This window comes from Hymenobacter sp. YIM 151858-1, assembly GCF_025979705.1.
Lineage (GTDB): Bacteria > Bacteroidota > Bacteroidia > Cytophagales > Hymenobacteraceae > Solirubrum.
Genome location: NZ_CP110137.1, coordinates 1 through 57267 on the forward strand (window position 1 = coordinate 1; position 57267 = coordinate 57267).

General features: G+C 65.0%; 45 protein-coding genes and 1 pseudogene (1 of these 46 only partly in view). 20 read left to right on the top strand and 26 right to left on the bottom strand.

Features of this window, described 5'->3' with window-relative positions; genetic code table 11:
* The 8 genes and pseudogenes from OIS50_RS19380 to OIS50_RS19415 form a co-directional block, all read right to left on the bottom strand.
* A pseudogene (locus OIS50_RS19380) lies at positions 1-152 on the bottom strand (sulfite exporter TauE/SafE family protein); the annotation flags it as partial.
* Positions 153-221: 69 nt separating this feature from the next.
* The gene (locus OIS50_RS19385; RefSeq protein ID WP_264694471.1) at positions 222-545 is read right to left on the bottom strand and encodes an ArsR/SmtB family transcription factor; all 324 of its coding nucleotides are present in this window, start codon (positions 543-545) and stop codon (positions 222-224) included.
* Between the two features lie 138 nt (positions 546-683).
* Entirely contained in the window at positions 684-1235 is a 552-nt protein-coding gene (locus tag OIS50_RS19390; RefSeq protein ID WP_264694473.1) for a recombinase family protein, read from the bottom strand.
* Between the two features lie 273 nt (positions 1236-1508).
* Positions 1509-5318 carry a PAS domain-containing protein gene (locus OIS50_RS19395; RefSeq protein ID WP_264694475.1) on the bottom strand — a complete coding sequence of 1270 codons (3810 nt, stop codon included), beginning with the start codon at positions 5316-5318 and terminating at the stop codon, positions 1509-1511.
* Between the two features lie 55 nt (positions 5319-5373).
* Positions 5374-5784 (bottom strand): hypothetical protein, encoded by a 411-nt coding sequence (locus OIS50_RS19400; protein WP_264694477.1) that lies wholly within the window; start codon positions 5782-5784, stop codon positions 5374-5376.
* A gap of 48 nt (positions 5785-5832) precedes the next feature.
* Positions 5833-7014 (bottom strand): acetate and sugar kinases/Hsc70/actin family protein, encoded by a 1182-nt coding sequence (locus OIS50_RS19405; protein WP_264694479.1) that lies wholly within the window; start codon positions 7012-7014, stop codon positions 5833-5835.
* Between the two features lie 648 nt (positions 7015-7662).
* Complete coding sequence (locus OIS50_RS19410; protein ID WP_264694481.1) at positions 7663-7809, bottom strand: hypothetical protein; 147 nt, start codon at positions 7807-7809, stop codon at positions 7663-7665.
* Positions 7810-8003: 194 nt separating this feature from the next.
* A complete protein-coding gene (locus OIS50_RS19415; RefSeq protein WP_264694483.1) occupies positions 8004-8933 on the bottom strand; it encodes a PAS domain-containing protein in 930 nt (309 codons plus the stop codon).
* 766 nt (positions 8934-9699) lie between these two features.
* Here OIS50_RS19415 and OIS50_RS19420 point away from each other — a divergent pair.
* Positions 9700-9936, top strand: coding sequence for a hypothetical protein (locus tag OIS50_RS19420; protein ID WP_264694485.1), 237 nt, complete (start codon positions 9700-9702; stop codon positions 9934-9936).
* A 135-nt stretch (positions 9937-10071) separates the two neighbouring features.
* Here the strand turns inward: OIS50_RS19420 and OIS50_RS19425 are convergent, their stop codons facing one another.
* Complete coding sequence (locus tag OIS50_RS19425) at positions 10072-11268, bottom strand: dioxygenase family protein (RefSeq protein WP_264694486.1); 1197 nt, start codon at positions 11266-11268, stop codon at positions 10072-10074.
* A 243-nt stretch (positions 11269-11511) separates the two neighbouring features.
* On the opposite strand from OIS50_RS19425, the gene OIS50_RS19430 reads away from it, so the two are divergent.
* Positions 11512-11793: a hypothetical protein gene (locus tag OIS50_RS19430; RefSeq protein WP_264694488.1), complete on the top strand. Its 282-nt coding sequence runs from the start codon at positions 11512-11514 to the stop codon at positions 11791-11793.
* Between the two features lie 349 nt (positions 11794-12142).
* Here the strand turns inward: OIS50_RS19430 and OIS50_RS19435 are convergent, their stop codons facing one another.
* The 3 genes from OIS50_RS19435 to OIS50_RS19445 all read right to left on the bottom strand — a co-directional run bounded on the left by OIS50_RS19435 (position 12143) and on the right by OIS50_RS19445 (position 14228).
* Entirely contained in the window at positions 12143-12427 is a 285-nt protein-coding gene (locus tag OIS50_RS19435) for a hypothetical protein (protein WP_264694489.1), read from the bottom strand.
* Positions 12428-12566: 139 nt separating this feature from the next.
* Positions 12567-12839, bottom strand: a complete 273-nt coding sequence (locus tag OIS50_RS19440; protein WP_264694491.1) for a hypothetical protein — start codon at positions 12837-12839, stop codon at positions 12567-12569.
* 327 nt (positions 12840-13166) lie between these two features.
* A complete protein-coding gene (locus tag OIS50_RS19445; protein ID WP_264694492.1) occupies positions 13167-14228 on the bottom strand; it encodes a hypothetical protein in 1062 nt (353 codons plus the stop codon).
* An 809-nt stretch (positions 14229-15037) separates the two neighbouring features.
* Here OIS50_RS19445 and OIS50_RS19450 point away from each other — a divergent pair.
* The 12 genes from OIS50_RS19450 (at position 15038) to OIS50_RS19505 (ending at position 26605) form a co-directional block, all read left to right on the top strand.
* On the top strand, positions 15038-15757 hold the full coding sequence (locus OIS50_RS19450) for a hypothetical protein (RefSeq protein WP_264694494.1): 720 nt from the start codon (positions 15038-15040) through the stop codon (positions 15755-15757).
* Positions 15758-15800: 43 nt separating this feature from the next.
* A complete protein-coding gene (locus OIS50_RS19455) occupies positions 15801-16112 on the top strand; it encodes a DUF4134 domain-containing protein (protein WP_264694496.1) in 312 nt (103 codons plus the stop codon).
* 3 nt (positions 16113-16115) lie between these two features.
* Positions 16116-16436: a DUF4133 domain-containing protein gene (locus tag OIS50_RS19460; RefSeq protein WP_264694498.1), complete on the top strand. Its 321-nt coding sequence runs from the start codon at positions 16116-16118 to the stop codon at positions 16434-16436.
* The gene (locus OIS50_RS19465; RefSeq protein ID WP_264694500.1) at positions 16433-18928 is read left to right on the top strand and encodes a TraG family conjugative transposon ATPase; all 2496 of its coding nucleotides are present in this window, start codon (positions 16433-16435) and stop codon (positions 18926-18928) included. Before OIS50_RS19460 ends, OIS50_RS19465 begins: the two co-directional genes overlap by 4 nt.
* A gap of 29 nt (positions 18929-18957) precedes the next feature.
* The gene (locus OIS50_RS19470) at positions 18958-19542 is read left to right on the top strand and encodes a hypothetical protein (protein ID WP_264694502.1); all 585 of its coding nucleotides are present in this window, start codon (positions 18958-18960) and stop codon (positions 19540-19542) included.
* Between the two features lie 41 nt (positions 19543-19583).
* Positions 19584-20237 (top strand): hypothetical protein, encoded by a 654-nt coding sequence (locus OIS50_RS19475; RefSeq protein ID WP_264694504.1) that lies wholly within the window; start codon positions 19584-19586, stop codon positions 20235-20237.
* Between the two features lie 3 nt (positions 20238-20240).
* On the top strand, positions 20241-20894 hold the full coding sequence (locus OIS50_RS19480; protein WP_264694506.1) for a hypothetical protein: 654 nt from the start codon (positions 20241-20243) through the stop codon (positions 20892-20894).
* Between the two features lie 12 nt (positions 20895-20906).
* Entirely contained in the window at positions 20907-21971 is a 1065-nt protein-coding gene (gene traJ / locus OIS50_RS19485) for a conjugative transposon protein TraJ (protein WP_264694508.1), read from the top strand.
* A 9-nt stretch (positions 21972-21980) separates the two neighbouring features.
* Positions 21981-22592 carry a conjugative transposon protein TraK gene (traK, locus tag OIS50_RS19490; RefSeq protein ID WP_264694510.1) on the top strand — a complete coding sequence of 204 codons (612 nt, stop codon included), beginning with the start codon at positions 21981-21983 and terminating at the stop codon, positions 22590-22592.
* A 15-nt stretch (positions 22593-22607) separates the two neighbouring features.
* Positions 22608-23759: a conjugative transposon protein TraM gene (traM, locus tag OIS50_RS19495; RefSeq protein WP_264694512.1), complete on the top strand. Its 1152-nt coding sequence runs from the start codon at positions 22608-22610 to the stop codon at positions 23757-23759.
* Positions 23756-24643 (top strand): conjugative transposon protein TraN, encoded by an 888-nt coding sequence (gene traN, locus OIS50_RS19500; protein ID WP_264694513.1) that lies wholly within the window; start codon positions 23756-23758, stop codon positions 24641-24643. Before traM ends, traN begins: the two co-directional genes overlap by 4 nt.
* A gap of 1035 nt (positions 24644-25678) precedes the next feature.
* On the top strand, positions 25679-26605 hold the full coding sequence (locus OIS50_RS19505) for a replication initiation protein (protein WP_264694515.1): 927 nt from the start codon (positions 25679-25681) through the stop codon (positions 26603-26605).
* Between the two features lie 596 nt (positions 26606-27201).
* Here the strand turns inward: OIS50_RS19505 and OIS50_RS19510 are convergent.
* The 4 genes from OIS50_RS19510 to OIS50_RS19525 all read right to left on the bottom strand — a co-directional run bounded on the left by OIS50_RS19510 (position 27202) and on the right by OIS50_RS19525 (position 34144).
* A complete protein-coding gene (locus OIS50_RS19510) occupies positions 27202-28296 on the bottom strand; it encodes a porin (RefSeq protein ID WP_264694517.1) in 1095 nt (364 codons plus the stop codon).
* A gap of 332 nt (positions 28297-28628) precedes the next feature.
* Complete coding sequence (locus OIS50_RS19515) at positions 28629-28844, bottom strand: PID-CTERM protein-sorting domain-containing protein (RefSeq protein WP_264694519.1); 216 nt, start codon at positions 28842-28844, stop codon at positions 28629-28631.
* Positions 28845-28926: 82 nt separating this feature from the next.
* The gene (locus tag OIS50_RS19520) at positions 28927-32775 is read right to left on the bottom strand and encodes a T9SS type A sorting domain-containing protein (protein WP_264694521.1); all 3849 of its coding nucleotides are present in this window, start codon (positions 32773-32775) and stop codon (positions 28927-28929) included.
* 34 nt (positions 32776-32809) lie between these two features.
* Positions 32810-34144, bottom strand: a complete 1335-nt coding sequence (locus OIS50_RS19525; RefSeq protein WP_264694523.1) for a DNA/RNA non-specific endonuclease — start codon at positions 34142-34144, stop codon at positions 32810-32812.
* 1302 nt (positions 34145-35446) lie between these two features.
* Between OIS50_RS19525 and OIS50_RS19530 the strand changes: the two genes are divergently transcribed.
* The 3 genes from OIS50_RS19530 to OIS50_RS19540 all read left to right on the top strand — a co-directional run bounded on the left by OIS50_RS19530 (position 35447) and on the right by OIS50_RS19540 (position 41430).
* The gene (locus OIS50_RS19530; protein WP_264694526.1) at positions 35447-36880 is read left to right on the top strand and encodes a cell shape-determining protein MreB; all 1434 of its coding nucleotides are present in this window, start codon (positions 35447-35449) and stop codon (positions 36878-36880) included.
* A 716-nt stretch (positions 36881-37596) separates the two neighbouring features.
* Positions 37597-40473 (top strand): TonB-dependent receptor, encoded by a 2877-nt coding sequence (locus OIS50_RS19535; RefSeq protein WP_264694528.1) that lies wholly within the window; start codon positions 37597-37599, stop codon positions 40471-40473.
* Positions 40474-40623: 150 nt separating this feature from the next.
* Positions 40624-41430, top strand: coding sequence for a hypothetical protein (locus tag OIS50_RS19540; RefSeq protein WP_264694530.1), 807 nt, complete (start codon positions 40624-40626; stop codon positions 41428-41430).
* A 6-nt stretch (positions 41431-41436) separates the two neighbouring features.
* Here OIS50_RS19540 and OIS50_RS19545 read toward each other — a convergent pair whose 3' ends face one another.
* From OIS50_RS19545 to OIS50_RS19555, 3 genes are all read right to left on the bottom strand, one after another.
* On the bottom strand, positions 41437-41733 hold the full coding sequence (locus OIS50_RS19545; RefSeq protein ID WP_264694532.1) for a hypothetical protein: 297 nt from the start codon (positions 41731-41733) through the stop codon (positions 41437-41439).
* A 722-nt stretch (positions 41734-42455) separates the two neighbouring features.
* Positions 42456-42929, bottom strand: coding sequence for a hypothetical protein (locus OIS50_RS19550; RefSeq protein WP_264694534.1), 474 nt, complete (start codon positions 42927-42929; stop codon positions 42456-42458).
* 965 nt (positions 42930-43894) lie between these two features.
* A complete protein-coding gene (locus OIS50_RS19555; RefSeq protein ID WP_264694536.1) occupies positions 43895-45223 on the bottom strand; it encodes a GH1 family beta-glucosidase in 1329 nt (442 codons plus the stop codon).
* 85 nt (positions 45224-45308) lie between these two features.
* On the opposite strand from OIS50_RS19555, the gene OIS50_RS19560 reads away from it, so the two are divergent.
* Entirely contained in the window at positions 45309-45950 is a 642-nt protein-coding gene (locus OIS50_RS19560) for a hypothetical protein (protein WP_264694538.1), read from the top strand.
* 275 nt (positions 45951-46225) lie between these two features.
* On the opposite strand, the gene OIS50_RS19565 is transcribed toward OIS50_RS19560, so the two are convergent.
* The 6 genes from OIS50_RS19565 to OIS50_RS19590 all read right to left on the bottom strand — a co-directional run bounded on the left by OIS50_RS19565 (position 46226) and on the right by OIS50_RS19590 (position 54144).
* Positions 46226-49453 carry an efflux RND transporter permease subunit gene (locus OIS50_RS19565; protein ID WP_264694539.1) on the bottom strand — a complete coding sequence of 1076 codons (3228 nt, stop codon included), beginning with the start codon at positions 49451-49453 and terminating at the stop codon, positions 46226-46228.
* Between the two features lie 41 nt (positions 49454-49494).
* On the bottom strand, positions 49495-50640 hold the full coding sequence (locus OIS50_RS19570; RefSeq protein ID WP_264694541.1) for an efflux RND transporter periplasmic adaptor subunit: 1146 nt from the start codon (positions 50638-50640) through the stop codon (positions 49495-49497).
* Positions 50624-51196 (bottom strand): hypothetical protein, encoded by a 573-nt coding sequence (locus OIS50_RS19575; protein ID WP_264694543.1) that lies wholly within the window; start codon positions 51194-51196, stop codon positions 50624-50626. The genes OIS50_RS19570 and OIS50_RS19575 overlap by 17 nt, the downstream gene beginning before the upstream one ends.
* 26 nt (positions 51197-51222) lie before the next feature.
* A complete protein-coding gene (locus OIS50_RS19580) occupies positions 51223-52248 on the bottom strand; it encodes a TolC family protein (protein ID WP_472850093.1) in 1026 nt (341 codons plus the stop codon).
* Between the two features lie 327 nt (positions 52249-52575).
* Positions 52576-53106 (bottom strand): heavy metal-binding domain-containing protein, encoded by a 531-nt coding sequence (locus OIS50_RS19585; RefSeq protein WP_264694547.1) that lies wholly within the window; start codon positions 53104-53106, stop codon positions 52576-52578.
* A gap of 48 nt (positions 53107-53154) precedes the next feature.
* A complete protein-coding gene (locus tag OIS50_RS19590) occupies positions 53155-54144 on the bottom strand; it encodes a FixH family protein (protein ID WP_264694549.1) in 990 nt (329 codons plus the stop codon).
* Between the two features lie 574 nt (positions 54145-54718).
* Here OIS50_RS19590 and OIS50_RS19595 point away from each other — a divergent pair.
* Positions 54719-54943 (top strand): hypothetical protein, encoded by a 225-nt coding sequence (locus OIS50_RS19595; RefSeq protein ID WP_264694551.1) that lies wholly within the window; start codon positions 54719-54721, stop codon positions 54941-54943.
* Positions 54944-55461: 518 nt separating this feature from the next.
* Here the strand turns inward: OIS50_RS19595 and OIS50_RS19600 are convergent.
* Positions 55462-56616, bottom strand: coding sequence for a hypothetical protein (locus OIS50_RS19600; protein WP_264694553.1), 1155 nt, complete (start codon positions 56614-56616; stop codon positions 55462-55464).
* Positions 56617-57191: 575 nt separating this feature from the next.
* Here OIS50_RS19600 and OIS50_RS19605 point away from each other — a divergent pair.
* Positions 57192-57267: the start of a lantibiotic dehydratase gene (locus tag OIS50_RS19605; RefSeq protein WP_264694555.1), read on the top strand. 3011 nt of this gene lie beyond the right edge of the window; the window shows 76 of its 3087 coding nt (coding positions 1-76); the start codon lies at positions 57192-57194; the stop codon falls past the right edge of the window.

A 57267-nucleotide genomic window follows, 5' to 3' on the forward strand; every position in this document is an offset into this window, starting at 1 on the left:
ACCACGAACAGGGAGTATGCGGTACTCAGCACCGGGCTCACCCCCATCAGGTACACCAGCACCGGCACGGTGAGGATGGACCCGCCCCCGCCCATAATACCTAGGGAAAGGCCGATGAGGATAGCTGCGAAGTAGCCGAAAGTAGCGAGCATGGTAAACAGTTGAACGTATGAAATTATGATGTGTTGTTCATGTGTTTGGCCAAAAAAAAGCCGCGGTTCTTACAGGAACGTGCAGGCGGCCAGGCACTGAATCACATCCACTACTTCGCGCATCTTCAGGGCGTAATAGATGTTCTTGCCTTCTCGGTGCGAGCTAAGGATGCCCTTGAGCTTCATGCCCGACAGGTGATGCGAAAGCAACGACTGCTCCACCTGCAACTGCTCGCTGATGTCGGTGACCGACAAACTTTCGTGGCCCGAGAGCAACTGCACGATGGCAATGCGCGTGGGGTGAGCCGTGGTCTTGAGGATGAACGCCACCTTCTCCATCTTCTCGGTGGTCAGGTTCAGTTCGGAAGCGGAGGAAGCAGGGGCGGGGCTCATATTGTTCTGCAAATGTATGATCATTTGTTCATGTATACAAGTATCATCCTCAATAAGTTCGCGAGTGGGGTAAAAGATAGCGTGAGCGCTGTGCTACGGGCTGAGGACAATGGAATTACTCCTTCCCGGTGGGTACGCCTAATTGCGCGAGGTAGCGGTAAATCGCAGCCCGGCCCACCCCGCGCAGATAGCCGCTTTCGGCCCCTGCTGTGTCCGGTTGCAGGTACCAAGTCTTCGCCCCCTGGGCCTTTGACAGAGCCCCCCTGGGCAGCCCTTTAGGCCGCCCTGTCGGCCCCGCGCCCGCGCCGCCGTCAGCCCGGCGGTCTTCCGCTGTCCAATACTGCCGCGCCCAAACTCAGCCAGGCAGGCAAGTAAGTTGAACAGGAGCCGGGCCTGGGCCGTGGTCGGGTTCAGGTGGTCGTGCAGGCTCACGAAGTGCTTGCCCTTCTCCAGAAAGCCCGTCACCTGCAGCACCAGGTCTTTTAGGGAGCGGCCCCGTAGCTCGGGTTTCCAGCCTGCGAGCGGGTCGCCGGCGCGCAGTCCGGTTAGCGGCCGCTGGAGTTGCGGCCGGTCTTTGGAAGTAGACACTGTTTCCTGCACGAGGTCGGCGCCGCCGGCGGCCTGCAGGGCGTCGACCTGCAAGTGAAGTTGCCGGTCCTGGGTACTTACGCGGGCGTAGCCGACTTTCATGGCAATGATTCTATAAAAGCTCCGCGGCGAACATGCGCGTACCTGGTTTCGTGAGGTGAGGAATCAAGACACTCCGCCGGTTGCTTGGCGGTGCATTTCGACGTAGGCATCACGTCGCCGGAAAACGGCCGTTTTCCGAGGCCCCCGCCCGCGCTGCCGTCCCCTACTCATACTTTTCGTTCCTACTCTAGTCCTACCCCCGCCGCTTTGCGGGGCGCAGCTTGATTGCGCTGGCGGCTCCCCTCAACCCAAGCGTTACCTGCGGACGGATGACTAGCCTCCGGCCAGCTCCCGCTCGAGCAGGGGCTGCACCGCCGCCACGGCCGCCAGCAGCGCGTCGGCCGCCTGCCGGAGCGCGTCGGCTTCGGCGGGCGTGGCGGGCGGGCGGCGGCGCACCTGCTCCAGGGCCGCGACGGGCGCCGCCGTGCCGGCCACCTGCAGGGCTTCCAGGTTGGGCTTGACGAAGTGCACGAGCCGGCCGGCCTCGGGCCAGTCGGCGGCGGCCACGGCCTGCTGCAGCCGGAGCAGGGCGGGCGGCACGTCGGCCAGAAAGGAGCGGATGACGGCTGGCACGAACTCGGCGTGGCCGCGGGCCAGGGCCTGGAAGGTGCTCAGGTCGTACAAGCGGACTGGCGGGTAACACAAGGCCAACAGCTTGGCGCGCAGGGCAGCCTCGTCGTAGGGTTTGGCCAGCACGTCGTCGAAGCCGGCGGCGCGGTACTGCCGCGCATCGGCGGCGTAGGCGTTGGCGGTGAGGGCCAGCAGCGGCACGCGGGCGCGGCGCGTCTCGGGCAGGTCGCGCACCTGCCGGGCCACGTCCACCCCGTTCAGGCCCGGCAGCTGGATGTCGAGCAGCACCGCGTCGTAGGGCAGGGCCTCGCGCAAGCAGGCCAGGGCGGCCGGGCCGTCCTCGGCCTCGTCCACGGCCACGCCCCAACCCCGCAGCAGCTGCCGGGCCACGAGTCGGTTGATGGCGTTGTCTTCCACCAGCAGCACGCGCCGGCCGGCCAGCGCCCCGTCGTCGGGTGCGGGGCGGGCAGCGGCGGCGGCGGCCGGCGGCGGGGCCTCGGTTTTGGGCAGCGTCAGGGTAAAGGCGAAAGTGGAGCCTTGGCCCGGCGCGCTGCTGAGCGTCAGCTCGCCGCCCATCTGCTGCACCAGCGCGCGGCTGATGGTCAGGCCCAGGCCCGTACCGCCGTAGCGCCGGGCCGTGTCGGCGTAGGCCTGGGTAAAGCTCTCGAAAATGCGCGCCTGCTGCTCCGGGGCGATGCCCACGCCGGAGTCTTGAACCTGAAATTCCACCATCAGCGCCGAGTCGTCGTGCCCCAGCAGGCGCCCGCGCAGCGCCACGAAGCCCGCGGGGGTAAACTTGAGGGCGTTGCCGAGCAGGTTCAGCAGCACCTGGTTGAGGCGGAAGGCGTCGCCCAGCACCCAAGGGCAGGCGATGTCTATGGGCTCGACGCGAAACTCCAGGCCTTGCTCGCGAGCGCGCACCGCCAGCGGGGCCACGGCCTGCTGCACCGCGTCGCAGAGGTTAAAGGGGGCGTAAGCCAGCTCCACCTTGCCGGAGCTGATTTTGGCCATGTCGAGCACATCGTTGACCACGCCGAGCAGGTGCTGGCCCGAGGCCTGGATGATGTCCAGCTGCTCGCGTTGGGCGGGGTCAAGGCGGGTTTTGGCCAGCAACGCGGCCATGCCCAGCACCCCGTTCAGGGGCGTGCGAATTTCGTGGCTCATGTTGGCCAGAAAATTGGCCCGGGCCCGGGCGGCGGCCTCGGCTTCGTCGCGGGCCAGCTGGGTGGCCTGCTCGGCCCGCACGCGGGCGGTGATGTCCTGGGAGTGCGAAATGATGTAGGGCTCCTGGCCGGGCTCGCGCACCACGAAGTTGTGGTAGAGCAGGTGGTGCACCGGCGCATCGGGGTCGCGGGGCCGTACGCGCAGCACCCCCTGGGCCTCGCCCTGCGCCGCGATATAGTCCAGGTACTGGCCAAAATGCGGCTGCTCCTCGGCCAGCAGGTACTGCCTCACCGGCTGGCCCAGCAGTTCCTCGGGTTCGTAGCCCAGCAGCCGGGCCAGGGCCGGGTTCACCGACAGCACCCGGCCCTGCAGGTCGTAGGTGCAAATCAGCGCCTGGGCGTAGTGCATCAGGTCGCGGTACTGCTTTTCGCTGCGCGCCAGCGTCAGCTGGGCTTCTTTCAGGGCGGTGATGTCGGTGCTCACGCCCAGCACGTGGGTATCGCCCTGGGGGCGGGGCAAGGGGCTTTTGACGGTGTAATACCAGCGCACCGCGCCGTCGACCATGGTGAGGCGGTCTTCGGCGTGCAGCGTGCGGCCGGTTGCCAGCACTTCGGCGTCGAGGGCGGCGTAGCGGGCCAATTCTTCGGCACGCAGGGGTTGCCGGTCTGCGGGCAGCTCCTCGAGCGTGCCCAGCTCGGCCTGCAGGACACGCATGGCCTCGTTCACAAAGTGAAACGCACCCTGCGCGTCGCGCACGTACACCACGCTCTGGGTCGTGTTGAGCAGGCCCTGCATAAACTGCTGCTGCTCGCGCAGGCGGGCTTCGCTGGCCTGCACGGCCTCTTCGGCCCGCACGCGGGCGGTGAAGTCGGTGCCGTAGCCGATGACGTAGCGCAACCGGCCGGCCGCGTCCGCCACGGGCTGGTAGTGGCGCAAAAAGTGCTGGGGCTGGCCGTCGGCGGCGGCGGTGGCCTCCTGCCACTGCTGCGGCTGCTGGGTGGCCACGGCTGCCAGGAAACGGGCCTGACGCGTTTCGGCCACGGCGGCCGGCCAGCCCTGCCGGGCCACGTACGCCACCACCGGCTGGCCGAGCAGGGCGGCGCGGGCCGCCGCGTCGGGCAGGGCCGCCGCGTTCAGGAAGCGGTAGCGCCCGGCCGGGTCGAAGACGGCAATCTGGCTGGGCAGCTCGTTGAGGATGGACTCGTAAAAGACCCGCTGCTCGGCCAGCTGCTGCTCGGCGCGGTAACGCTCGCTCACCTCCAGGCCGTAGCCCAGTACCTGGGCGGGCGCACCGGGAGGGCCGGGCAGGCGGCGGTAGCTGCGCAGAAAGTGACGAGGCGCCTCGGCCGGCAGGGCGCTGCTCTCCGCCCAGGTGGGCAGGGCCGCCTCGGTGCGCAGAGCCTCGGCGAAGTGCCGGGCGCGCTGCTCAGCCAGCTCCTGCAGCGGCAGGGCGTAGCGGGCGGCGTACTCGGCCAGGGTGTGGCCGGGAAGCCAGCGGCGCTGCTCCTCGTCGGGCACGGCGGCCGGATTGGCGTAGCAGTAGCGCTGCTCGGCATCGAGCACTACTACTTCCACCGGCAGCGTGTCCAGGATGTTCTGGTAAAATGCCTGTTGAGCCTGCAGGCGCTGCTCGGCGCGGTGCTCCTCGGTGACGTCGACGAAATAAAAGTTAACGTAGTCGTCGGCGGGAAAGGGCACCACGTGGGCGTCGAACACGCGCCCGGCCACGGCCAGGCGGTGCTGCTGGGGCTGGCCGGCGGCCAGGGCCAGGGGGGCCCAGGACCGGGCCTGTTGCTCGGCAGCAGCCCGGGCAACCGGCATTAGGCTGTCCGCCCACCACTGGTAGGCCGGGTTGCGGTAGAGCGTTGCGCCCGTGCGAGCCAGGCGCAGGATGGGGTTGGGGTTTTGCTCGGGGATGCGCGAGACGCTGCGCAGCTCAGCAAGCAGTTGCTCGCGCTCGGTCACGTCGCGCACGTGCACCAGCACGCCCGCGGCCGGCGCCTGCAGCGGCAGAAAGTCCAGCTCGAGCCACCGGCCGTCGGTTAACAGCACCGGGTGGCGCAAATTGGGCTGGCCCGCGGCGCGCAACGCCTCGCTGCGGCGGCGGAACGCCGCGGGGTCGGCCACCCGGGCGAGCAGGGCATCCTGCAGGGCCTCGGCCGGCCGACCGGTCCAGCGCGAAGGTTCCTCGGCCAGGTACCAGAGCCGGCAAAAAGCGTCGTTGAGCAGCTGCACGGTGCCGGCCGGGTCGACCAGCAGCACGCCGTAGGGCAAGTGGGCAGCCACGTGCCGAAGCCAAAACTCGGTGCCCGGGGCGGGTGGCGGGGCACTGGCGGGGGAGTACGTCATAAGCAAGCCGGAAGGCTGCCCGGCCGGGCTGCGGGCCGGGACAGCAGTCCCCAATTTACGGATTTAGCAGCCAGTGCAGCGCGGGTTCTTCCTGCTCGAAGCAGCGGACGGGCAGCGCCAGGGCGTGGGCGTGGGTAAGGGCCACCCGCAGGGCGGCTCCGCTCAGGGTTTCGGCATCCTCGACTATGGCCAGGCGGCAGCTGGGCACGGCCGTGGCCAGCTGGGGCAGCCAGCGGTTGACCAGCCAGGTGCACTCTTCCACCCATACCGGCGGCATGCCCCGGTGGTCGGTATACACCAGGCCCAGGCGCTGGTGATGGCAAAGGGCGAGCAGCTCGCCGAGCAGCAGGCGAAACGCCGTGCCCGCCTGGGGTTGGGCGTGCCAGAGCAGGCAGGCGTAGCGGGGATGCTGCACGACGCGGCCCAGCGCGTTTTCAAAGTAAATAGTAGCGGAGTCGGTTTTCATGGCAGGCCAGAACGCAGGCGCGCAGTGGAATACAGGTTTAGGTGGGTCTTAGGGCAGGGCGAGCAGGTAGCCGATGGTGAAGTTGGCCGCCCAGTCGAAGACGAACTGCTGACAGCCGGTGGCTTCGGCCGCGGCCCGGTAGATGGTCAGGCCAGCCTGGGTCTTGGCCCCGCTGAACCGGCCGGCGTACGCGGCCGGGGAGCTCAGGACGGTGTAGCGCTCCCGGCCTTGGCGCGCGGCCTGGGCCAGCTCGTGGGGCACGCCGCCGAGCACGAAGCAGGTGGCGCGCTGCGCGGCCGGCACCTGGGCGGCGGCGGCGCGCACGGCCCCGGCCACGGTGTTGTCGTCAAGGCCTTGCTGGAAGAACTTAGCGCCGTAGGTATCCACGCTGCGCGGCTGGCCGCGTTCCACCCAGGCCAGCTTGGTGTTGCCCGAGCCCAGGTCGAGCACGAAGGCGCGGCCGCTGAAGGCCGCAGGCAAGGCCGCGCGCAGGCCGTACTGGCCTTCCTGCTCGGCCGTGACGGCGTGCACCACGTAGCCCAGGGTTTTCAGCCCGGCCACGATGCGCTTGGTCACGTCGGCCATCAGCGCCCCGGAGCTCACCACGAAGTGGATGTCCTGGCCGCGCACACCGTAGTCGAGCATCTGGCCGATGTAGCTTTTCAGGCCCCGGCGCACGTCGTCGGGGGTAGCGATGTTTTCGAGCACGAGGCTGTTACCGAACTCCGAGCGCTCCAGCTGCCAGCGCTTGTGCGCGTCGATGCGCACGACAAAGGAGTTGAAGCCGCTGGCGCCCAGCTCCACCACGCCCTTGAGCTTGCCGCCTACCGGCGCGGGCGGCTGGTAAGTAAAGGCCGCTGGGACCGGCGCGGGGGCAACCGTGGTTGACCCCGGGCCTGGGGCCGGGGCGGACACCTCCGGGGCCGGGGCGGCGGGCGCGGCGCCGGCAGCCGGGCTGATGACTCCGCCGAGGCTAATCCGGTCGCCCTCGCGCAAGGGCACGGTGCGGCCGTCGGCCAGCTGGGCCGTGCGCGCCCCAAGGCGCAACCGGGTGCCGTTGGGCAAGGTCAAATCCTTGGTCAGAGGCTGCGACTGGCCGCCGGAGAACACCCGCAGCTGGCTGTCGCGCAGCTCAAACCACGCGGTGGCGGCGGGGGCCTGGGCCTGGACGGGCACGGAGAAAAGCCAGCAAACGGCGGCGTACAGGAAAAGCAGCAGGCGAAGCTTCATAGCAAAAGCGGGACGCGAAGTAGTAATGCACCGCAACTTCCGCCGCCGCCCGCCGCCGCGCCGGCTTGTTTACCGAACGGCCCTGTTTGTTGACTGAACCTGGCCCCGCGCTGCACAAAGGCGGTGGCCCGGCCTCGTCGCGCTAGCAGGGGCAGGGAAAGCTGCCGGGCCGTCAAGTGGGGCCGGGCGTGCCAGGAGCATGCTCGGGGCCAGCTTCAGCTCGGTTACGCCCTGCGGCCCATGGAGAAGGCAGCCGCAGGGCCGTCGGGGAGCCGCCTGCCCGGCCCTCCCGGTGCGCCCGCCCAGCTACTGGGCTACGGCCCGGAGGTAGGCGTGATCAGGGTCAGGCAGGGCCGCCGCCACGCGGGGCGGCGCTCCACGGCCCCGCATGCCCATCCGGAGGATCTCAGCTGAGTAGTGATCCGGGGAATGGCTTGTCTAAAGGGCTGAATGGCTAGAAACAGGCGGGCCGCTCATCGCTGTGAAATGTCACGGACAAGCGGCGGTAAGCTTAGCCCGCGGGTAAGACGCATGCTGGCTTGGGGAGGCACTCAAGTAGCGGGCGCGGTGCCGCGGGGAGTGTCCGGCGGCTTTTTAGCAATCCGGGACGCCGGTCGCACCCGGGCGCTCGCACCCGGTGCGGTTAAGCTAACCGCATTTGCCCGTACGTGCGTGAGCGTTGCGCCCCTTGGGGAGGCCGAACACCACGATAAGCGAGAAGCCGGCCGAGCGGGCCGCCGCGTGAAACTGCCGCTGCGCCCGCTGCACCAGAATGGTGGCTTCCAGCTCGACCATGCTTTCGCAAAGGAGTTGACCAGCACCAGCAGGGCGAATTGAGGCCGTTTTCGCGCAAGCCCAGGCGCGGCGGCGGGGTTGGGCGGGCCAGGAGCGCAGCAGCGCGTCAGCCCTCGTTGCACCAGAATCTAGGCTGGAATCGGGCGGCGTGCAAACGAATATGGCTACCGCGGCCGGCCGGCGCAGCGGCGGCGCTACACCGGCGCGTCGGCGCCCGGCAACTGAGCCACGCGCCGGCGCAAGGCTGAAACTTCGTCTTCCAGCGCCAGCGTGCGGAAGGTGATTTTGGCCTCCAGGTCCTGATAAGCGCGTTCCAGCTCCTCTTCGTGGCGGCGCAGCGCCTCTTCCGTTTGCTTCTGGTCGTGGATGTCGGTGCAGGTGCCGAACCACTTGACGATTTGCCCCGCGGCGTCGCGGTAGGGCAACGCCCGGCCCACGTACCAGCGGTACTGACCGTCCTGCCGTCGAAGGCGGTACTCCACTTCGTACAGCGAGCCGGTAGCCAGCGCCGTGTTCCAGCGCTCCAGGCAGCGGGGCAAGTCGGCGGGGTGCACCACGGACTCCCAGCCCCGGTCCAGCGCCTGCTCCAGGGTTTGGCCGGTGTACTCCATCCACCGCTGGTTGAAGTAAGTCACGGCTCCACTCGGGCGCGCCATCCACAAAATGCCGGGGATGCTTTCGGCCAGGTATTCCAACTCGCGGCGTTGGGCTTCCTGCAGCCGCGCGCCGGCCTGCGTGTCGGTGATATCTTTGGTTATGCCTTGGAAACGCACCGGTTGCGTGCGGGCTTCGTCGAAGACGGCCAGGCCCGTGGTGCGTACCCAGCGCACCTCGTCGCCGGGCAGCAGCACCCGGTGCTCCACGGAGAGGCGGCCGTTTCCCTGGGGGTCGAGGGCTTGCTGCAGCTGCTGCTCGAGCACGGGGCGGTCTTCGGGGTGGGCGGCGCCCAGCACGTCGTCCAAGCTCACAGCCGCCTCGGCGGGCAACCCAAACAGGTGCTTGCAGCGCGAAGAGCACGAAAACCGGCGGCCGGTCCAATCCATTTCCCAGACGCCGATGCCGGCGGCGTCGAGCGCCGCTTCGATGCGTTCCGGCGTCAGCGCTGAGGCAAGGGAAGCTGACATGTAAGAAAGAAAGTTAGGAGTTCATCGCTAGGGCTGGGTAAGCTGCAGCTCCAAGCCGGACTGAAAATATACAACCATTTGCCGTACCGTCCCGTCAGCCGAGCGCCGCAAGCGGGTAATGAGTGCCTGGGTCATAATCCCCGACCCTTCCAGGGCCAAAAACGGCTGGCCCAGGCGGGAGTGGCGCTGCAGGTGCCACGTGCCTTCGTGGCGGTCCCCCGCGCGGGTGTGCAGCGAAAAATGCGTCTCGTGCAATTGCAAATTCGTAGCTTCCGTCCACCTCGATTCGCCGGCCGGCGCGGACCGCAAGCAAGTCGTTTGCCACAGGCCGTGCAACTCGCCCGCTGTCAAGCTCGGCAAGTGCGCGTCGAACAGCGTAGGAAAATTCGTCACGGCGGGGTACTGGTTAGACAATGGAGCGCTTGTTGGACTAGAGAAGGAAAATTCCGGCAGCCAAAACCCACTGTTTACGTAAGACATTAATTGCGTACCCCAAACCGTACTTGTTATGAGCCCGATTCCAGGTGCCCGTCCCCCTGAGTCAGCCGTACCGTCCGAGGCGGGTTTACAACCAAGCCTCCCTCCTGAAAGAACTGCTCCGCAGAATTTTGGTAATACGAAAATAGTTAAAAGTATTACAGAAACTAATGCCGCCGGAGCAGGCGGGGCCAACGGCGGCGGCGCCAAGCGCCCGGGCCGGCCGCCGCGCTCGTCGGCTGCGCCCGTAACGTGGTCGGTGCGCGGGGTAAGCCGGGACGCCCGGGCTGTGCTCGAGCGCGGCGCGGCCCAGGCCGGCAAAACACTGGGGCAGTACCTGAGCGAGGATGTGGTGGATCTCATTACCCAACGCTTGCCACCCGCCCCAGCGGCTGCCGACGCGAACTTGCACTCGGAGATCTTATACTTGCGCCAACTCGTAGAGAACCTCACCGTGATGCTGGGCGGCCAGCCTGTGCTGCCAACCATCCCGGCCCGGCTACCCGAAAACCCCGAGGGCCACTAGCTCGACTGCTCGACGCGCGTGCTGGCTTCGCCGCTGACAGCAACACACGGGGCGGCTGCGGGGGTAGCTGGCGCCGCCTCCCGGTTAGCCGGTCGCGCCCCCGCAACCCTGCCGAAGCAGTCTTTTTCCGGCTTGTTACTCCCGCGCCGCCTCGGATAAATGGAAGTAGTCGTTGGTAGTTCTATCCAACGTAGCCCGAACCCGTGCGAAGTTGTCCGGGGTGGGCTTCAGGTTTACCCATTTGTCGACGATGGTGCGGTGTTTGTAAACAACAAAGGTGTTTTCCGCGTCCGGGTTGATCTTGTTTAAATACGCTTCGCTGGCGGTATCGGCGAAGGAGGCCACGTAGGTCAAGGCCGTGTTTTGGAGTTGGAGTTCACGGCCCAGCCGCTCCAACGCTTGTTGCCGTTGGGTTTGGTTGAAGTCACGCTCGTTCCCGTAGACGAAATAGACTTTCAAGTAGCGGCGGCGTTTTTCGCTTTCCTCTTCCAGAAACGCGAGCCAACGCTTTATGTGCTCCCAATCCGGACGGTTGCCCACAAAATACATGATGCCGTGGTAGCGCCCGTATTTGCATACCGGGCAGGTCCGGGTGCCCCGGTCCGGCCCATAGGCGTGGTAGGGCATAAAAGAAGGGTTTTCCTCGCCGATCTCCAGGCCCGACCGGAGGCTTTGCGGGCGGGTCGTGGGGTAGTTCGGAATGTTCAGGCCCAGCACGACGTTGTGCTCCGCCACCTGCACGTCTCCCGCTAACAGGGGGCGGAGAATGCCGCTGCCGCCCCGGTTCTGCAGGTTTTTTCTTTTGCCGCGCAACAACGGGTCGTCATCGAACACCAGGTCGTCGAGGTAATATTCGTTCCGGATCGATGGCTCCTTGACGGCGAGGTGAATATGGGCCGGGGTATCGCGCGCGGGATAGGGCGCGGGGCGTCCCGTGTAAATCGAATACGTGCCCGTTGCGTCGGTTTTTACCCAGCCCCGGAGATGCCCGTGCGCTTTGGCCTGGGCCGGCACCTGCGCGGTAGTGGAGTAGCGCCCGTGGTGGTCCGTTTGCCAGTAATACAGAATCACGTTTGCCGCCGGCGTTTTGCCGTCAAGGTGGTAAACCGTGCCCGTCACCAGCAGCTTTTGGCCCGGGCCGCGCCAGCCGGCAGTGGTATCCACCGAACGCAGGGTTTGCGGCATGCCGACGTGCATCAGCTCGCACCCGTCGCACCCACCGCCCACTGCCGGGACGGGCTGGTTTTTTCCTTTTTGGGTGCCGGCTTGGCCGTTGCAACCGGTCGCCCAAGCGAGCAGGGCAAGCGCTATCCAGTGGTAAAGTTGTCGCATGGTTGGTCAGGCGCGGGCCAATGCTTTCCGCGCCTGGAAACACGGACCCCAAACCGAAATTGGGGTTGCACCCGGTGGCGCCCGTACGGGCCCCTGGACGGGCGCTCCGCGCAGCCTGGCAACTGCCGGCGCCCGGGTACCTGACAAGCCGGTAGTTACCTCTCGGGATGCAGCGCCAGTTCAAGCCGGCACGTTGTTTGGACGTGCGCTTGGGTTGCACGCGCTAAGCTTATCCCGACTCCGATGCCCCACTCTGCCGCCGTTGCCCTCGATCGCCTGCGCCAACTGCAGGCCTCGCTGCCTGCTTGCTCCGAACTTACTTTAAACGAGCTGCAGCCCGTGCTCTGGGAGCTGACGTATTTGCTGCGGGAGCTACCTGCTGCGCGTTCCCAGGTAGGCTTGACCTTGCTGCTGGACCTGCAGGCCGAACACGCCGTTGCCGGCACGTACGTACCCCGGGAGGAAAGCCAGCGCTGGCTTAACCGCGGCTTGCGGGCCGTACTCACGCAGGCCCTGCGCGAGTAGACGGCTTATTACCTGGCCCCCACGGCCGCAGCTAGCGAATACGGTCCGCGTGTTCGCCCGGGACGCGCGCGGGGGCCGGGCGGCGGCCCGCGCACCTGGATCCGGGAGGGGGGTTGCGGCTTAATCACTGACCCGGCGGTCCGCGCAGGGGCGCCCGCTCAGCTACCGGGACCGCGGGATCCCTGCTCGCAGGCATACAAGCCGGGCGGGCGTTGGCATATCGCAGGGGACGCTGGCCGCACCTGCCCCGCTCGGTTTAAAACGCCGGCGCGCGGCCAGTGCCGCCGGGCGTCATCCGTAAGCGGCAAAGGCGGTCCCGGCCAGGCCGGAAAGCCCGGGAATCCAGGGGCTAATCGACAACCGCCTTCCCAAGGCCGCTTTGGCTTAGTTCATCCAGTATCCGGGAGCCCCAGCGCAGCAGTTGCCGCGGCGACGCATCCGGCTTTAGGTTGATCAGCTCGTAGCAATACCGAAACAGCTGCCCCTGCTGCGCCAGCGTCAAAGCACACCGGGAGCCGCGCTGCTGCACCATCACGGCCAGCTGCTGCGCGGCCCGGATTAAATCCTGGTCGAGCAGGGCTTGCTGCAAATCCCCCAAGGCGGCTGATTGCTTCACGACGGTTTCGGTATGCACCCGGAGAAAGGTTACCCCACGCCTGCTACGGCAGTTGATGAAACGGCAGGCCAGCCTTGCCCGGATACGGGGCCGATTCCATTTCCGTAATTGCCGAAGGTAAATACCGGCTTATCGCGGGGGGGTGCCCACCAAGCGTTCAGCGTTGATGTGGGTCAAAGTTCGGGTTGGGTAGGGTGCCCAGACCGATCAGCGTCAACAGCGTGGCGCCGCGCCCGATAAGCTGCGCCGCCGAGGCCCCGTCCCGGGCACGCACCAGGCAATGACAACCGCAAAACAACGCGCCTTGCTGCCGGCCCGTAAGGACGACCTCCGGCTGGTACTGCCGCACCAAAGCCGCCAAATACTCGGCGGCCAGCACCCAATCCTGCGCCGCTAAAGCGTCCCGGAAGCTTTCTTCATCTGGTGCCATCGCAAGCCGGCTTGTGCCCTGGGCAATAGTAAGCAAACGCGCTGACTATCCGGGCGTTGTTGCAAACAATCATTGCCCGCGTTAGCCCAGGCCGACCGGCTCGCCGCAACCCGTGAATTGCTGACCTGCTGCCCCCGTGCTGGCGGCCCTGGGCCCCGCCAAGTCCCAAGGGCTTCGCCGGCAATCTCATTTGCCGGATCCCAATGAAGTGAAACGCGTCCTTGGGGCGCGCAAGGTAGCCGTAGCCCCGGCTTAACGCCGGGGCCGGGGGGTAAGGGCACGCCCGGCAAGCGCCGCCGCAAGCAGCCCGCCCGGGCGACGGGTAGCTTAGCGGCCGGGCCGGTTGCTGCTGCTCGCGGCGCCGGCCAGCCAGTTCATCAGGTCGGCCCAGGCCACGTTGCCGTACCAGCGGGGCGGCTCCTGCGGGGAGCGGCCCGTCAGCAGGAAGCGCTCGTCCAGGCCCGGATAGGGCAGCAGGGTGAGGTTGCGCTGGCCCCGGCGGGCAAACTCCAGCGGCAGCTGGTCGAGCAGCCAGGCGCTGGGCTCGGCCGTGCCGTAGGCAATGAGCAACGGCACCCGCACCCGGGGCAGCTCGTCCACGGCCGGGTAGCGGGCCAGCGACACGGTGTTGCGCCAGGCCACCCCCGACATAGCCGCCGGATCGCGCAACTCAATCAGGCTTTGGTAGGCCGCGTACACCGAGTCGATGCGGCGCTGGGCGCTGGCCGGGGTCAGCCGGCGCTGCAGCTGGGCCTCGCGCAGCTCGTGCACCAGCTGGGGCAGGGGACCGGCGGGCATGGCCCCGTAAAAAGCCAGGTGGGTCACGTGGCGGTCCGCCGTGGCCAGGCGGGTGGCCACGTGGCAGCCCTGCCCGCCGCCGACCACGGCCGTCAGGCGACGGTCCACCCAGGACTGACGGCGCAGGTAGCGCAGCACCTGCCGGGCGGCCTGCACGTGGTAGCCCCGGGTGTCGCGCTCGAGGTAGGCCGCGGGCGGCGCATCCGTGCCCACTTCCAGGTACTCCTGCTCCCGGCTCAGCAGGCGGCGCTCGGCCACCAGCGGCACGCCCGGCCGGGCGATGACGACGAAGTGGTAGCGGCCCTGGTAGGCTTTCAAATCAAAGGGCCAGCCCATGAACGCCGCCCCGGAATTGCCGGTGGTGATCAGCGGCCGCGCTCCGCCGCCCTGGCAGAGCAGCACGACGGGCTTGCGGGGTTTGCGGTCCAGGTCCACGCCGCTCACCAGGAACGTGAGGGTGGAATCCTGAAAAGGAATGCGAAACAGGGTAAACCCGAGTGCCCGCGCCTGCGCGGCCTCCTGGTGTTGTCCCCGTGAAGTAAAAGCCCCCAGCACCAAGCACCCCAGCAGCAGTAAGCGGACGAAAAACATAAGGGAAAGCGTGCCGGGCAAGTTACTCTAAACCGCTAAGCCCGGCAATACCGCAAAGCCGTCCCGCCTGATTTTTTACCATTTTTCAATTCCGGAATCACCTGTTATGGGTGTATATAGACATGATTTATCTTTTTACTCTTCTTTAAGTACTATTTAACCCAATCAATTTCAAGCTAACTGCGGCTTCAAGCCCGCGGCCCGAGTTGCGGTGCCGGCTTGGGGAAATGAAGAACCCAAGCACTTGGCAGGAAAGCGACGGGGGCCGGCGGCCAATACGAGCCCACGCTTATCCCGCGAGCCGTCCAGCAGCGGGCCCCTGGTTCAGGGTGCGTCGTTAGCCGTTATCCGCTCCGGGCACCCGCCCATTTCGGCGGGCCGGCCTTCCTAGCCGTGGCCATGCTTGGGCTGTTACGACTACAGTTTAGATGACATTATAACATGTTGTCATCTAAACATATAGTCAATATTACAACAACCCAAACCCGGGATTTGGCCTGGGGTTTGTTGGCCTTTCGAAACGAAAGCGCCCGGCAGGGTCCGTTTATCCGGATGCGCCCGGTAAAGCCCACCGGTAGATCCCCGGTACCGGCTGGAAACCCCGGGGTTGCCGGCCACCAGCCCGGGCTTCGCAACCTGCCTTGGCATGCGCCCCAGGCGATACCCGAACCGCTTACCTGCGTAGAAGGCAACCAAACACCGGGCTGCCGCGGGGGTACGACCCGGTGATTGACTGTCCAGCCGGCCGGCTCGGCCGGCCTCCAAAGGCGCCTTGTCCGCCGGCCACCTCTCACCTAAACCCCGCCGCCATGCTGTTTACCGGTTTCACCTGGAGCCAGTTTTTCTCCGGCACCCTGGTGCTGCTTGCCCTCTATTACGCCTACGTAGGCTGGCGCTACTTTCGGCCCGAGCTGCTTGGCTGGAAAAAGCGCCCGACGGCCGGGCGATCCCCGCAGCCGGCTTCCGCGGCCGCCGAACCGCTGATTCCGCCAAGTCTCGTGTTTGCCCCGGAAGCCGCTCCCGCGGAGTCCCGGGTGGCGTCGCCCGCCTCCCCCGCGGAAGAGGAGATTCCGACTCCAACGCAATACGCTGACAATGAAGCCTCGGACCCGGTCTGCCCGGCGGTAGAGGACGAAGAAATCGCCGCCACGGGAGCTGATAGGTTCCTATCAAATTGTGATCACTTGCATCAAAATGTGATTTACCCCGTTGAAAGCAACCATACTCACTTCACCCAACCCGCCGGCGCGCCGCTCACCCCCGCTGACCTGCCGCCGCCCCATTTGAACCCTGAAGCCCTGCCCGCGGAGCAGGAGCTGCCGGTGGCGCCCGCTGAGCTGGCCTACCCGGCCGAAGCCGACTCGCTGATCGGCGCCGATGATTTACTTGAAGCCCTGGACTGCCTGGCTGCCGGCCGGGCGCCCGACTCCCTGCACCCTGCCCTGGAGGGTACCGCCCTGGCCGCCCGGTTTGCCGCCAACAAGCGCCGGCGCAGCGCGGAAATAGACGCCCTGTTCGGGGAGGAGTAAGCCGGTCCCGAGGCCGCCTGATCCACCATCCTCTATTATTAATATGCGCCTACCCCTTTCCCTGGTCCGTACCCTGGGCCTGGCCTTGCTGTGGCTGCTGCCCGCCGCGCTGCGGGCCCAAGGCAGCGGCGAAGCCGGCATTGAAGCCGCCACCGAGCAGGTAACCCGCTACTTCGAGCCCGGCACCAACCTGATGTACGCCGTCGGCGCCGTCCTGGGCCTGATCGGGGCCGTCAAGGTGTATTCCAAGTGGAACTCCGGCGATCAGGACACGCAAAAGGTGGCCGCCTCCTGGTTTGGCTCCTGCATTTTCCTGGTCGTGGTCGCCACCATCCTGCGGGCCTTCTTCCTGTAGCCCGTGCCGCTGCCAATCAACAAGGGCATCGGCAAGCCCGTGGAGTTCAAGGGCCTGGTCGGCATCTACCTGGCTTACCTGGCCGCCGGCCTCGGCACCGTGTTCGTGCTCGCGCTCGGCCTGCTGGTGGCGGGCGTTAACTCCTACCTCGTGGCCTTGCTCACCCTGGGCCTGGGCGGGCTGGTCCTGGCCCGGGTGTTTGCCCTCAACCGCCGCCACGGCGAGTTCGGGGCCCTGAAAGCCCGGGCCCGCCGCCGGCAGCCCCGCCGCATTGTCAGCCGCCATCCGCGGCTGTTTCTCACCTTAACGCCCGAGCGCACATGAGCCCACCTCTCGTGCTGCCGTCGGCCTCGCTGGAGCAGCTGCAGCCCATCTACCGCGTGGAACGGGGCTGCCTGATCAGCAAGAACGCCGACCTGACCATTGCCTTCCGCCTGGAGCTGCCGGAGCTTTTTACCCTGGCCCCGGCCGAGTACCAGGCCCTGCACGCGGCCGTGGTCAAGGCCCTGCGGGTGCTGCCCACCCCGGCCGTGGTGCACAAGCAGGACTGGTTTACCAGCGAAGCGTACCGGCCCGACTTCACCGCCGCCCGGCTGGAAAACTCCCTGCTGGGCCGGGCCTACGAGCGCCACTTTTTCGAGCGGCCGTTTCTGCGCCACGAGTGTTTTCTGTTCGTCACGCGCACGGCCAGCGAGCGGGCCCACTACCGCAGCCCGGCCTCGCTGCTGACGCGCCGCCACCTGGTGCCGCGCACCCAGCTCGACGCGCAGCAGCAAAGCGCGTTTTTCGACGCGGTCGGGCAGTTCAAGCGCCTGCTCGAGGACGCCGGCCCGCTGCGGCTGCACCCGCTGACGGAGGACGAGCTCGTGGGCACCGACACCCAAACCGGGCTGCTGGAGCAGTACCTGGCCCTGGAGCTAAGTGCGGCCGCCCCGCTCGTGGACCTGGACTTCAGCCGCGGCCTGCAGGTGGGCGGCAAGCACTGCCAGCTGTTTTCGCTGGCCCGGCTCGACGACCTGCCCGCCGAGGTTGACCCGGCCGTGCGCTACGAGCCGCTCTCCACCGACCGCTCGCCGCTGGCCGTGGGGCTGGCGTCCCCGCTGGGCTTGCTGCTGGGCTGCAACCACCTCTACAACCAGTACATCTTCCTCGACGATGCCGCCCAGACCCTGCGCCGCTACGAAAAGCGCAAGGACAACCTCAACGCCCTCTCGCTCTACTCCCGCCAGAACGCCATCAACCGGCAGTGGTACGAGCAGTACCTGAACGAGGCGCTCGCGGAGCAAAAGCAGCCCGTGCGCGCCCACTGCAACGTGCTGGCCTGGAGCGAGCGGGAAAGCGAGCTGCCGGAGCTGCGCAACCTGGTGAGCGCGGCTATCGCCCGCCTGGGCTGCCGCCCGCGCGAGAGCACCGTGGACGCGCCGGCCATCTTCTGGGCCGGCATCCCGGGCAACGCCGGGGACTTTCCCGCGGAAGAGACCTTTCCCACCTTCGCCGCCCAGGCGGCGTGCTTTTGGAACGTGGAAACCAACTACCGGGACGCGGGCTCGCCCTTCGGGCTCAAGCTCTCGGACCGGCTGACCGGGCGGCCCGTGCTCGTGGACCTCTCGGACGAGCCCATGCGGCGGGGGGTAATCACCAACCGCAACAAGTTTATCCTGGGGCCCTCGGGCTCGGGCAAGTCCTTTTTCACCAACGCCATGGTGCGCCAGTACTACGAGCAGGGCACCCACGTGCTGCTGGTGGACACGGGCAACTCCTACCAGGGCTTGTGCGCGCTGCTGGGCGGGGTGTACCTGACCTACGAGGAGCAGGACCCGATTGCCTTCAACCCCTTTCTGGTCAGCGGGGGCGGCGCGCCGGACGCGGAGAAAAAGGAAAGCCTGAAGGTGCTGCTGCAGACCCTGTGGAAAAAGGACGACGAGCCGGCTACCCGCGCCGAGTACGTGAGCCTGACCAACGCCGTGGAGCTGTACTACGAGCAGCTAAGCCGGGAGCCGGAGCTGCGGCCCTGCTTTAACACCTTCTACGAGTTCGTGCGCGGGCCCTACGCGGCCGTGCTGCGCGAGCAGCAGGTGCGCGAAAAGGACTTTGACCTGCACAATTTCCTTTACGTGCTCAAGCCCTACTACCGGGGCGGGGCCTACGACTACCTGCTCAACGCCGAGCGCGAGCTGGATTTGGTCACGGAGCCCTTTATCGTGTTCGAGCTGGACAACATCAAGGACAACCCCATCCTGTTTCCCGTCGTGACGCTGATCATAATGGAAACCTTTATCGCCAAGATGCGGCGGCTGAAGGGCACCCGGAAAATGATCCTGATCGAGGAGGCGTGGAAGGCCATTGCCACCGCCGGCATGGCCGAATACATCCGCTACCTGTTCAAGACCGTGCGCAAGTTTTTCGGGGAGGCCGTCATCGTCACCCAGGAAGTGGACGACATCGTGGGCAACGCCATCGTCAAGAACACCATCATCAACAACTCCGACTGCAAGATCCTGCTCGACCAGCGCAAGTACGCCCACCGCTTCGAGGAAATCCAGCAGCTGCTTTCCCTTTCCAACAAGGAGAAAGCGCAGGTGCTCTCCATCAACCTGGATCTGCGGCCCGGCCGGCATTACAAGGAAGTGTTCATTTCCCTGGGCGGCACAGTCTCCAAAGTGTACGCCACGGAAGTATCCCCCGAGGAATACGTGACCTACACCACCGAGGAAAAGGAAAAGCTGCGCCTGCAGGCCCTGACCGCCGAGCGCGCGGGCGACTTGCCCGGCGCGATTCGGGCCTACGCCCAGGAGCTGCGCGAGCAGCGAGCCTAAGCCTGTCACTGCCACTTAACTACTCCACCATGACCAGACACCTTGTACTTCCGCTGTTGCTCGGCTTGCTGGGCGTTTCCTGCGGAGAGCAGAGCCCAATGGAGAAGCGGGTTGGAATAAACGATGAACAGCCAGCGATCCTAAATGAACTGAAAGCTAGGCTCGATACGCTGCCGGTAGAGGAGAGACCTCATTATGAGAAGCTGTTGGACGCTATGGAAGTGTGGTACAATGGTAAGCGTGTTAACGAGATAAAATTTGATCCTAGGGCCGAGCAAGCCTTTCGAGCGCACCTTGATATACTCCACCTAAAAAATGCAAAACTGAGACAATATCAACGATCGAGTGTGCTCGATAAATCCGATCTGGCATCGGTCAATGGCAAATTCGATAAACATGTATCCGCAAGCTTCGGGAATCTGCAAAAGCTCCTTATGCTGCCAGAGAATGCCCCCGGTGTTGACCCTACAACTCAACGAAGGCTAATAGTAGAGGTAAAGAGGGATCAAGTAAACCGTTTGTCAATTGTAGCAGGCTTAACGCGAGATGTTGACCGCAGGATAAGCAAGTCCTCCCAGCAAAGCTTCAAAAGTGGATTTAGAGCTGATTACTAACCAGTTCATTTAGTCTATCTGCTGACTTGGTTGAAATAGCTATGAAGCATCTGATAAGATCTACTGTCGCCATCTTCCTCATTCTATGGTCAAGCTCATCCTTAAGTGCTCAAGCCATTGTTTCAGCCCCGGTACTGGAGGGCCAGAGCTTCATGCAGACGGGCCTGCAAGCCACAATGAAGGGGCTGGAAGCGAAGGCAAACGTGCTGATCGATAAAGGAGTGGTGGAGCAGACCTTAACCAAGACTTACAGCAAGCAGAACATGCTACTGCACAAGGAATGGTACGAGGGGCTGCTCAAGATCAGCGAGGCAGTACGTACCTACCGGCGCGTGCAGCACATTTTCGAACGGCAGGCCGCGATGATCAAAATCTACTCGGATTACATCACCCGTTTTACCACCGACGACAACCTGAACCCGCAACAGCGGGCGGCCATTGGCAAAGCTTACGCCGGGCTGCTGCGGGAAGGGGCGGGCATGCTCGACGAGCTCAAGGTGCTGGTCAATCCCGCCGGGGCCAAGATGACGGACGCCGAGCGCCTGGAGCTGATCGATGCGCTGGACGAGCGCATAACCCGTCACTACGACCTGCTCGTGTACTTCACCCGCCGCAGCCAGGCCCTTTCCCGGCAACAGGCCGTGCAGCTGGCGGATCGGCGCCTGGTGGAAAAGCTCTACGGCGTAGCGCCCTAAGCCATGAAACACCGACTGGTAACGTGGTTGGGCCTGGCACTTGTGCTGGGCTCCGGGCCGGCTGCGGCCCAACTGATCGTCTCCGCCCCCATTGCCGAGCGCAGTTCCCGCAAGCAAATCAGCCACCAGACCACCATGAGTAAGCTCAAAAGCCGGGCCCGGCAATTGCTCGATCGCGGGGTTAAACAGCAGGCGCTCACCACCAAGCTGGTGGATCAAAACCTGAATCTGCACCGCCAGTGGTACGAAAGCCTGCGGGAAGTAAGCGCCACCGTTCGCCAGTACGACCGGGTCCGACGCATTTTCGAAAACCAGGGGCGCATCATCGACCTCTACGCCAGCCACGTCTCGCAGCTGCGGCAGCAACCCGGGGCGCTCCGGCCCGCGCAGGTCCTGGCTATGCAGCGGGCTTACGCCGGGCTGATCGAGGAAAGCGTCGACATCCTCAACGACCTGCAGGTGGTGCTTCGGCCCCGGTACGCGCAGATGACCGATGCCCAGCGCCTGAAATACATCAACCGCGTCGACGAGCGCATGCAGCACCACCTGGCGCTGGTCAGCTACGTCACCCGGCGCAACGCGGCCCTGGCGGCCGAGCAGGCCCGGCGGGCGCGGGAGCGGCGCACCATCCACGAACTCTACGGCGTCAGCCGCTAACCAACTCTGCGGATGCTACTGCAAATTCTTCTTCAAGTCACTTCTTCCTTCAAGTCGCTGCAGGACCTGCTGGATACCCTCTACCGCGAGATGTATCCGCTGTGCAAGGACTTTATCAACGTCGGCCGGGCATTGGGCGGGCTGGGGGCACTGGCCTTAATCAGCGTGTCGGTCTGGCGTTCCCTGGCCAACGCGGAGCCCATCGACTTCTTCCCGCTGCTCCGACCGTTTGCCATCGGCTTGGCCATCGCTCTTTTCCCTTTGTTGCTCGATACTCTGAATGGGGTCATGAATCCTCTCTCAGGCGCAACTAAGGGGTTAGTACAAGCGCAAAACCAAACTATAGTTGATCTCCAGAATAGAAAGGAAAAAGTGCTTGCCTCTAAAGCAGAAAATCAACCCTTTGAAAGCGATGAAGCATTTGAACAAGAACTCGCTAAAAAGGAATATTTCGACCTGAGCGGAAGGTCGGGCCTGTACTTTGACCGCATGGCTTACAACGTCCAGAAGAGCTTTCGCGAATGGCTCAAGGAGGCGTTGGAGCTGGCCTACAACGCGGCGGCCCTGGTCATCAACACCATCCGCACTTTTTTCCTGATCGTGCTAAGCATCATCGGGCCGATCTCTTTCGGCTTTGCTATCTGGCCGGGTTTTGAAGGCACGCTTTCCGGCTGGTTTTCCCGCTACGTCAACGTGTTCCTGTGGCTGCCCGTGGCCAACATCTACGGGGCCATCATCGCCCGCATCCAGGTGCTCATGCTGCAGCAGGACCTGGACAACCTTGCCGCCGGGGCGGACGCGAGCACGGCCGACTACGGGTACATGATCTTTCTGCTCATTGCCATCGTCGGCTACTTCACCGTGCCCACGGTAGCGGGCTGGATTATTCAGGCCACGGGCCTGCAAACCGCGATCTCCCGCCTGCAGGCCGGCGGTGGGGTCGCCAACACCGCTGCCGCCGGCGCCGGGGCCGTCGCGGGCCGGCTGGCCGGCGGCACCCAAGCCCTGGGCAGCACCCTGCTGCCCAACCTGCACCGGCAGCCTGCCTCCGGCTACAAGCCCACCGCCAACCCCTAACCCTGAGCCATGCTTCGCAGCCTTAAAAACGTGGAAACTGCCTTTCAGCAGGTCAGAACCCTGGCCGTGGTGTTCGGGGTGCTTTGCCTGCTGCTCACTGGCTTTACCCTCTTCGCCTGCCTGCGCGCGGTCAGTGCCGCCCAGAACCGCGTTTACCTGCTCGCCGACGGGCAGCTGCTCACGGCCGCGGCCCGGGACGTGCGGGACAACCGCCCGGTGGAAGCCCGCGAGCACGTACGCCGCTTTCACGAGCTGTTCTTTACCCTCGACCCGGACGAGAAGGCCATCGAGTACAACGTGGGCCGGGCCTTGTACCTGGCCGACGCGAGCGCGCGGCGCATGTACGACAACCTGCGCGAGAAGGGTTACTACAACGACCTGATTGCGGCCAACATCAGCCAGAAGCTGCGGGTGGACTCCGTGGTGGTGGACCCGGCCGCGCGCACGGCCCGCTGCTACGCCACCCAGCTGATCATCCGCTCCTCTTCCCTGACCACCCGCAACCTGGTCTCGGCGTGCAGCCTGCGCCCGGTTACCCGCTCGGAAAACAACCCCCACGGTTTTCTGATGGAGCGCTGGCGCGTGCTGCAAAACCAGGACGTGCGCACCGAGCCCCGCTGATTTCTTTCGCTGCCCATGAGCGCCCTACCGCCCCCTTCGCCTTCCTTTCTGCACGAGCGCCGGATGGCCGTCGCCCTACCCGTCTTCGTGGTGCCCTGCGCCGCACTGGTGTTCTGGTTGCTGGGCGGCGGGCGCCCGGTTTCTGCCCCGGAATCCCCCGCCGGCCTCGGCGGGCTTAACACCGAGCTGCCCGGCGCCGCGCCGCCCCGCCCGCTGGCCGGCAAGCTGGATGCCCGCCTGCGGGCGGACTCCGCCCAGCCCCGGAGCCTGGCTTTCGCCCCGGGCCGCGTCGATACGACCGCCGGGCTGAACTATGGCCTGCAACCGGGCGCTGCCGGGCGCGACAGCAGCCGGGGCGACGCCTACGCCCGGGCCGCGGCGCGGCAGCTGGCCTCCCTGCAGGCACAAACCTACGCCCCGGCCGGCGCGGCCTCCCGCCCGCCGGCGGGGGCAGGGGAGGAGCCTCCCGCCCGGCGCAGCGCCGAGCAGGACGAACTCGACCGCTCCCTGGCCGAGCTGGAAGTGCTCAAAGCCGAGTACCAGCGCCGGCTGCAGAGTTCCCGCCCCGCTGCTGCGGCGCGCGCTGCCCGGCGCCGGGAGCCCGCGACCGTGGTGCAGCCCGTGGGCCCGGCAGTGGTCTCCTCCCTGGCTGCGGGGGCCGGGCGCCCGCGCCGGACGGGCTTTTACACGCTCAGCGACGCGGCCCCGAACGAGGCGGGCAATGCCTTGCCGGCCGTGGTGCACACCGACCAGGCGGTGGCGAGCGGGGGCACCGTAAAGCTCCGCCTGACCGAGGAAGCCCGGGTAAACGGGCAGCTGCTGCCCCGCCACACGCTCGTGCACGGGCAGTGCCGGCTCGCGGGCGAGCGCCTGCGCATCGAAGTGCGGGGCGTGCAGGTCCACAACCGCCTGCTGCCCGTCGCCCTGCGGGCCTACGACCTGGACGGCAGCGAAGGCCTGTTCGTGCCCGGGGCTCCCACGGGCGAGGCCCTGCGCCAGGGCGTGCAGCCGGGCCTCAGCGCGGCCGAAGCTTTGGCCGCAACCCCGCACCCGGGCGCCGCGGCGGCCGGCGTCGCGCTCGAAACCGGGCGGAGCCTGCTCGGCCGCCGCACCCGGCAGGTGCGCATTACCCTCAAAGCCAACCACCAACTTCTGCTTAAGCCATGACCAAGCGCCTGTTTTGTTTGCTGTTTCCCCTGCTCTTACCCGCCGTATCCGCCCGCGCCCAGCAGCCCGCGTTAAGCTTCGAGCCCCGGCAGGCCGTGCCCGCCTACCGCCTGGGGGTGGGCCTGCAGAAAACCACCCACCTGGTGTTTCCCTACGCCGTGACTTACGTGGATTTGGGCAGCGGCGACATCATCGCCGCGCGGGCGGAAAGCGCCACCAACATTGTCAAGGTAAAAGCCAGCCGGGCCGGCTTTGCCGAAACCAACATGACGGTGCTGGCGGCCGACGGCAAGCTGTATTCCTTTCTGGTGCACTACGAGCGCAACCCCCGCCTGCTGACCCTGGATCTGGGGGCCGGCAGCGAACAGCCCTCCCCGCGGGTGCAGCTGCGCCACCAGCCCGCCGCGCAGCCCGAGCTGGAACGCGCCGCCCGCCTGGCCCTGGCCAAGGGCCCCCGGGGCCGGGGACGCGGGCAGCAGGGCGTGCAGCTGCAGACCGGGGAGCTCTACACCGACGGCGACTCCTTTTTCCTCCCCCTGCACGCGCGCAACACCACCCGCATCCCGTTCGACGTGGACTTTGTGCGCTTCTACCTGCAGGACCGCCGCCGGGTGCGGCGCACGGCCGCCCAGCAGCGCCCGCTGCAGCCCTACTACGTCTACAACGGTGGCCAGGCCCAGATTGCCGGAAACGGGCAGCTTAGCCAGGTGTTCGTGCTGCGGCGGTTTACGTTTCCGGCCAGCCAGCACCTGGTCGTGGAGCTCTACGAAAAGGGCGGGGGCCGCCACGTGACCCTGCCCTTGTCCTACCGGCGGGTGCTGCGGGCCCGGCGCCTGCCCGGCCGCGCGGCCGGCTTGCCCGGAACGGCCGAGGCCCGCTTATAAAACCTTTCTTTTCGGGCGCCGGGGTGCTGGCTGGCCCGCAGGCCGGCACTTATAAAACCTTTCCGTTCGCGGGGCTGAGCTGGCCTTGTCACTGGCTGCTATCGCTTATAAAACCTTTCCTTTAGCGGGAAAAGGAGAGGTTGGCTATTGCCCTAAACATAGTGCTTATCAAATCTTTCCTTTCGGGTAAAAACCCGCTTAGCAGACGGCAAACGGCTTATGATTCCTTTCCTTTGGGTTGCGGGCGCGGTTGCGGCGGGTGGCGTGGCAGATTAGTCGGCGCTGGGCCTGCGCTCGCCCGGGCTTATAAAACCTTTCCTTTCCCCGCGAGCGGGCAGCTTGCTGACCCCGTCGGGTCCGGGCTTCGGGCTAGGGGAGGGGCGCGGACTTATAAAACCTTTCTTTTCACCATAATTGGCTCGCAGGCCCCGGGTGGGGCTTATAAAACCTTTCCCTTCCGGGGACAGCAACCGGTTGCTACTGAGGGCCAGGTGCAGGGGGGCGCCGGTCACCGGCCTGCCCGCTCGGTCGGCAGTATCCGTGTGGTGCGGCCTGATTAACCTGGGCGCAAGGCGGAGCGGTTGGAGACCGGGCAGACTAAAAGAAAGGCTTTATAAGCCGAATACTGATTATATTATTAACCGTATTAGAATAATGCAATCCCATAAAGTGGACTGGGCATTTTGCTGACTTTGTTGTTTTTGTTGGCCGTCGTTGTTTTGTTTGATTCTGAACCACCACCCTAAATACCCTTACCGCTGGGGCTTGTCACAACTTGTGAAATATTTGTCTTCTTTGTCTTATTTGCAGGGCTTATAAGTTGTTGACCCTTGGGTTGTTACGGGCCTTTCGGGAAAGGTTTTATAAGCGAAAAGAAAGGGATTATAAGCCCAGCGGAAAGGTTTGATAAGCGAAAGGGAAGGGATTATAAGCGGGAGGGAAAGGTTTTATAAGCTAAAGGAAAGAATCACGGGAAAAACTTTCCTCAGCTCTTTCCGTTTGCTTAGCTTAGCTCGACTTTACCCTGCCCCCTGTATGAAGCAAAGCGACACGGCCGCCATCGAAATCCGGCAGCACAACGCCATTACCACGGCCCGCTACGAGATGACGGCCTGCGAGATGGACGTGGTCTTTTACCTGCTTTCCCTGCTGAAGAAAGAGGACCGGACGGGTACGCTCTACAAGGTGCGGGTAAAGGATTTGGAAAGCCTGACCGGGCGGCAGTGGAACTACCAGCAGTTTCTCGAAGCGACGTCTTCGCTGCGCACCCGCGAGTACGTGATCGAGGACAAAAAGCGCCTGCTGCAGGTGGGCTTGCTGGCCTCGGCCGAATACCTGAAGGGGGAAGGGGTCATCGAGCTGGAAATCTCGGAAAAGATCCGGCCCTACCTGATCGACCTGAAAAATAACTTTACCTCCTACCGCCTGCAGGCCGCTTTCTCCCTGTCGAGCAAGTACGCCAAGCGCATCTACCAGATCGCCTCGCAGTGGAAGGACGTGGGGGAGAGCAAGACCTTTACCATCTCGGACTTCAAGGTCATGCTGCACCTGAAAGACCCCAAGGGCATCGAGGCCGAGCAGTACACCAAGGTGTCCATGTTCCAGAAGTTCGTGCTCGACGTGGCCGTCAAGCAAATCAACCAGCACACCGACCTGCAGATCCAGTACGAGCTCATCAAAAAGGGCCGCTCCTTTGAAAGCATCCGCTTCTTTATCAAGCAGCAGACCCCGCAGCAGCTGCCCCTGCAGTTTGAGCGCCCCGCCGAGGACGGTAAGGTCGAGCTGGCCCGCCACCACCTAAAAGCCCTGGGCATCGTCGATCCCCAGCTCGTGGAGCGCATCCTGGGCGAGGAGCGCCTGGTCGGCGAAGTAAATGCCTTTGCCTACAAGCTCAAAACCCAGAAGATCAAGGCCGCAAAGAACCCCGCCGGCCTGCTGCTCAAGGTGCTGGGCCTGCGCTGAGCCGTCCGCCGTTGCGCTTAGCGTACAAGATTTGTCCCGCCTGCCTTCGGCTCGAAAAGGATAGGGAGGCTTCTGGCCTGAAACCAGCCGCTGAGGGCTTGCTAGGTCACGGGACGGGTTAACGCTTCCTGAAATCTGAGTGGGCAGGTACGCCTGCGGGAAAGGAACCTTTCGGTTCTTGGGCGCCCGCGCCGCCCTGCGACGGGGCCATTCGGGCGCGCCTGCGGAGGGCAGCCGTGGGTTAACGCGGGTACACCGGCAGCAGACAGCGCTCGCAGCTACCCCAAGTGCTCGGGCTGGATAAAGCCAGCCAGCGCAGCAGACACCTAGGCCAGGTCGGAGCTGCGCCCCCCTAGGCGGGCGCGCAGCTTGCTCACGCATAAGCCCACGTCCCCCACTTGTCGGCCAGCCCACGGACCCGGATGGCCGCCAGTTGGCCGCAGGGTAGGGCGCGGCCGCACATTTCCCCCCCTAGCCCGGCACCACGGTCACGTCGTAGCGGTTCAGCTCGCAGCGCCGCGACGCTCGGCCGCGGCGACTCCTAGGCGTGAGGATCGGAAGACGGCACACCGCCGCCGGGACGCGGGGCAGGCGAGTTAGAAGCTGAGGGCAATGCTGGAGGTAAAGTTGCCGTAAGTAGCCGCGAGACGATTATTTTCCTGCTCGAATAGCTTGCGGTGCGCCGTCAGCAGGCGGCCTTCGAGGCGCACGAGTACGGTGGGGGCGGGGGCGTAGTCGAGGTTCAGGGAAGCCCCACGCAGGTTTACGTCGGCGTCGCCGGGTTGCGGGGCGAGGCTGCTGATGACCACGCCGCGTTGGGCGTAATAGTATTCGGCGCGGGCCGCGGCGGCCCAGTGCGGCGTAAGCCGGTAGCGCACAAACGCGGCGCCGGTGTGCCAGGTGTCGGCTTTGCCGCCGCGTCGCGTGCCTTCCTGCTGGCCCACGTCGAAGACCAGCGCCAGGCTCAGCCGGTCGGTAACGGCGTAGCGGGCGAAGAAGTCGTGAAAGTACCGGCGCCGGCGCAGGGAGTCAGCGGGCTGCTCGTTGCCGTAAAAAGTGCTGCTGTTGAGCAGCAGCTTGTCGGTGAGCTGCCACTGGACCTGCGTACCGAGGGCCTTCGCCTGGTTGTTTTCCCGGATGCGTTGCCAGCCGTTCAGCACCAGCGCGGTCAGCGTCAGCTGCCGGCTTACTTCGTAGGACAGACGCACCCCCGACTCGTAGTAAGGCGAATTCTCGGCCATAAGCGAGCGGCTGAGCGTCCAATTGTCCTTGCTGATGGCCGACTCAAAGCCGATATGCGAGGCGAAGAGGCCCGCGTCAAGCCAGGCCCGGCGGAACGGCCGAAAGCCGGCGTAGGCCTCGAAAATGTTACGGAAGATGACGGGCTCCGGCGCGTAGTTGGCCTGCGGGTACGTGCCGGCATGCAGGCCCAGGCTCCCGCGCACCCGGCCGCCGGCGTAGCGTGCGCCCAGCACGGCGTTGTTGACGGTGAACTCGTTTTGGCGGTTGTGCGAGTACAGAAAGCCGGGCCGCTCATGGGTGGCGGCATGCCGGAAATCGTAGCCGTAATAAGCGTCGACGAAGCCATAAAAGGTGACCGGCTTGGTTGCGGCGGAGTCTGCCGGCGTCGGTATTTGGGCCCGCGTGGCGGCGGCAGCCAGCAGCAGGGCAAGCGTAAAGAGTGATTTCATGGAATAGCGGCTAGGGGGAGGCGACCCCCAGCCCCCTGACCACAAGCGAGGGGGGCGTTTTCGGGTTGCATACGTAGGCTGTAGAACTAAGTCCCGAACCTGGCGGCGGGCATCCGGGCGCTCGAAGGTTAGGTTCCGGCGCCGCCCGTTTAGCCGGCGCGCAATGCGCGCCGCTGGCGCGTCGGCCCCCAGGGGAGAGCTGCGCGCCTTCCCGGTGAGCACGCCTAGGCCAAGACCGGAGGCTAGGCGGTGCCGCCAAACGCGACTGCCGCGCCGGTCGCTCCCAGTACGGGAGGACCGGCGCGGCAGCGCAGGTTAGGCACCCGCCCGGATTAGGAGCGGCGGCGTTGGCGCAGGGTGCGCAGGCCGTAGGCCACGGCGCCGGCGGCCAGCAGCGAAGCTCCGCCGTCGATGGGAATGGCCGTGGGGCCTGAAGGGTCGGTGGGGCCGGGCGCGGGACCGCCCGAGCCGGGGCCCTGGGCATAGGCTCCGGCGGGGCGCAGCAGGCCGGCCGTCAGCAGCACCGCGATTAGTACAAGGGGTTTCATGGGCAAAAAGTAAGCTAAGAAGAAAAGGCGCGCCCGGCCGGACCGACCCGCGTCTGGGGCCGGTCCGGCGGGTTAGCGCGGGTTACTGGCGCACCAGGCGCTTGGTCAGCGTCTGGCCGGCCTGGGTTGTCAGGCGCAGGGTGTACACGCCGGCGGAAAGGGTCCGCACGTCGAGCTGGGTGTCGCCGGGGCGCAGGGCGGCGCGCTGCACCACCTGGCCCACACTGTTGAGCACCTCTACCTGCAGGCTGCCCCAGGCGGCGGGGCGTACCAGCTGCAGCTGGCCGTCGGCGCTCGGGTTCGGGTACACGCTCAGCTGCTGGGCCAGCGGGCTAACCGTGCTCAGGATGCGGCCGCTCACCTCCAGCTGCAGGCGGCCGGCGCTGGTGCCGGCGGGCAGCTCCAGCGTCAGGCGGGTGCCGGTTTGCAGGGGCGTGCGGGTGCCGGTGGTCAAATCCACCAGCAGCGCGGTGGTGCCGGCGGGCAGGTTGGCCACCGAGGCGGCCGTGAAGGAGTAAGAGCCAGCGCGGGGCACCTGCACGGTCAGGGGCACGGGCTGCGCGAGCGGGAAGGCCGGGCGGCCGTCAATGGCCAGGGGCTCGCCCTGGGCCGAGAGCGCAGCCAGGCTCAGCCCGTTGGGGTTCCACAGCTTGGCGGCGTCCAGCGCGGCGTCAAAGCCGGCCGTGGCGCCCGGCTGGGCGTACACGGTCAGCTCGTCCGAGAGGCCGGCCCCGGCCAGCGTGAGCTGCAGCTGCGGGCGGGTGTCCGCCGTACCCCGGCGCACCGGGGCCTGCGACCCGTAGCTGGTTACGCGGTTGGCGTTGGTGAGCGTGAGGCTGCCGGCGGTCTGGCCGGCGCTGACGCGCATGAAGAACGCCTGGGCCGTGCCCAGGAGCGGGTTGCCGAAGCCGCTGACGTAGCTGCGGTAGCTGCCTCCGTACTGCGAGGTGCTCTCGTAGGTGTAGAACGCGGCGTCCAAATTCACCAGCTGCGAGCCGGGGATGGTGCTCAAGTCCAGCGGGGCGGGGTAGGGGTTGCCCAGGAAGTTCCAGCCGGCCTCGGCGGCCGTGGGGCCCCCGTCGCGATTCAGGTTCAGCACGCTCGTCCCGCCGATTACCGCGCCGGTAAAACTCAGCGTGCTGGCCCCCGGCAGCTGCACCGTAAAGCCGGTCGTGAGGCTGGCCGCGTCGGCCGGGGTGGCCGGCGACACCCAGCCCTTGTCAAAGGCCGAGAGAGTGGTAGCCGGCGAAGAAGCCAGGCGGGCCTGGTCGTAGCGGAACACCGTGGGGAAGGGCGTCGTCTGGGTCGGGGTGGGGGACGAATTGTAGGCGGGGTTGGTTACCAGCGCCGCGCCGCCCGAGCCAAAGGCCGCCACGGTTTCGCCGCTCGTGGGTGCCGCCAGGTGGCGGTAGCCCAGGCCGGCGTTCCGGCTCGGGTCCAGGTAGCGCTGCACCGTCACGTTGCCCGAGACGCGGCCCGCGCCCAGGTTGGCCACCAGGGCCGTGCCGGTGGCGTCCGAGAGCAGCGTCAGCGCCTGGCCGCCCGTGCTCAGCGAGCCGGCGTTCAGCGTCAGCACCTGGCGGATGGCCACGGGTTGCGACAGGGTCAGCACGCCGGCGTTAGCCGAAGTCAGGTTGCGCACCTGCGCGGGCAAGCCATTACCCGTTACCTGGGCCTGGGTGCCGTTGTAGACGTAGTCGGCACCGGGCGCGAAGCTGCGCGAACCCGTCAGCTGCACGGCCCCGGTGGCGCCGCTGCCGGCAATGCCCGCCGCGTCGCAGATGCTCAGCGTGGCGCCGGGCTGCAGGGTGAAGGAGCCGCTGCCGGTCAGGGGCTGGCAGTTGGTGCTCAGCCCGCCGCCGGTTTGCACCGTCAGCGCGCCGTTGACTACCACCGCCCCGGCCAGGCGGGCAAAGCCCGTGCCCGTCACCGTGACGTTGTCGTAGGTGCCGGCCGCCACGTCGACGGGGCTGGCCGCGCTGCCCGAGCTAATGACCAGGTCGGCCGCCGGCGCGGCCGGGGTGGTAAACGACACCACGGGGCCGTAGCTGGTGCCCACCGCGTTGGTGGCGTAGGCCCGCACGTAGTAGGTCGTGCTGGGCAGCAAGCCGCTAAGCTGGCTGGTGAAGCGGCCCAGCCCAGTGCCGTCTTCCGTGAAGTCGTCCTGGGTCGTGGGGGCTGCGGTGGTGGCGTAGGCCAGGCCGCGGGCCGTGACGGGGCTGCCGCCGTCCTCGAGCACCTCGCCCCCGCCGGTGGCGGCGGTAGCGGTGATGGTGCCCGGGGCGTCGGTGCTCAGGCTGGGCGGGTAAGCAGCCGCCGTGCCGGTGCCGGATACGGCAATGCCCGGCCAGGTGGTGGCCGAGCCGCTTACGGCAATGGCGGCGCTGTAAGCCTGGGCCAGGGCCGGTACGAAGCGCACCTCCACGCTGGCCGAGAGGCTGCCGCCCGCCGTGGGCGTGAGCGTAAGCGCGGCGCAGCTAAAAGCGTTGCTGCCGGTGCGCAGCTGGAAGCCGGCCGGCGGGGTCAGGGTAACGGGGCCGGAGAGGTTGCTGCCGGTTAGGCTAACCGTCTTGGGATCCGAGGCGGAGCCGACCACCACGCTGCCGAAGTCGGGCACGGGGTTGGGCGCGGCCGTGAGCGTGGGCTGCGGGGCGCTGACCGTGATCGTGACCGGGGCGCTGGTGCCCGCGACGCCGCCGCAGGTGCTGGTGGCCCGCGCTACGAGGTAGTAGGTGCCCGCGCCGCCGAAGTCGCTGCCTTTGGGGGTGTAGGTGGCGGCGGTGGCGCTGGCCAGGGCCGAGGTAAAGGGACCCGTGCTGCTGGGGGAGTAAAACCAGGCGAAGGTGCTGGGGGCCGTGGCCGTCGCCGTGATGGCGGAGCCGCTGCCGGTGGTAAGCACGCTTTGGGCCGCGGCCGGGTTAAGCGTGACGGTGTTGGAAGCCGGCGGGGCACTCACGACGAGGTTGCTGCCGTTGGGCGAGCCCGTGGTGGGGCTGGCCGCGTGCACCACGCGGATGCGGTAGCCCGTGCCGGCCGGGGTGCCGGCCGGAATGGTGGCCGCCAGCGGCGAGGCCGAGCCGGAGCCGATCAGGTTTTTGGTCAGGTCCGCGTCGAACACGCCGGAAGCGTCGGAGAGCTGGGCGTCGAACGTGCCCGACAGGCCGCCCGTGCTCGAAAACGGTACGGACACGGCCGCGCCGGCCGTGGCGCTCACGCAGTAGGGGCTGCCGGCCACGGTGCCGGTGGTGATGGCCGGCGTGACGGGGCCGCCCGTTGCGGTGGCTGTTACCCGCAGGTTGTCGATGCTGACCTTGGGACGGGAGCCGGAGATGGGGGCTACGCCCCCGGCCGTGTTTTGGATGAAGAAGCGGATTTTGGCCGCGGCGTTGCCGTCAAAGCCGGCCGGCAGGGTCAGGGCGGCCAGCTGGCCGGAGGAGGCCACGTTGTTGGTCAGCACCACGCTCGAGCCGGGCAGGTCGACGAAGGCGCCGCCCGTACCGGTGTTGGTTTGCAGCTTAAAGGTGGCCTGGCGGTTGCCGCTGGAGTTGGCCACGCTGGCCCAGTCCAGGGTGATGGTGCCGGCCGTGGTGCCGGTGAAATCCAGGTTCAGGTCAAAGGCCGCCGCGGAGCTGTTGTCCGTGGAGCCGGTGGCCAGCAGGAGGATGGTGCCGGTGCCCTTCTGCACGCCGCCGCTGGTGCCGCTGCTAAAGACGGTGTTCTGGTTGGGCAGCGTCGGGCTGGGGGTGGCCACGCTGAAGGGCGCCGCGCCGGTGCCGGAGGCAAAGCCGTTGGCCCACCCGCTGATCTGGTCGAAGTTTTCGGCGTAGTTGCCGTTGCTCAGGGCGTAGGGCGTCTGGGCCCGGACGCCGAAGCTGAGCAGCAACCCCACCAAGGCGGCGAGGAAGCGGAAAGCGGTATAAGTACGAATCATCGCGAAAGCTGGGAGAAAAGCGAAACCAAGCGGCTTAGTTGGTGGGGCCGTTGTCCACCTGGGCCTCGACCACCTGCTGCACGCTCAGGGGCAGGGCCGAGAGCAAATCCAGACCGGTGGCGGCCTCGATGGCGTCCACCGACGTGCGGTACTGGCCCCAGTTGGTGGTCATGCCGTTGGCGTTGGGCGTGTCCACGGCGATGATGCGGGTGCCGGCGCCGCCGACGCGGCTCAGGTCGTTGGTGCCCTGGGGCAGCACGACGATAACCTTCCAGATGCGCTTGGGCACGGTCACGCGGCCCTGGTCGATGGTTTCGGCGTACACCTGCCGGAACGGGGTGGTGGTGCGGATCTCGCCCTCGCCCCCGATGCCGTAGGAGCCCATGATCACGTAGAGCTCGTTGCCTTGGCTTACGAGCGTGCGGGAGTAGCCCTCCAGCTCGTTCCAGGTTTTCTGGTTGTTGTCGGGCGACTGCGGGATCATGTTCGTCATCAGGAACGTGGCCGAGTTGTCGGCCACGGTGCTGGTGCGGTCCGCGGACGGGGTGTTGTGGCCGCGGTCAAAGCCCGTGCCCGAGTAGCTCGTGTTCTGCACCTGATACCAGCCGGCGGGCAGCGCCGGGTCGGCGCGGAAATCGTCCTGGCGCTTGGTCGAGCCCAGCCACTTCGGGGCCAGGTACCAGCTCACCCAGTTCGGGGTGCCCCGGTCGCGGTGGTAGCTGAGGGCGAACTGCGCCTTTTCCATCAAGTAGTTCGTGGGTTGGCTTACGTCAGCCACCGCGCCCGAGGGGTTGCCCATGGTCAGGTGCTGGTCGTCGCCGGCCACGGGGGGCGGGGGCGCGGTCGCGGAAAAGGGCGTGACGGCGAAGTTGTCGAGGTTGAGGCGGGCGGCGGCGCCGGTTACCTTGCGCAGCTGCAGGCGCACGCTGCCCGGGACGTTTACCGGAAACGAGGCCGTCTGCAGGCTGTAGGCCGACGCCACCACCGGCGCGCCCACCCGCACCCAGTCGGCGCAGCCCTGGGTCTGGTACCACAGCTCGAAGGCCGAGCTGGCGTCGCTGCCGTACGCGGCGTGCTGCACCGTCACGGTGCCGGCGCCGCCGGGCAGGAAAAAGTCCATGGTGAGGGTGCCGCGGCGCACCAGGCGCACGGCCTGCAGGCCGGCTTTGCGGTCGTCGGCGGCCGTGCCCAGCAGGGCGTCGTCCAGGGTCCAGCTGCCCGAAGACAGCGCAACCGCTCCCGTTGGGTAGTCCGCTTTACCAGCGGCCTCAAATTCTTCGGTTACGTTCTGCGCGGCCACCACGCCGGAGCCCAAAGCCAGCCAAGCCAGCAAGAGCAGTCGCCAAGTAAAAGGGTAAAGGTGTTGCATGCAGGAAGTGGGTGAAAAAATACCACCACAAATTTCCCTAGCCCCTTTTCATCTGAGTTGCATCCAATGTTAAGATTTTGTTAACAAAGACCGACCTTATTGAATTCATTATATAATTACTGGCTTATATACTTAGGGGGCTGCACACTGCATAACGGTACCTTGCCACCACCTTTCCTGCCCGCTGCGTGGGCCGCGGCGGTTAGGCTGCCGCCGCCGGCCGCGAATTGGCTCGGGATAGGTGCGGGGCCAAAGCTGCCCGTCGAGCTCGGCCACGGCCGGCGAACGCACACGCAAGCAGGCCGGCAGCTTCCAGACCGCTGAGTGCGCGTTCGCTTTGAATCGTTTACTTTCTGCCGCGCCGTTTGCAGCCGGTGACCAGGGCCCGAGCAAGCCAGCCGCACACAACGCGGTAAATCAGGGTAGCCGGGGTTCCTTACCTGCCAGTCCCAGTGGCGAGGCCACTGCCCTTCGTCGTACGGCGGGGGGGCTGGCAGCATATCCAAGTGCTTGGGCAGGCGCGCCGCGTTCCAGCACAACGGAATTAGCGCGTGTACCCGGGGGGCCATCAGGCGGCTCGGCGGGCCGCAGGGCCGCCAGCAGCATGCGGCCGCAGCGAATGACTGGTTTACCGCGGCAGGGCCGGGCCGGACTATCATTATGGGCTGGATTTGTCGCTATCCAAGGTAAGCACTCGGTCGTCGGCCCGCCGGGAAGCGCCAGGCGGAGGCTATCGAGGGAACGGTACCGGTGAGTTGGCAGCAGATTAACCTGCACGGCGAGATGAGCTTACCCACGCCGCCCGGTAAGACGCGCTTTGCTTCGAGCTAGGGGGCACGTGATGCGCTCGCGAGCCTTCCGCCAGCCCGCTTGGTTTACCTGGGTGGCACCCCCGCAGCCATGGCCAGGGTTGCGTGCAAGCGGAGCCGGCAGTACCAGTTTGTATGCACTGCACTAGCACGGCGTAACGGGAGGGCTACTTCCGGCCATTTTCCTGCAGGCAGCGCTAATTGCTGGAGTTGAGCACCGCCCGCGGCCGAAGCCTTGAATTCCTGCGGATGCTTCGAGCGTCCCGGCGAGCCGAAGGGGCCGTCACGGAGGTCAATGCCATGAAGCAGGTCGGCATTGCGGGTGCCGGCCAGCAGCTGTCAATGGCGGGTTAGGGAGCTAGTCTAATAAAAACAAAATGGTAATACGTGGCTGACCTGCAGATAACACAGGGAAGGGAATTTTGCAGCGCATTGCAACCCCGGGGTGGCGGCAAAGCCTTCCCGACATCTGCACCATACTTTTTTACGCCTTATGAAACGCTTTCCGAAACTGGTGTTGCTCGCCTTGCTAACGGTAGCGACCGGCTCCTCCCTGAGCAGCTGCGAGGATAACAACGACAACGCGCCCGTGGTGGATCAGCCCAGCGGCCCGACCGACAGCGCGGGGCGGGTGATCCTGAGCGGGGAGATCACCGCCAGCCGGACCTTGAAAGCCAGCGAGAAGTACCTGCTGCAGGGCTTCGTGTACGTACGCAGCGGCGCTACCCTGACCATTGAGCCCGGCACCAAGATCTTCGGTGACCAGGCCAGCAAAGGCACGCTCATCATTGACAAAGGGGCCAAGATTCAAGCGGTGGGCACCGCCACCAACCCCATCGTGTTCACCTCGGCCAAAGCGCCGGGCTCCCGCAACTACGGCGATTGGGGCGGGGTGGTGCTGATCGGCAGCGCCCCGATCAACCAATCGCTGAGCACCCAGCCGGAGGGCGGCATCGGCGGTACGTTCGGCGGCTCCAACCCAAACGATAACTCCGGCGCGCTTAAGTACGTGCGCATCGAGTTCGCCGGCATTCCCCTCTCGTCCGGCGCCAACAGCGAAATCAACGGCCTGACGCTATACGGGGTGGGCTCGGGCACGCAGATCGACTACGTGCAGGTGTCCTATTCCGGTGACGACTCCTTTGAGTGGTTTGGCGGCACGGCCAACGCCAAGCACCTGGTGGCCTTCCGCGGCTTCGACGACGACTTCGACACCGACTTTGGCTTCACGGGCAAGGTGCAGTACGCGCTGGCGCTGCGCGATCCCCAGTACGCGGACCAGTCGGGCTCGAACGGCTTCGAGTCGGACAACTTCAACCCCGGTACCCCGGCCACCGGCGACAACGCCGGCCTTCCGCTTACCGCCCCGGTGTTCAGCAACGTAAGCGTCTTCCTGACCGGCGGTACGCCGCCGGCCAGCCAGCAGGCCGGCAGCGGCGTCTACCAGTCGGCCTTACACCTGCGCCGGAATACCTCCATTAGCCTGTTCAACGCTGTATTCGTGGGCTACCCCGAAGGCTTGCGGCTGGACGGCACCCCAACCTGGGCCAACGTGCGCAGCGGGGGGCTGGAACTGCGCGGCGTCACCCTGGCTAACGTGACCCGGCCGCTGCGGGCTGCCAACAACACCAGCGGGGAAGCTTTCACCGATAGCGACGTGGAAACGTGGTTTAACGGCGCCGGCAAAAACAACGCCGTGGTCAGCGCCGCCAACCTGGCCACCTTGGGCCTGAATGCCGCGCAATTCACCCTAAACGCGCCGGGGCTGCTGTTGCAGGGCAGCTCCCCGCTGCTCACGGGGGCGGTGTTCACGGGCAAGGCCAGCGATGCCTTCTTTGACAAGGTTAGCTACCGCGGAGCCTTCGGCGCGAGCGAGAATTGGGCCCAAGGCTGGACCAATTTCGATCCGCAAAGCACCGTTTATTAAAAGCAGTGTTCACCAGCTGGCACCTGGGTTAACGCCCGAGCCTGTTCAAGCTTACGATTCGGCATTTTGCGCTGGTGGACCGGCCAACGATTGTTTGGAGCTAAATCAATTGCCCTTGGTGTAAATAAACCACGCCCGAAAAGTCCACTGCTTGGTGAGTGAAGCAAGCAATTCACAGTGGGTAAACGCCCCGGCCACTGCGGCTGGGGCGTTTTGGTTTTTCCGGGGCATCCGGGGCCGCCAGCATCGCCCCAGAGCACCAGGTCAAGCGGTTGACTCCAGCTTTCTCCCGGGTTGGGACGCTTGCGACGCGGCGACGCGGGAGATGATCAAAAACTGCAGCTGCCGAGAGCACGGGGCGGCGCAGACGGGTACGGAGCAAGCGCTGGGCGCCGGCATCCCCTGGTCGGCTGCCGTTGGCTGGCAGGAGCAGGGCACGGGGCTCCGCCCTGGGGCGGCGTGGTCGTGGTTCTGCGGCGCTACTTGCTGCTCGCGGCTAAAGGAAACGGGGCCGCGCCACCACTAGCCGCTTTCTCCCGCACCGGGGAGTCCCACCGGGCCGATGCCGGCTGCCGCCATGCGTGCCGTTACGTGCGCTTGCTAAAGCAAGGCTGGCCAACCGGTTCACCCGGCCGGGCCAACAGTAAAGGTTTGGTAACACTGGCTATATTTCCAGGTAATATTGCGGCGGGACCTTTGCACCATAATTCAAAAACATGGTGCAGCAACTTATCCGCGTAACCTTCGGAACCTCCCTGCTCTTGGCTACCAGCAGCTTAGCTGCCGTGGCGCAGACGGGAACCATCAAGGGAGTCATCCGTGATGAGGCCACCAAGGAGCCCATCATCGGCGCCAGTGTCGGCGTGGAGGGCACCACCATCGGGGCTTCCACCGACCTGGATGGTAATTTCACGCTCAACAAGATTCCAGCGGGCACGCACACGCTGGTGGTGTCGTACATTTCTTACCAGAAGAAAACAGTGTCCGGCTTAACAGTCGAGCCGGGCAAAGTGGTGGTGGTGAACACCGCTCTGGCCAGCGCCACTTCCCAGCTCAGCGAAGTAGTGGTAACCGGCCAGCGCCAAACGTACACGGACATCGCCGTAATCAGCGAAGTCCGCAATGCCCAGCTGGTGGCCTCGGGCGTGTCCTCCGAGCAGATCGTTAAGTCCCAGGACCGGGACGCGGCTCAGATTGCCCGCCGCGTGCCCGGGGTATCCATTCAGGATAACCGCTTCGTGCTGGTGCGCGGCCTGACCCAGCGCTACAACGCCGTGATGCTTAACGACGTGCTCACCCCCAGCTCGGAGGTGGACACCCGCGCCTTTGCCTTCGACATGGTGCCCAGCAACGTGATCGACCGCATGCTGATCTTCAAGTCCGGCTCGGCCGAGCTGCCCGGCGACTTTGCCGGCGGGGTAATCAAGCTGTACACCAAGCGGGCGCCGGCGGAAAACTTCGCCAATCTCAGTTTGGCGGGCGGCTACCGCGCCGGTACCACGCTGCAGAACGTGCAGCAATACCAAGGCGGCAAGTACGACTGGCTGGGCTTCGACTCGGGCAAGCGCACCATTCCTGACAACTGGCCCGCGCAATTAAGCAGCGATTACTCGGCTCCGCTGCGGGCCGCCTACGGCCGCCAGCTGCCTAACCGCTGGCAGGTACGCTCCCGCACCGCCGCCCCGGACCTGCGCCTCAGCTTTAACCTGGGCCGCCGCTTTAACTTGGGCTCGCTCGAGGCCGGCACGCTGAGTTCCTTGAACTACGGCAACTACCACGTCGGCTACACGGCCGGGCTGAAATTTTTTGAGAATGGGCAGGACCGCGACCAGCTGGCCTCTTCCTACGACGACCACGTCTTCAACAACGAAGTGCGCCTCGGAGTGGTGCAGAACTTCTGGCTGCGCCTAAACCGCCGCAACACCCTGGAGTTCAAAAACCTGTTCAACCAGTTGGGCGCGGCCGAAACGGTAGTGCGCGAGGGCCAGGACATTACCCAGACGAGCAACGACGTGCGCGCTTATTCCCAGCGCTACGAGAGCCGCAGCATCTACTCGGGCCAGCTGCTGGGCGCCCACGAGCTGGGCAACGACAAAACCACCGTTAACTGGGCGACCGGCTTTGCTTACACGCACCGCACCGAGCCCGACTGGCGCCGGGTGCGCTACATCCGCCCCATAGGCGGCGTGAACGGCGACGGCAGCTTGGCCCCCTACGGGGTGTCGACGCCGGCCGACCCGAGCCTGACGGAGTCGGGCCGCTACTTTTCCCGGCTTAACGAGCGGGTGGGAACGGCGGCGCTCAACCTCGTGCACCAGTTCACCCAGGACTCGACCAACCGCGAAGGCGGCATTCGCCTCAAGGCCGGCCTGTACGCCGAGCGGAAGGACCGCGACTTCGGCGCCCGCTTTTTTGGCTACACCAGCGTAGGCAACACCAGCGCCATCCGCACCCTGCCGGTGGGTCAAGTGTTTGCGCCGGAAAACCTGACCGGTCAGCCCGGCTCCTTTACCCTGGAGGAAGGCACCGACCCCAACGACTCCTACCAAGCCAGTAACTCGCTGCTGGCCGGCTACGCCAGCCTGACTGTGCCCGTGGGCAAGCTAACCGGCACGGCCGGCGTGCGCGCCGAGTACAACGACCAGCAGGTGACCAGCGAGCTACGCGGCGGGGGGCTCACCCGCGGCGGCCGGCGCGTGCTCAGCCCCTTGCCTTCGCTTAACCTGACTTACAACCTCACCGACCAAATGCTGGTGCGCGCGGCCTACGCGGCGACCATTAACCGACCGGAGTTCCGCGAGCTGGCTCCATTCCGCTTTTACGACTTCAACCTTAACGCCGACGTGCAGGGCAACTACGCCCTGCGGACGGCCAAGGTGCAGAACCTCGACCTGCGCTGGGAGCTCTACCCCTCCAACGGCGAGACGGTAACGGTGGGCGCCTTCTACAAGCGCTTCACCAACCCCATTGAAAACTACCTGCTCACGACCGCTACCGGCGCAAACTCCCTGAGCTACGCCTTTGTCAACACGCAGTCGGCGCAGAACTACGGGGTGGAGGTCGAGGTGCGCAAGTCCCTGGCTTCGCTGGGGGCGGCCCCGCTGCTGCGCAACCTTTCGCTGGTGGGCAACGCCTCCTACATCTTCAGCCGCATCGACTTGGGCGAGGTCGTAAGTGTACCGGACGCCAGCGGCCGGGTAACCCCGCAAAACGTGAGCGACACGCAGACCCGCCGCCGTCCGCTGCAAAACCAGTCGCCGTACCTGATCAACCTGGGCGCCTACTACGCCAACGAGGAGCGCGGCACCCAGGTCTCGCTGCTTTACAACGTAGCCGGCCCGCGCATCTACGCCGTGGGCACGGTCGTGAACCCCACCGTTTTCGAAGCCGCCCGCAACGTTCTGGACCTGACGGTCACCAAGCGCCTGGCCAAGCACTGGGAACTGCGCGCCGCCTGGCAGGACGTCTTCAACCAGCCCGTTAAGCTGGTGCAGGACACCAACCGCAACGGCAAGTATTCGCCCGGCGACCAAACCGTACGCTCCTACCGCCGGGGCACCAACACCACCCTGGGGTTGACTTTCAGCTGGTAACTGGATTAGGTTGCCCCCGCAGAAAGTTATTCAGGGTACCCTTTAGCACTTCTCCCGCACCGGGGCTGCTTAACAGTCCCGGTGTGCGTGTTTACGGGCCCTTGCCTAAACCGGTAAGCGGGACATACGCCGGACTAGCCTGCGAGGCTTATGATATGTTTACTGGTTTTAGTTGATCCCAAGGCAGGGGTTGAGTCCCTGGCTGCCTATGCCCACAGCATTGCGGCCAGCGTGCCTGCCCGCATAGTCGTACTGCCGCTGCCGGGGAGTACCGCTGCCCCGGCCGCGCCGCTGACTCTAGGGGCCGACGTCGCGCAGCGCTTTTGCTTAGCCGACTCGGCCGTGCCGGTGCAGTTGGCCCAATGGGAGCCCGGTTTTTCCTTTTCCGACGCGCTTCACCGGGCCTTGGAGAAGCACCGCGCGAGTGCGGTCGTGCTGGTGAATCCCCGACTAACGCGTTCCGTAGCTGCCCAGCCCGAGTTGTTTCCGGCCGTTAGCCTGCTGCTGCAACCACCCTGCGCCGTGCTCCTCCACCCTGGCGGGGGCAGCGCCGCCGCCCCCCGGCGGGCCGTGGTGGCAGTAGATGGGGAGCCGGCCGGCCCGATCTGGGCCGCGGCCACCGGGCGCCTGCTGCTGCGGGCCTGGCGCGCGAGCATTCGCGTGGTGCGGCTGCGGCGCCTGCGCCCGGTAGGGCACACCACGGGCACGGCGGTCACCCCCAGCGAATACTGGCATAACCTCACCGCCGGCTTACCATCGGAACCTATGCAAGTGCTCGACACCGCGCCCGGGGCCATTCCGGAGCAGTTGTTGGCCATTGCCGGCCAATGCAGCGCTGATCTGCTGCTGCTGTTGCTACGCGGTCGCGATCGCGCGCACCACCCGTTTAAGCGCCGCGATACCATCCTGACCCTGCTCGGCAGCCCGGTTCCGGTGCTGTTGCTGCCGGCAGAGTAAGCAAACCTATAACCGGCTTGTTGGCGTGCGTGGCACAGGCGGGACAGGGGCCGCGGCAAGCCATTCGCCGATGAGGCGGTCGAGCTCCGCCGCAGCGGCCGCGGCGGGCAACGCTTCGCGGTGCATGCGCATCCGGAGCAGGGTTAAGTGCTGCGCCCGGTCGGCGGCTTCGCCGGCCGGGACCGATTGTTCGCGGGTGACGCACTCGAGGTAGTGCGGGAGGGTGTCCACCAGGGCCAGCAAGGTGCGGCGCTCCGGCACGGCCTTGCGCAAGGTTTCTTGCAGCCACCGCAATTGTTCCAAAACAGAATGGTTAAGCATGGCCATGGCAATTTCCGCCGGCGCCTAACCGCGCGCTGCCGCGGCTCGCCTTGAAACGCGTGCTCCGGCCGCAAATTGGAAAGTTGCGCGCGGCTTGTTCGCAGTGCGTAGGGTTATGCTTCATGCAACTTAGTTCGGGCGGAACGCGGGTTCATCGGGGAGTCGTGCGCTGCGAGCGACCTCAATCCTACGACCTACGACGGGAAACCGTGGGAATTCAGCCCGCACGACCCGGGGGCCGGCGCGAGCTTGTCCCGCGGCGCAAACGACACTTGCCGCGCTTGGTAAGCAGGTAATGGAAAGAAAGCCGGCTTCCTGGGCGGGTTGCCGGCCGAGGCTCGGGGCAGGCCTGCCTGAGCGCTCAGGTCGGGGTTGTTTCTAAAGGTCTGGTCGCGGCCGGTAAGGCAGCCGGCTGGCTCGTTGGCGGCGGCACAGCTCCCCCAGGCTGGTGTTGGCGAACACCGGCCGCTCCAGTCCAAGTGAAACAGGCTGCTCTGTTTCCGCAGCTCAAGGATTAGTTGCATGGTCAGCTTTTTGCCAGTGCCGTAGCCGGTTACGCCCGGTCGCGGCTTGGCGCCGGGCGAGCCAGAAGCTTAAAGTGCCAGGGAGCGTGGGTACCGGTCGCGGCGACTGCAGGATCAACGGCAGGGCACGGACGCATCGGGCAATTCCCTGCACGACGGGCTACCCCAGCCGGTCAGCGTTTATTGATCGGCCTGGGGCGGCTGGGCTTTGCGGGTGCGCGCGCGGCGCGGGGGAGCAGGAGCCGGGTGGTGTTGCCCGGGCGCGTTGCCAGCGAGGGATTCAATTGGCGGGTCAGCGGGCGCGGCCGGCTTGCGCGGGCGCTGCCCGCGCAGCTTGGTTACGCGGGTAGCCAGTTCCACGGCGGATTGTTCCAATTGCGCGGGCAGCGGCTCGTCGGCGCTGATCTCGTCGCCAAGGTAGGCCTGGATCACGAGCAAAAGCTCGTCGGTTAGCTTTTGCTTGGCGGCGGAGTTCCCGCTTTGCTGCGCCCGCTGGCTTTGCTTTTCCGCGGCCCGCTGGATTTGGTTGGCCAATTGGCGGATCAACTTGGCGATGGGCTTGGGTAGGTTGTTGTCAGCGCCCACCACCGGCGTGAGCTGGGGGGACAAGGCGGCGAGCAGTTCCGCAACGAGGGCTTTTCTCTTGGATGGCATGGCAGCGGCCGGAAGGCGTAGCCCGGCTGACGTTACCGGGCCTGGGGCGCAAGTTAAGCGACTTGGCGTAAGGGCAAAGCTGGTGTTCCGGGCGTTTCGCAGGGCAACGGCGGCAACTGCGGCCTCGCGGCCGCTGCGATTACCGGCGGCTCCTCCACCGCTGGTTTTGGGGCGCGAACTGGCCGGTAGGCCAAGTGGCCGGGGCGGTAAGCAAAGGCTCCTTTCATATGAACAAGGCTGCCTCGCCAGCGCGAGTAGGCCGAATAAAGCTCGCCAGCTGGTTTAGCCAATAGCAGAACAAGGTTTTCATAGCGCGTTGGGGCGTTAAACTTATGGCCGCAAAGTTCGACGGCCCGCAAGACGCCATTGTTACCGCAGGGTCATACTTGCGTTACCAGTCCGCCGCGCCCCCCGCCGCGGCAACCGGAATCGCAGCGGTCATCGGGCCGGCGCTGGGCGTTCTTGGCCTATTACTGGATGAAGCGGGGCGGCAGCTGCCGGTCCAGCTTGGCGTAGCCAGCTCGGCTGAGACATCACTGCTTTGCCTACCCGGCCGGCGCAATTCGCATTCGCTGTGATCCGGCTTGGGTTCGTCCTCGTTGGCGGTGAGCAAGTAGAGGCCCTCGGGCCAGAAGGGAGTCCTGTCGGGCACCGCCCCCACCGCGGTGGCAGCCGCAGTATCCTTTGCTGGCGGGCGCGGGCGCGCCGCTCGTGCCAGCTTAGGCGCCGACCGTCGAGGGTGCGACCGCTGGGATTGCGCCAAGCCTAGAAAAGCAAGCACCGTTAACCCCGGCACCGCCGTGGAAGACCAGTAAATAGTTATGTGCCGCAGCAGGTGCTTTTGGATGGGTGGTGCGCCAAAGTAAGGTAACACAACACCCCGGGTTTGGGTCTCGACTCCGAGATCGTGTCCTGCGTCAGGCTAAGCGGTAAGTGAGTTGGGCAAGGGGGCAATCCTGCTTCCGTTAGCTCAACTCACCCCGCAACAGCTGCTGGTACCAGCGGCCCGAATCCTTGACGGTGCGCTGCTGGGTGGCGTAATCCACGTGCACCAGCCCGAAGCGGGGGCGGTAGCCTTCGGCCCACTCAAAATTGTCGGTAAACGACCAGGCAAAGTACCCGTCCACCGGCAGCCCGTCGCGCCGGGCCCGCAGCACCTGCCCCAGGCAGGCCCGCAAGTAGGCCTGCCGGGCCGGATCCGCCAACCGGCCGTGCACGGGTGCCGGATCGGGAAAGGCGGCGCCGTTTTCTGTTACGATCAGCCTTGGAGCGTTTGGATAGGACGCGAACTGCCGGAGCAGGTGGTACAGGCTTTCCGGGTACACCTCCCAGCCCATGGCCGTGCAGGGCACGCCGCGGTCCTCGGCTTTGACAAGCCTGGCCCAGAGCAGGGGCACCCAAGGGGAAAAGCGCACGACTTCGCGGGTGTAGTTCTGCACGCCCAGAAAGTCGAAGGCGAAGGGCAGGCGGGCTTCGTCGCCAGCCAGCACGTAGCGCTCCAGCCAGCGCAGGGCCGGCAGCTCGGCGATGGGGTAGCCCAGGCCCAGGGCGGGCTCCACGAACAGGCGATTGAGCAGGGCATCTGCCCGGCGGGTGGCGGCCTCGTCGCGGGGATTGCCCGGGCGGGCCGGGGTAAGATAGGAGCAGGAAAAGGTGGTGCCGATCTGCGCCGCCGCGGGCAGGGCGGCGCGCAGGGCCCGGCCACCTTCTGCTTGTGCCAGGGCCGCGTGGTGGGTGGCCGAGAGAAAGGCGCCCAATGAGCGCCGGCCTGGGGCGTGCACTCCCAGCAGGTGACCGGCTCCGGTAAACACCAGAGGCTCGTTGAGCACCATCCAGTGGCGCACCCGGTCGCCGAGGCGGCGGGCCAGCAGGTCGGCGTACTCGCCGAGCCAGCCCACGACCGCTCGGTTGGTCCAGCCCCCCCGGCGCTCCAGGGCCAACGGCAAATCCCAGTGGTACAGGGTCAACCAGGGGGTGATCCCGCGCGCCAGGCAGCCGTCGACCAGCTTGTCGTAGTAGTCCAGCCCGGCTTGGTTAACCTGCCCGGTGCCGCTGGGCCGCACCCGCGACCAAGCCACGGAAAACCGGTAATCGGGAATGCCCAGGGCGGCAAGCAAATCCAGGTCGGCCGGCCAACGCCGGTAGAACTCGCAGGCGGCACGCGCGTGCTGCCCGTTCTTAATGCGGCCGCGCCGCGCCACGAAGGCATCCCAGATGCTGGGTCCCTTGCCGTCGCAGTCGCCAAAGCCTTCAATCTGATAGGCCGCGCTGGCTACGCCCCAGCGAAAGTCCATGCCGAAGTCGGCCCGGGAAAAATCCGCGGGGGAAGATGTTGGGTAAAAGGCCGGCGGCTCGTACGCGGCTCTGGACAAGGCCACCGTGGAGCGCCTGCGCCGCTGGGTGCAGGAGGGCGGCACGCTGATCACCCTGAAGAACGCCTCGGAGTGGGTGATCAAGCAGGGAATCGTGCGCGAAAAGCTGCTGATTCCGGCCCACGGCGGTTGGGCTGATACGACGGCGCTGGCCGAAGCCGTGGCGGCCATTGCGCCGCCGAAACCCAACGCCACCCGGCAGCCAAAGCCGGCGCTGCCGCCTGCCCGCCGCGCGGACTTCGTGAGCCAGGACCAGGAGGGCACCCACGCCATTGCCGGCTCCATTTACCAGGCCGATGTCGACATCACCAACCCCATCGGCTTCGGCTTGACCAGCCGCAAGCTCTACGTGTTCCGCAACGGCACCACCTTCCTGCGGCCCAGCCGCAACCCCTACGCCACCGTGGTGCAGTACACTCCCGCGCCGCTGGTCAGCGGCTACGTTTCCGCCAACAACCTGCGGCAGATTCGTAACTCGGCGGCCGTAGTGGTCAGCAAGGCGGGCAATGGCCGCGTCATCTTGTTTGCCGACGACCCGAACTTCCGTCACTACTGGCACGGCACCGCGCGTCTGTTTACCAACGCCTTGCTGTTGGGTTCGCTCCTCAACCTGCCCGACGGCCCGTCCGGCATTGCGGCAGAGGAATAGCACCGCTACCGATCGTAAACTTTACAGCAATCCTTTTTTCACGGAAAGCCCCGGCACCGGGGCTTTCTGCATTTCTCAGGGTTAAACCACTGCATTCACAGGCTGGTGGGGTAGGCGGCGTGGCCCCAACGAGGTCAATCCTGAGCAAGTCAGCAACAAAGCAACCGGCTGGCCGCAACGGCACACCAGTACTGACAGATTAAATGCCCGCCGCGTGCGGCCAATCCTTTTGCGTAACCCAAGGGCTGGTAAGTCCTGGCACGTCAGGCACGGCGTTAGCTAGCCGAGGAAGTAGCTGCGGGCCCTTGACCAGCAGGGGCGGTAAATGGAGGTGCGTCGATTACAGCAGGCTGCACCTGCAGACTTGCTGCGCGGTAACTGGCGAAATACTCGGCCAAGGCTTTTTCTCCCACCAGCCAGAATACTACGGGCGTGACGATGATGTCAAGGAAGGTTGAGGAAAGCAGCCCGCCGAGGATAACCGTAGCAACCGGATAAAGGATTTCCTTGCCCGGCGCGTCCTTAGCCAACGTTAGCGGTATCAAGGCCAGGGCAGCCACCAATGCCGTCATCAGCACCGGAACGAGCCGTTCCAAAGAGCCCCGGATGATCATGGGCTTACCGAACTGTTCGCCTTCGTGCTCCACCAGGTGGATGTAGTGCGAAATCATCATGATGCCGTTGCGCGAGGCAATGCCCGTAAGCGTGATAAAGCCCACCATTGAGGCAATGCTGAACGTGCCTCCGGTGAGCAACACCGCCACTACCGAGCCAATTAAGGCTAATGGAATGTTAAGCATAACCTGCAGCACCATGCGCGGGGACTTGAAGTGCGAGTAAAGCACCAGAAAGATGCCCGCCAGGGAAAACAAGCTCAGCCACAGGATCTTCTGCGAAGCCGACTGCTGGCTTTCAAACTGCCCGCCGTAGGTAAGGTAGTAGCCGCTGGGCAGTTGTACTTGCTCGCGCACCCGCTGCTGGATTTCCTGCACCGTCGAGCCCAGGTCGCGCTCGGCCACGTTAAGCGAAATAGTAATGCGGCGCTGGGTGTTTTCGTGGTTGATGGTGTTCGGACCCGGCTCGTAGCTGATGTCGGCGATGGCGCTGACGGGCACGAAGCCCCCGGCCGGCGTTTCCACGCGCGTGTTGGCAATGGCCTGCAGGTCGTTGCGCTGCTCTTCGGGCAGCTTCACCACCAGGTCGAAACGCTGCTGCCCGTTGAGCATCTGCGACACAACGGAGCCTTGAAACAGCGTCTGCAGGTCCTGCACCACCTCACCGCGCTGCATGCCGTAGGCACGCAGGGCCTGGTCGCGCGGGCGGATGAGCAGCTGCGGTATCTGCACCTGTTTTTCTACCTGCAGGTCTACCACGCCCGGCACGGTGGCCGCGGCGTCGCGCACCTGGGCGGCGTAGCGGCGCAGCTCCAGCAGGTCGTTGCCGAAGAGCTTGATGGCCACCTGCGCCCGCACCCCGGAGAGCAAGTGGTCGAGGCGGTGGGAGATGGGCTGGCCGATGTTGACGTTTACGCCTTTAATCAAGCTCAGGCGCTGGCGCAAATCGGCTAGAATTTCGTCGCGGCCGCGCATCTCGCGGCCTTCTTTCTCCAGCTCATCTTGCGACTTGAAAGCCACCTCGATTTCGGAGTTGTTTACCGATTCGGCGTGCTCGTCGAGCTCGGCGCGGCCGGTACGCCGGGCGGTGTAGGCCACTTCCGGCACCTCCAGCATCAGTTGTTCGCCAATGGTACCTAGCTTGTTCGATTCGGTAAGCGAGGTGCCCGCCGGAGCCGAGAAGTTGACCGTGAGCGAGCCTTCGTTGAAGGGCGGCAGAAACTCGGTGCCGAAAAACGGGACCATGGCCGCCGCCGCGATGAACAGGGCCGCCGTAGCGGACAGTACCCAGCGCGGGTGCTTCAAGCCCCAATCAAGCAGTCGGGTGTCTTTGCGCTTCAGCCAGCGCACCAGCGGCCCGTCGGTTTCGGCGTGGCTCATCTGCTTCATGCGAGGCAGCAGGTAGTAGCAGAGCACCGGCGTAACGGTAAGCGAAACGAACAGCGACGCCACAATGCTGGTGATGTAGGCGATGCCCAGCGGCGCGAAAATGCGGCCTTCCATGCCCTCCAGCGCGAACAGGGGCAGGAACACCAGCACCACGATGATGGTGGCGTACACGATGGAATTGCGCACCTCCGAGGAGGCCGCGTACACGACCTGCAAGGCTGGCTTTGAATTTGGCAAGTGCCGGTTTTCGCGCAGGCGCCGGTACACGTTTTCCACGTCCACGATGGCGTCGTCGACCAGCTCGCCGATTGCAATGGCCAAGCCCCCTAGGGTCATGGTGTTGATGCTGATGCCGGCGAAGCGAAACACCAGCGCTGTTACCAGCAAGGACAACGGAATGGCTACCAGCGAGATGAACGTGGTGCGTACGTTCAGCAGGAAGGCAAACAGCACGATGACCACCAGGATGGCCCCGTCGCGCAAGGCTTCTTCCACGTTGGTGATGCTCGACTCGATAAACTCTGATTGCTTAAACAGGCGCGAGTTGAATTGCACGTCTTTGGGCAGTGAGGGCTGCAAGCCGCGCAATGCGGCTTCCACGCGCTGGGTAAGGTCGACGGTGGCGGCGCTGGGCTGCTTCTCGATGCTCAGAATCACGGCCGGCTTACCGTTTACGCTGCCGTCGCCGCGCTTAAAGCGGGCCCCGAACTGCACCGTAGCCACTTGCGCCACAGTGATGGGCGAGCCTTCGCGGTAGCCGACCACGATGTTCTCGATTTCCTCGACCGAGCGCAGTCGGCCCAGGTTGCGGATGAGCACTTCGGAGCCCTGCCGGTCGAAGAAGTTGCCGGTAGTGTTCAGGTTAGACTGGCGCAGGGCTTCTTCTACCTGGTTGATGGTGAGCCCCGAGGCGTTAAGGCGGTTCAGGTCCACGAGCACTTGGTACTGGCGGGTGTCGCCGCCGATAGGAATCACCTGCGCTACCCCCGGAATGGAAAGCAGGCGCTGACGCACGGTGTAATCGGCGAGGGTGCGCAGATCGGCATTGGAAGTTTGCCCGCTGCTGGTCATGCCCACGAGCATGATCTGGCCCATCACGGAGGAAATAGGACCAAGCACCGGCGAAACGCCCTGCGGCAGCTGTTCGCCCACCGTTTGTAGCTTCTCCGACACAATCTGCCGGGCGGTGAAGATGTCGGTGCCGTAGTTGAACTCTACGAATACCATCCCGAGGCCAATAGCCGAGTTGGAGCGCACGGCGGCTACGCCGGTGGCTCCGTTCAGGGCCGTCTCTACCGGCAAGGTCACCAGGGCTTCCACTTCTTCGGGCGCCATGCCCGGCGACTCCAGGAATACCGTTACCCTAGGGCGGTCGAGGTCGGGCAGTACGTCCACCGGCAGGTCGCGGGCCGTGAACAGTCCTGCCACGATGAGCGCCGCCGCGAAGGCCAACGCCAGCAGGCGGTTCTGCAGCGCAAAACGAATGATTTTATCGAGCATGGTCCGTAAGAGAGCCGCCGCTAGGTAGGGGCAAGCTCACCTTATTGGTTGAGGTAGATGGATTTAAGCTGGTAGGTGCCTTGCGTAACAACCCGGTCGTTTTCGCTGAGGCCGGCCAGAACGGTTGTCTGCTGGGCGTTGGCGGTGCCGGTTTGCACGTAGCGCACCTTAAAGACTTCCGGGGCCGTGTGCACGTACACCACTGGCTTGCCGTTGAGGTCGGTAACGGCCGAGGTCGGCACTGTAAGTTGCTTGGCCCCCCGGCTGCGACTGATGACCTGCACGTTTACGGCCTGCCCCGGGCGGATCAGCACGCTGCTGGCGCCATCCACGGCCAGAATCAGCTGGCGCGCTTGGTTCACGGGGTTGACCACGTTGCTGAACGATACAACCTTTGCCGGCACGCTGCCCTGCTGCCCTTGCAAGCCCTCGATGCGAAACTGCGCGTCGGGCGTGACGCTGCCTAGGTCCTGAGGAAACACTTGCGCCTGCACCTGCAGCTTGCCAGGATTGAGCACGCGCAGCAGCTCGTCGCCCTGGTTTACCTGCTGACCCACGGTTAGGGAGAAGTTGTCGACGGTGCCGCTGATGGGCGACGTGATGGTTACCCGCCGCTGCTGGCCTTGGTTGTTCAGAATGGCCGCGTTCTGGCGCGCCTGGCGCAGCCGCAGCTCGGCGTTGACGACGTCTTTGCGGGCGGCAATGTCCTCGATGCTTTTCAGGCGGGCGTAGTCGCGCTCGGCGGCCCGTAGCTCGGCCTGGGCGTTGGCGCGCTCGGTGGCCAGGCCAATTTGCTCGGGTGCTGCCAGCGTCTGGTCGAGCACGGCCAACACCTGCCCGGCGCGCACCTGCTGGCCCACCTGCACGGGCAGACTAACGAGCCGGCCGGTTTGCGGCGCCACGGCGCGGCCTTCGCCGCCGCTGGCTGGCGCTACCGTGCCGTAAAGAGTGGCCTGGGTGGTGAAAGCGGAAAAGGTGGCCAGGCTGGTGCGCACCTTGAATAGGAACTGGCTTTCCTTAGGCAACGCCACCTCGTCGGGGGCACTGGCGGCGGCCGACGACTTAGCCACGGTGGTACCGTGGTCTTCGCCGTCGTGCGCCCACAACGAGGCCGGCGGGGGCAGCGCCACAGCCAGCACGGCGGTGGCCGCGGCCGCCGCGGCAAGTAGCTTACGCGGGGTTTTCATAGGCAAGGGAGTTTTGGGGGCCGCGACGACGCAGCAGCACCACGGTGAGCAACACGCCGGCTAGAAAGGCACCGGCAATAAGCAGCCATAGCTTCCAGCCGCTCAACCAACCGGTAGCCGCAGCAGGCCCGGCAGCAGCCGGGAGTTCTTTCCCAACCTCAATGCCTTCGAGCAGCAGAAGGTCGGCTTGTTCGCCGGCCACGATGTTCACCGTTAAACTGTACTTCTGATTTGCCGGGAAGCGCCCTTCCACTAGGTACACGCCCGGGGCTTGCCGGGTAGCCGTAAATTTTTCATAGGGCGCCTCCGGTACGGTCAGCGTGAGCTGGGCGCTGTCGACGGCAGCGTTGCTGGCGTAATCCGACACGAACAGCTGCAGATGCGCCGGCTCGCCCTTCTTTAAAGGCTGAAAGCGCAACAGCAGCTCAAACTGCTCGGACAGGGCCGCTACCGAGAAGGAAGTAGCGCCCGGGGCCGGCGAGGTGGCAGCTCCGGCGCCGTGGTCTTCGCCGCCGTGCGCCCAAGCCTGGTGGCCGGCCGCTAAGGTCAGTGACAATAAAAGGAGGTAGATCAGGCGCTGTATCATTGGCCTCGGAGGTAATTTAACTCGACCAGCGCCTGCCCATAGTCGCGCAGGGTGGTGAGGTGGGTGGTCTGAATGTCAAACGCTTGGCGCAGGCTCTGGAACAAGACCAGGTAGCTTACCTCGCCGGCTTGAAAGAGTCGTTGGGAAGCCCCGATGATGGTACGCGCCTGAGGTAGCCCTGTCTGCTGGTAGTACCCCAGGCTGGTGTTGAACTTGCGCACGTCGGCGACGGCTTGCCGGTACTGCGCGCTTAGCTCAAGGCGCTGCACATCTAGCTCGGCCGAGGCCGCCTCAGCACGAGCCGTGGCGGCCTGCAGCTGCGAGCGGTACGTCCAGAACCACAGCGGCACCGACAGCCCAACCTGGAAGCGGTAACGGTACGGGGAGTTGCGCTCTTCGGCCTGGTTCAGGTAGCCCAGCGTGAGCGCCGGGGCTCGCTGCGCCCGCACCAGGCTGATGCCGGACTGGCTAAGCCGCACGGTCTGCTGGTAGTAGCTTAGCGTGGGGCTGGCGGCTACCGCGCTGCTATCGGTCGTGGGCAGCTCGGCCAGCAGCGCAGTACCTTGGGTAGCCAGCTGCTGGCCAGCTTGGCGCAGATCGGAGGTTGTGGCCAGTTCCGGCGCGTTGCCTTGGCCGATGAGCAGCCCTAACTGCTGCTGCGCGGCCTGCAGATCGGTGCGGGCCTGCGTCAACAGATTGGCCACCTGCCGGGCTTCGGCTTCGGTGCTGACTTTCTGCAGCAGGTCGATTTCGCCGGCGGCGTGCAGGCGGCCCACGGCCACGTACAACCGTTGGTACAAGCTGTCTTGCTGCGTAAGCTGGCGCACCACCGCCTCGGCGTATTGCAGGTTCACGTAGGCCCGGCGCACATCGCGGCGCACGGTGGCCAGCTGTACCAGTTGATTGCGGCTGGCCAGTTCAATGCCGGCCTGGGCCTGCTTAGCTTGGCGCCGGTAAACAGCCGGCGACTGAATGGTCTGGACGGCCCCAAAGGTGTAAAAGTACCCGGAGGGCGCATCCAAGAGCAAATCAGGATTTGGCAGGCTGAACGAGCCCCGTTTGAGAGCCCGTTGCTCATCAAGCTGGCGGGCCGCTTGGCGCAAACGAGGGTGCTGCCGCTCCGCCCGGGCCACGGCGCTGTCCAGGCTTAACACCTGCGCCTGGGTTAACAACGGGCGCAGCCAACCCACGGCGAAGGCCACGAGAAGCAAGACGCGGAATCGGAAGGTTGTCGGAATCATGTATTCGGAGTCAACCGCGGCATGGGCCGGCGCTGCAGCAGGTGCGGGCAGCGCCTGCCGGCCACGGAGTGAGCGGCAGCGGGCGTACTCGTCCGACTGCCGTAGCCGTTAGGATTTCTTCGCCAGGTCCATGCCGCAAGTCGGGCACTTGCCAGGCTTGGTGCTTTCGCTGCCTGTGCAGCCCATCGGGCACACGTAGCCGATGGCTTTGGCCCTGGCGCTGGTGCTGGCGAGCTTGTCGTAGCGGGCGTTGATGGTTTCGCTACCCCGGCGCAGGGTCAGAATAGCCGTGGTGGGCGGGGCCCCGGCGGGCAAGGCAGCGCGCAACTGGTCAGCGCCAAAGGGAGCCAACTTCACGGTGGTGGTCTTGCCTCCGTGCAGCACCATGGCCGTGCCGGTCAGGCCTTTGTTGGGCAGTACCTGCTCCTTGTCGTCGAGCAGGTAGGCCGTCATCAGGCCGTTCTTAAGCACCAGCTCCACGTGGTACTTGCCCGCCGTGCGCACGATGCCCCCGTGCGGGGCGCTGTGGGCGTGGGTTTCTCCGGCGGCCTTATGCGTTTGGCCGTGCGAGTGCTGAGCGGAGAGGGAAAGCGGGGCGGTCAGCAGCATGGCTCCCACCAGGTAGGGAATGAGTTTCATGGTCAGGGGTGAAGAAGGGAGAGGGTTAATTGCTGGTGGCGGCCTAGATCAGGCAGCCGTTGGGGCCACATTCACAGTGAAATCGGCGGTCTGAATAGCACCCGCGTGATTGAATTGCAGGAATACCCGGTACCGGCCTGGCTTCTCGAAGGTGGTGTGAAATCCGATGCGCGGACCCTTATCTGCTTGGTCTTCGGGGTGCACGTGGAGGTATTGCGTGCCGTCTTCGCTCAGCACCACCATGTGCCCTAGGGCGCCGAGGTAGTTATCCAAGTCGGTCACAGGCTTACCACCGCGGTTCACGGTGACGCCCACGGCCAGCGGCTGACCCACTTTCACGGTTTTGTCGAAGGCGAGGTCGGCGGTGTAGCCGTTCTTTTGCCAACGCAGCTGATCATTGGTGAACTTCACGGCCGGACGCGTCGGGCCGCTGACCTGCAGGGTTTGCCGGCCGAGTTGGTGCGTGCCGCCTTGAGGCTGGTAGTCCTGGTAGAGTAGGTACGTGCCGCCGGTTTTAAACGTGAAGGGCACATCGTAGCGGCCCGAGGCTTTGAAATCGGGGTGTTCGTGGTAGAACTCCGAGAGGTCTTTGGAGACGATGATCAGGTGCATCTTTTTCTCGTGCACGACGGCCAGCGGCACGGGGGCTTGCTCGTTGCCAGTCACCTGCGGCTGAAACGACAACGTGACCGGTTGGCCGGCGGCCGGTTGCGCCGGCGTGGTCGTCAGGTTCATTTGGTAAGTTTTGCCGTCACCCGCGGCCCCGTCGGTGTGTTCCAGCTTCATGCCGCACTTGGGGCAGGTGCCGGGTTGGTCGCTGGTTACTTCGGGGTGCATGGGGCAGGAGTAGATGTGGCCGCCGCTGTGCTCGGCCCCGGCGGCATGCGTGTTGTGGCTTTCACCGGCTGCGTGCTGGTGCCCGTCGGCAGCCACATCCGTCGGAGTGCCGCTCGAAGTAGAGGCATCGTTTGAGGAGCATGCGGTAGTCATCCAAGTAAGAGTAGCCAGTAGCGTAACTGGCAACAGAAGACGCTTCATAGTTGGTGTGGTTGGTAAAAGAGGGAATTGATCAGCTCAGCCCCGGAACTGTTGCCAGGCCACAAAAGCCAGCGCAACGGAGAGCAGGACGTAGAGCCCATAGGTGGCGAACCGTCGCCGCGGGGAGGGAGGCGGTGGTCCGTTCGGTTGACAGCAACTCTTCATGGTCTGTCAGTGGAAAAGGAGCAGGAGACGAGCAGGTAGCGCGAAGGGCACGCAAAAAGGTCCGGCCACACCACGGCATAGCCGGGTAGGCGCGGACCTTAAAGGGCGCGAAAACCTAAATCGTCAGGGAGCCAATGAAGATCCGGATGTCCGGAATCTTGGGCTTTAAGTGCGTGGGCGGCACCAATGTTACGGCTTGGGTTATATCCCAAGCCGCAAAACGGGGTATTGCCACGTCCAGTACGGGCGGTAAAGCCAATACCAAGGGGCCGAGTTTCTCCAAGCTCAGCTTAGGCAGGGTACCCAGAGCGGCCCATAGCGACTGCGCGTCGTCTTGGCAGCACTCCGGGTCGCTGTGCTTCTCGGGGGATGCAGACCCCTGGGCGTGCGTGTGTTTACCCGCTGATGCGTGTTCGTGCTGGTGCGTATGACCACCGTTGCGGCTATGCTCGTGCGGCGGCGTGCCCGGCGCGTGCTGATGCGGCGGCGCCTCGACCGCTCGGTGCATTTGTGCGCAAGCAATCTGACCCACGAGCACGTGCAGGAACAGCGCTACAAACGTAGCGGCCGTTGTGCGACGGTATCGACGAATCAGTTGAAGCATGGCGCCAAAGGAACGGCGAATCTAATCTGAAAGTTTGATGTGGTTCGCTCGGAGCTCTACCTGAGCACCGGCAGATATACTTGTTGGGTAAAGCTTGATTAGCGCGTATTTCGCAGTAATACAGCCCTAAGGCTAACTTATGGCCTGGGGAATTGGGGTTGAGTTCAACTATAACCCGTCCCAAACCGCAAAATCTTATAAGCTCTGTTCAAAATCTTGTATGCAATTAGTAACTCATAGTGGAGGGTTATTTTTCCCTTAAAGGGAAGGAAATCTTGGTTAAATGTCTTCCCAAGTTCTTATTAACGCCTGCAGGTTCTCCAGCATTGGCTGGGCGTCACAACTCCTTCTGAAGCTCATTGAAACAGCTTGAATAAATCGTACGGTATCCAGCTGCCCTCGGTCTTGGTTTCCAAACCAAAGCATGACACCGTTTATTCTGCGCTGACATGATCGATTCAAATCTCACGGAGCCTGCCTAAACAAATCAGCCGCTCGGGTAAGGCCCGAGCGGCTGATTTGTTTAGCACTGCATCTGCAGAACGGCGTTATAGCGCCGACGACACCAGGGTGGTCTGGAAGATGCTGCCGTAGTTGTAGTCGAAGGTATTGGGATCGTTTACGTGCACCGTCTTCGTGCCAATCTCATCGTCTTTCTCCCAGGCCGAGAAGTCGGCGTCGGCTTCGAACACAGTGACTTCCGTCGACATCATCTTGTTTTTCCAAGTGAAAGCCAGCTTGGTCTTCACTTTCAGGGTTGGGCCCCCGTCTTCCTCGCGCCAGCGGATTTTGTATTCGCGGGATGCGCTGGAAGTGGTAGTGTTCTCCCAGCGGAACATGCGATACCACAGGGATATGCCGTTTGAGATGTCATTGCGGCTTGGCTGGAACAGGGTGCCGTCTTCCACGATGTTGGCTACCTGGGTCGTGGTTTGCCCCCCGTTGGAATAGTGCTGCTCGGCAATGGCGGCGTACAGGCGCAACTCCGGCTTGCCACGCAACCAGGGCTCAATGGCACCCAGGTTCGTGCACTTCATGCGGGAGAGGTATTCGTAATTTCCGCCGCCGCGCTCCCCGGTTTCCAGCACCGGCGCAATGAACTCCGGCCGTACTTCGCCCTTCTCGTCGAGGCGCTCGCCGAAGCTTGCTACCACCGCCGGCAGCGTGGGCTCTTCCCGCGTGGGCAGCTCAAATGCTTCACCCGCGGCATTGTAGGCCCGCGTGCTGTTCAGGTCCAGGTCCAGAACCCCTTCTGGAATGTAAGTTACTATGGGAGCATGCACCTTGCTCCAGCTTTCCTGCAGCACGGGAATGGACACGACAATCCGATTGAACTGCTCAACCGACAGGCCGACTTCCGCGGGGTTGGTTTTCAGGCCCGCCTCGTTAAGCAAGTTTTCAAAGCTTGCGCCGCCAACATTAACCGCAAGCAGGCTGGTAAAGCGGGCGTCGTAGTCGCCGTCGAATTGCTTGGATACTTCTTCCAGCAGGGCACCCCGGGCCGCATCATTTTTGGCCAGCACGGTTGCCATGACGCGGGCCAGATCGTCCAGGTAGTAATTCTGCGTTTCCTGCAGCGAGGTCGAAGGCCGCAGGCCCATGGCCTCATTGCGCGGTTTTACATCCGCTTCCTTCGAGCAGCCGAACGCGAGCAGGGTGGCTGCCGTCAAGCAGGCTTGGGTGAGGAGTTTAGCGTGTTTCATGCGGTTGGGTGATGAATAAGGTAGTGAGAGAGAAAGTGATTAGTTGGCGGGAAGTGCCCGTGGCGCTGAGCACATGACAAAGGTGAGCGACGGCTTCAGCGGCGGCAATTTTCATGGATATACACCCGCTTGCCCGCGACGTACCGGCCCGTTGCGCGGACAAATCCGCTCGCTTGCCGGGTCGAGTTAATAGCCTCGCCGGGGCGGGGATGAGTCCTTCCCGCGGGCCCCGCTACCAGGCGGGTAATCAAAAGCAGACGACCTGCGCCTGCGCCCGGAGCCCTGGCATGCCCGGGCAAGGGGGCTAGTCATGAATTAGTGCCTGCCCTTTCGGAACCTGGAATAGATCGGGGCGTCGTCGCCCGGTGTACAGGTTCAGCCCGGACTCGCTGCGGATGGGGAAAGCAGCATCCTACCGGCTTACCTGGCGCTTCGAGGGTCGCCGCCCGCTAACTTGCCGTCGAGCCTGCTGCCGGTAAACCTTGGTGTTGGCAGGTTTGACGAATAGCTCCTGGTTTGTTTGACTTATTCCGAACCGCGCCTATACCAAGCCGGATTTCTAGCTTATCTGCTCAATGACCGACTTATATCAGTTCCTGCCCGAGCTAATCCTGCGGGCCCCGTTGCGGCCTTTTAATCCCGACATCTCGG

What these genes read in the sequence shown, in the direction of transcription:
- OIS50_RS19385 (WP_264694471.1), bottom strand. Translation starts at nt 545, where the DNA reads ATGAGCCCCGCCCCTGCTTCCTCCGCTTCCGAACTGAACCTGACCACC.
- OIS50_RS19390 (WP_264694473.1), bottom strand. Translation starts at nt 1,235, where the DNA reads ATGAAAGTCGGCTACGCCCGCGTAAGTACCCAGGACCGGCAACTTCAC.
- OIS50_RS19395 (WP_264694475.1), bottom strand. Translation starts at nt 5,318, where the DNA reads ATGACGTACTCCCCCGCCAGTGCCCCGCCACCCGCCCCGGGCACCGAG.
- OIS50_RS19400 (WP_264694477.1), bottom strand. Translation starts at nt 5,784, where the DNA reads ATGAAAACCGACTCCGCTACTATTTACTTTGAAAACGCGCTGGGCCGC.
- OIS50_RS19405 (WP_264694479.1), bottom strand. Translation starts at nt 7,014, where the DNA reads ATGAAGCTTCGCCTGCTGCTTTTCCTGTACGCCGCCGTTTGCTGGCTT.
- OIS50_RS19410 (WP_264694481.1), bottom strand. Translation starts at nt 7,809, where the DNA reads ATGGTCGAGCTGGAAGCCACCATTCTGGTGCAGCGGGCGCAGCGGCAG.
- OIS50_RS19415 (WP_264694483.1), bottom strand. Translation starts at nt 8,933, where the DNA reads ATGTCAGCTTCCCTTGCCTCAGCGCTGACGCCGGAACGCATCGAAGCG.
- OIS50_RS19425 (WP_264694486.1), bottom strand. Translation starts at nt 11,268, where the DNA reads ATGCGACAACTTTACCACTGGATAGCGCTTGCCCTGCTCGCTTGGGCG.
- OIS50_RS19430 (WP_264694488.1), top strand. Translation starts at nt 11,512, where the DNA reads ATGCCCCACTCTGCCGCCGTTGCCCTCGATCGCCTGCGCCAACTGCAG.
- OIS50_RS19440 (WP_264694491.1), bottom strand. Translation starts at nt 12,839, where the DNA reads ATGGCACCAGATGAAGAAAGCTTCCGGGACGCTTTAGCGGCGCAGGAT.
- OIS50_RS19445 (WP_264694492.1), bottom strand. Translation starts at nt 14,228, where the DNA reads ATGTTTTTCGTCCGCTTACTGCTGCTGGGGTGCTTGGTGCTGGGGGCT.
- OIS50_RS19450 (WP_264694494.1), top strand. Translation starts at nt 15,038, where the DNA reads ATGCTGTTTACCGGTTTCACCTGGAGCCAGTTTTTCTCCGGCACCCTG.
- OIS50_RS19455 (WP_264694496.1), top strand. Translation starts at nt 15,801, where the DNA reads ATGCGCCTACCCCTTTCCCTGGTCCGTACCCTGGGCCTGGCCTTGCTG.
- OIS50_RS19465 (WP_264694500.1), top strand. Translation starts at nt 16,433, where the DNA reads ATGAGCCCACCTCTCGTGCTGCCGTCGGCCTCGCTGGAGCAGCTGCAG.
- OIS50_RS19470 (WP_264694502.1), top strand. Translation starts at nt 18,958, where the DNA reads ATGACCAGACACCTTGTACTTCCGCTGTTGCTCGGCTTGCTGGGCGTT.
- OIS50_RS19475 (WP_264694504.1), top strand. Translation starts at nt 19,584, where the DNA reads ATGAAGCATCTGATAAGATCTACTGTCGCCATCTTCCTCATTCTATGG.
- OIS50_RS19480 (WP_264694506.1), top strand. Translation starts at nt 20,241, where the DNA reads ATGAAACACCGACTGGTAACGTGGTTGGGCCTGGCACTTGTGCTGGGC.
- traJ (WP_264694508.1), top strand. Translation starts at nt 20,907, where the DNA reads ATGCTACTGCAAATTCTTCTTCAAGTCACTTCTTCCTTCAAGTCGCTG.
- traK (WP_264694510.1), top strand. Translation starts at nt 21,981, where the DNA reads ATGCTTCGCAGCCTTAAAAACGTGGAAACTGCCTTTCAGCAGGTCAGA.
- traM (WP_264694512.1), top strand. Translation starts at nt 22,608, where the DNA reads ATGAGCGCCCTACCGCCCCCTTCGCCTTCCTTTCTGCACGAGCGCCGG.
- traN (WP_264694513.1), top strand. Translation starts at nt 23,756, where the DNA reads ATGACCAAGCGCCTGTTTTGTTTGCTGTTTCCCCTGCTCTTACCCGCC.
- OIS50_RS19505 (WP_264694515.1), top strand. Translation starts at nt 25,679, where the DNA reads ATGAAGCAAAGCGACACGGCCGCCATCGAAATCCGGCAGCACAACGCC.
- OIS50_RS19510 (WP_264694517.1), bottom strand. Translation starts at nt 28,296, where the DNA reads ATGAAATCACTCTTTACGCTTGCCCTGCTGCTGGCTGCCGCCGCCACG.
- OIS50_RS19515 (WP_264694519.1), bottom strand. Translation starts at nt 28,844, where the DNA reads ATGAAACCCCTTGTACTAATCGCGGTGCTGCTGACGGCCGGCCTGCTG.
- OIS50_RS19520 (WP_264694521.1), bottom strand. Translation starts at nt 32,775, where the DNA reads ATGATTCGTACTTATACCGCTTTCCGCTTCCTCGCCGCCTTGGTGGGG.
- OIS50_RS19525 (WP_264694523.1), bottom strand. Translation starts at nt 34,144, where the DNA reads ATGCAACACCTTTACCCTTTTACTTGGCGACTGCTCTTGCTGGCTTGG.
- OIS50_RS19530 (WP_264694526.1), top strand. Translation starts at nt 35,447, where the DNA reads ATGAAACGCTTTCCGAAACTGGTGTTGCTCGCCTTGCTAACGGTAGCG.
- OIS50_RS19535 (WP_264694528.1), top strand. Translation starts at nt 37,597, where the DNA reads ATGGTGCAGCAACTTATCCGCGTAACCTTCGGAACCTCCCTGCTCTTG.
- OIS50_RS19540 (WP_264694530.1), top strand. Translation starts at nt 40,624, where the DNA reads ATGATATGTTTACTGGTTTTAGTTGATCCCAAGGCAGGGGTTGAGTCC.
- OIS50_RS19550 (WP_264694534.1), bottom strand. Translation starts at nt 42,929, where the DNA reads ATGCCATCCAAGAGAAAAGCCCTCGTTGCGGAACTGCTCGCCGCCTTG.
- OIS50_RS19555 (WP_264694536.1), bottom strand. Translation starts at nt 45,223, where the DNA reads ATGGACTTTCGCTGGGGCGTAGCCAGCGCGGCCTATCAGATTGAAGGC.
- OIS50_RS19565 (WP_264694539.1), bottom strand. Translation starts at nt 49,453, where the DNA reads ATGCTCGATAAAATCATTCGTTTTGCGCTGCAGAACCGCCTGCTGGCG.
- OIS50_RS19570 (WP_264694541.1), bottom strand. Translation starts at nt 50,640, where the DNA reads ATGAAAACCCCGCGTAAGCTACTTGCCGCGGCGGCCGCGGCCACCGCC.
- OIS50_RS19585 (WP_264694547.1), bottom strand. Translation starts at nt 53,106, where the DNA reads ATGAAACTCATTCCCTACCTGGTGGGAGCCATGCTGCTGACCGCCCCG.
- OIS50_RS19590 (WP_264694549.1), bottom strand. Translation starts at nt 54,144, where the DNA reads ATGAAGCGTCTTCTGTTGCCAGTTACGCTACTGGCTACTCTTACTTGG.
- OIS50_RS19600 (WP_264694553.1), bottom strand. Translation starts at nt 56,616, where the DNA reads ATGAAACACGCTAAACTCCTCACCCAAGCCTGCTTGACGGCAGCCACC.